At 43.9% G+C, this 42,490-nt stretch carries 44 protein-coding genes and 3 pseudogenes; 17 read left to right on the top strand and 30 right to left on the bottom strand.

The window, feature by feature from the left end; translation table 11 throughout:
• A pseudogene (locus AACX68_RS09830) lies at positions 1 to 96 on the top strand (IS982 family transposase); the annotation flags it as partial.
• A gap of 19 nt (positions 97 to 115) precedes the next feature.
• Here the strand turns inward: AACX68_RS09830 and AACX68_RS09825 are convergent.
• The 10 genes and pseudogenes from AACX68_RS09825 to yhfZ form a co-directional block, all read right to left on the bottom strand.
• Positions 116 to 643, bottom strand: a pseudogene (locus tag AACX68_RS09825) (nucleotidyl transferase AbiEii/AbiGii toxin family protein); the annotation flags it as partial.
• Complete coding sequence (gene abiEi, locus AACX68_RS09820; protein WP_228858981.1) at positions 633 to 1,169, bottom strand: type IV toxin-antitoxin system AbiEi family antitoxin; 537 nt, start codon at positions 1,167 to 1,169, stop codon at positions 633 to 635. The gene abiEi and the pseudogene AACX68_RS09825, both read right to left, overlap by 11 nt.
• Positions 1,170 to 1,293: 124 nt before the next feature.
• Positions 1,294 to 2,682 carry a pyridoxal phosphate-dependent decarboxylase family protein gene (locus tag AACX68_RS09815; RefSeq protein ID WP_228858980.1) on the bottom strand — a complete coding sequence of 463 codons (1,389 nt, stop codon included), beginning with the start codon at positions 2,680 to 2,682 and terminating at the stop codon, positions 1,294 to 1,296.
• A gap of 135 nt (positions 2,683 to 2,817) precedes the next feature.
• Positions 2,818 to 3,912, bottom strand: coding sequence for an aminotransferase class V-fold PLP-dependent enzyme (locus tag AACX68_RS09810; protein WP_228858979.1), 1,095 nt, complete (start codon positions 3,910 to 3,912; stop codon positions 2,818 to 2,820).
• Positions 3,913 to 3,930: 18 nt separating this feature from the next.
• Positions 3,931 to 5,301 carry a YhfT family protein gene (locus tag AACX68_RS09805; protein WP_228858978.1) on the bottom strand — a complete coding sequence of 457 codons (1,371 nt, stop codon included), beginning with the start codon at positions 5,299 to 5,301 and terminating at the stop codon, positions 3,931 to 3,933.
• Positions 5,302 to 5,311: 10 nt separating this feature from the next.
• A complete protein-coding gene (locus tag AACX68_RS09800; RefSeq protein WP_228858977.1) occupies positions 5,312 to 5,674 on the bottom strand; it encodes a DUF2620 domain-containing protein in 363 nt (120 codons plus the stop codon).
• A gap of 45 nt (positions 5,675 to 5,719) precedes the next feature.
• Complete coding sequence (locus tag AACX68_RS09795; RefSeq protein ID WP_228858976.1) at positions 5,720 to 6,670, bottom strand: phosphotriesterase-related protein; 951 nt, start codon at positions 6,668 to 6,670, stop codon at positions 5,720 to 5,722.
• Between the two features lie 151 nt (positions 6,671 to 6,821).
• Positions 6,822 to 7,994, bottom strand: coding sequence for a YhfX family PLP-dependent enzyme (locus AACX68_RS09790; RefSeq protein ID WP_228858975.1), 1,173 nt, complete (start codon positions 7,992 to 7,994; stop codon positions 6,822 to 6,824).
• Positions 7,995 to 8,096: 102 nt separating this feature from the next.
• Positions 8,097 to 8,459 (bottom strand): PRD domain-containing protein, encoded by a 363-nt coding sequence (locus tag AACX68_RS09785; protein ID WP_099120379.1) that lies wholly within the window; start codon positions 8,457 to 8,459, stop codon positions 8,097 to 8,099.
• A gap of 86 nt (positions 8,460 to 8,545) precedes the next feature.
• A complete protein-coding gene (gene yhfZ / locus AACX68_RS09780) occupies positions 8,546 to 9,454 on the bottom strand; it encodes a GntR family transcriptional regulator YhfZ (RefSeq protein WP_099120378.1) in 909 nt (302 codons plus the stop codon).
• Between the two features lie 464 nt (positions 9,455 to 9,918).
• Between yhfZ and AACX68_RS09775 the strand changes: the two genes are divergently transcribed.
• The 3 genes from AACX68_RS09775 (at position 9,919) to AACX68_RS09765 (ending at position 13,069) form a co-directional block, all read left to right on the top strand.
• Positions 9,919 to 10,833 carry an alpha/beta fold hydrolase gene (locus AACX68_RS09775; protein ID WP_228858974.1) on the top strand — a complete coding sequence of 305 codons (915 nt, stop codon included), beginning with the start codon at positions 9,919 to 9,921 and terminating at the stop codon, positions 10,831 to 10,833.
• A 27-nt stretch (positions 10,834 to 10,860) separates the two neighbouring features.
• On the top strand, positions 10,861 to 11,802 hold the full coding sequence (locus tag AACX68_RS09770) for a hypothetical protein (RefSeq protein ID WP_228858973.1): 942 nt from the start codon (positions 10,861 to 10,863) through the stop codon (positions 11,800 to 11,802).
• A gap of 220 nt (positions 11,803 to 12,022) precedes the next feature.
• The gene (locus AACX68_RS09765) at positions 12,023 to 13,069 is read left to right on the top strand and encodes a hypothetical protein (protein ID WP_228858972.1); all 1,047 of its coding nucleotides are present in this window, start codon (positions 12,023 to 12,025) and stop codon (positions 13,067 to 13,069) included.
• 123 nt (positions 13,070 to 13,192) lie between these two features.
• On the opposite strand, the gene AACX68_RS09760 is transcribed toward AACX68_RS09765, so the two are convergent.
• The 8 genes from AACX68_RS09760 to gntX all read right to left on the bottom strand — a co-directional run bounded on the left by AACX68_RS09760 (position 13,193) and on the right by gntX (position 19,992).
• The gene (locus AACX68_RS09760; protein ID WP_228858971.1) at positions 13,193 to 13,708 is read right to left on the bottom strand and encodes a GNAT family N-acetyltransferase; all 516 of its coding nucleotides are present in this window, start codon (positions 13,706 to 13,708) and stop codon (positions 13,193 to 13,195) included.
• A 10-nt stretch (positions 13,709 to 13,718) separates the two neighbouring features.
• Positions 13,719 to 14,276: an RBBP9/YdeN family alpha/beta hydrolase gene (locus AACX68_RS09755; protein ID WP_228858970.1), complete on the bottom strand. Its 558-nt coding sequence runs from the start codon at positions 14,274 to 14,276 to the stop codon at positions 13,719 to 13,721.
• A 245-nt stretch (positions 14,277 to 14,521) separates the two neighbouring features.
• Positions 14,522 to 16,027 carry a glycerol-3-phosphate dehydrogenase gene (gene glpD / locus AACX68_RS09750; RefSeq protein WP_228858969.1) on the bottom strand — a complete coding sequence of 502 codons (1,506 nt, stop codon included), beginning with the start codon at positions 16,025 to 16,027 and terminating at the stop codon, positions 14,522 to 14,524.
• Between the two features lie 341 nt (positions 16,028 to 16,368).
• Complete coding sequence (locus AACX68_RS09745; RefSeq protein WP_228858968.1) at positions 16,369 to 17,127, bottom strand: DeoR/GlpR family transcriptional regulator; 759 nt, start codon at positions 17,125 to 17,127, stop codon at positions 16,369 to 16,371.
• Positions 17,128 to 17,183: 56 nt separating this feature from the next.
• Complete coding sequence (gene glpG, locus AACX68_RS09740; protein WP_228858967.1) at positions 17,184 to 18,020, bottom strand: rhomboid family intramembrane serine protease GlpG; 837 nt, start codon at positions 18,018 to 18,020, stop codon at positions 17,184 to 17,186.
• A gap of 171 nt (positions 18,021 to 18,191) precedes the next feature.
• Positions 18,192 to 18,515, bottom strand: a complete 324-nt coding sequence (gene glpE / locus AACX68_RS09735) for a thiosulfate sulfurtransferase GlpE (protein WP_099120372.1) — start codon at positions 18,513 to 18,515, stop codon at positions 18,192 to 18,194.
• Between the two features lie 143 nt (positions 18,516 to 18,658).
• A complete protein-coding gene (gene nfuA / locus AACX68_RS09730) occupies positions 18,659 to 19,234 on the bottom strand; it encodes a Fe-S biogenesis protein NfuA (RefSeq protein WP_086954736.1) in 576 nt (191 codons plus the stop codon).
• 59 nt (positions 19,235 to 19,293) lie between these two features.
• The gene (gntX, locus tag AACX68_RS09725) at positions 19,294 to 19,992 is read right to left on the bottom strand and encodes a DNA utilization protein GntX (RefSeq protein WP_370630286.1); all 699 of its coding nucleotides are present in this window, start codon (positions 19,990 to 19,992) and stop codon (positions 19,294 to 19,296) included.
• 52 nt (positions 19,993 to 20,044) lie between these two features.
• Here gntX and bioH point away from each other — a divergent pair, with 52 nt between their 5' ends.
• Complete coding sequence (gene bioH, locus AACX68_RS09720) at positions 20,045 to 20,827, top strand: pimeloyl-ACP methyl ester esterase BioH (RefSeq protein ID WP_228858966.1); 783 nt, start codon at positions 20,045 to 20,047, stop codon at positions 20,825 to 20,827.
• 55 nt (positions 20,828 to 20,882) lie between these two features.
• Here bioH and AACX68_RS09715 read toward each other — a convergent pair whose 3' ends face one another.
• From AACX68_RS09715 to AACX68_RS09680, 8 genes are all read right to left on the bottom strand, one after another.
• Positions 20,883 to 21,326 (bottom strand): OsmC family protein, encoded by a 444-nt coding sequence (locus AACX68_RS09715; RefSeq protein WP_228858965.1) that lies wholly within the window; start codon positions 21,324 to 21,326, stop codon positions 20,883 to 20,885.
• 114 nt (positions 21,327 to 21,440) lie between these two features.
• Entirely contained in the window at positions 21,441 to 21,902 is a 462-nt protein-coding gene (locus AACX68_RS09710; protein ID WP_228858964.1) for an RES family NAD+ phosphorylase, read from the bottom strand.
• Complete coding sequence (parS, locus tag AACX68_RS09705) at positions 21,899 to 22,345, bottom strand: type II RES/Xre toxin-antitoxin system antitoxin (protein WP_099120368.1); 447 nt, start codon at positions 22,343 to 22,345, stop codon at positions 21,899 to 21,901. Before parS ends, AACX68_RS09710 begins: the two co-directional genes overlap by 4 nt.
• A gap of 123 nt (positions 22,346 to 22,468) precedes the next feature.
• Positions 22,469 to 22,711 carry a FeoC-like transcriptional regulator gene (locus tag AACX68_RS09700; protein WP_228858963.1) on the bottom strand — a complete coding sequence of 81 codons (243 nt, stop codon included), beginning with the start codon at positions 22,709 to 22,711 and terminating at the stop codon, positions 22,469 to 22,471.
• Between the two features lie 8 nt (positions 22,712 to 22,719).
• Positions 22,720 to 25,029, bottom strand: coding sequence for a Fe(2+) transporter permease subunit FeoB (gene feoB / locus AACX68_RS09695; protein ID WP_228858984.1), 2,310 nt, complete (start codon positions 25,027 to 25,029; stop codon positions 22,720 to 22,722).
• A gap of 74 nt (positions 25,030 to 25,103) precedes the next feature.
• On the bottom strand, positions 25,104 to 25,334 hold the full coding sequence (gene feoA / locus AACX68_RS09690; RefSeq protein ID WP_099109533.1) for a ferrous iron transporter A: 231 nt from the start codon (positions 25,332 to 25,334) through the stop codon (positions 25,104 to 25,106).
• Between the two features lie 286 nt (positions 25,335 to 25,620).
• Positions 25,621 to 26,145 (bottom strand): pyridoxamine 5'-phosphate oxidase family protein, encoded by a 525-nt coding sequence (locus tag AACX68_RS09685; protein WP_228858962.1) that lies wholly within the window; start codon positions 26,143 to 26,145, stop codon positions 25,621 to 25,623.
• A 268-nt stretch (positions 26,146 to 26,413) separates the two neighbouring features.
• Positions 26,414 to 28,747, bottom strand: a complete 2,334-nt coding sequence (locus AACX68_RS09680) for a Tex family protein (RefSeq protein WP_228858961.1) — start codon at positions 28,745 to 28,747, stop codon at positions 26,414 to 26,416.
• A 412-nt stretch (positions 28,748 to 29,159) separates the two neighbouring features.
• On the opposite strand from AACX68_RS09680, the gene greB reads away from it, so the two are divergent.
• The 9 genes from greB (at position 29,160) to AACX68_RS09635 (ending at position 37,330) form a co-directional block, all read left to right on the top strand.
• Positions 29,160 to 29,645, top strand: a complete 486-nt coding sequence (gene greB / locus AACX68_RS09675; RefSeq protein WP_228858960.1) for a transcription elongation factor GreB — start codon at positions 29,160 to 29,162, stop codon at positions 29,643 to 29,645.
• 177 nt (positions 29,646 to 29,822) lie between these two features.
• Complete coding sequence (gene ompR, locus AACX68_RS09670; protein ID WP_099120363.1) at positions 29,823 to 30,542, top strand: osmolarity response regulator transcription factor OmpR; 720 nt, start codon at positions 29,823 to 29,825, stop codon at positions 30,540 to 30,542.
• A 42-nt stretch (positions 30,543 to 30,584) separates the two neighbouring features.
• Positions 30,585 to 31,595, top strand: coding sequence for an ATP-binding protein (locus tag AACX68_RS09665; protein ID WP_228858959.1), 1,011 nt, complete (start codon positions 30,585 to 30,587; stop codon positions 31,593 to 31,595).
• A 234-nt stretch (positions 31,596 to 31,829) separates the two neighbouring features.
• Positions 31,830 to 32,870: a phosphate ABC transporter substrate-binding protein PstS gene (gene pstS / locus AACX68_RS09660; protein WP_228858958.1), complete on the top strand. Its 1,041-nt coding sequence runs from the start codon at positions 31,830 to 31,832 to the stop codon at positions 32,868 to 32,870.
• A gap of 30 nt (positions 32,871 to 32,900) precedes the next feature.
• Positions 32,901 to 33,887: a phosphate ABC transporter permease PstC gene (gene pstC / locus AACX68_RS09655; RefSeq protein WP_228858957.1), complete on the top strand. Its 987-nt coding sequence runs from the start codon at positions 32,901 to 32,903 to the stop codon at positions 33,885 to 33,887.
• 7 nt (positions 33,888 to 33,894) lie between these two features.
• Complete coding sequence (pstA, locus tag AACX68_RS09650) at positions 33,895 to 34,815, top strand: phosphate ABC transporter permease PstA (protein ID WP_228858983.1); 921 nt, start codon at positions 33,895 to 33,897, stop codon at positions 34,813 to 34,815.
• A 21-nt stretch (positions 34,816 to 34,836) separates the two neighbouring features.
• Complete coding sequence (gene pstB, locus AACX68_RS09645; protein WP_099125384.1) at positions 34,837 to 35,616, top strand: phosphate ABC transporter ATP-binding protein PstB; 780 nt, start codon at positions 34,837 to 34,839, stop codon at positions 35,614 to 35,616.
• Positions 35,617 to 35,642: 26 nt separating this feature from the next.
• Positions 35,643 to 36,359 (top strand): phosphate signaling complex protein PhoU, encoded by a 717-nt coding sequence (gene phoU / locus AACX68_RS09640; RefSeq protein ID WP_099109523.1) that lies wholly within the window; start codon positions 35,643 to 35,645, stop codon positions 36,357 to 36,359.
• Between the two features lie 110 nt (positions 36,360 to 36,469).
• Positions 36,470 to 37,330 carry an ABC transporter substrate-binding protein gene (locus tag AACX68_RS09635; protein WP_099109522.1) on the top strand — a complete coding sequence of 287 codons (861 nt, stop codon included), beginning with the start codon at positions 36,470 to 36,472 and terminating at the stop codon, positions 37,328 to 37,330.
• Here the strand turns inward: AACX68_RS09635 and AACX68_RS09630 are convergent.
• Positions 37,318 to 37,449: a hypothetical protein gene (locus AACX68_RS09630; RefSeq protein ID WP_255705484.1), complete on the bottom strand. Its 132-nt coding sequence runs from the start codon at positions 37,447 to 37,449 to the stop codon at positions 37,318 to 37,320. The two genes, AACX68_RS09635 and AACX68_RS09630, sit on opposite strands and share 13 nt — an antisense overlap.
• Positions 37,450 to 37,526: 77 nt before the next feature.
• On the opposite strand from AACX68_RS09630, the gene AACX68_RS09625 reads away from it, so the two are divergent.
• The 3 genes from AACX68_RS09625 (at position 37,527) to AACX68_RS09615 (ending at position 39,828) form a co-directional block, all read left to right on the top strand.
• Positions 37,527 to 38,264, top strand: a complete 738-nt coding sequence (locus tag AACX68_RS09625) for an amino acid ABC transporter permease (protein WP_228858982.1) — start codon at positions 37,527 to 37,529, stop codon at positions 38,262 to 38,264.
• Between the two features lies 1 nt (position 38,265).
• Complete coding sequence (locus AACX68_RS09620) at positions 38,266 to 39,024, top strand: amino acid ABC transporter permease (protein WP_228858956.1); 759 nt, start codon at positions 38,266 to 38,268, stop codon at positions 39,022 to 39,024.
• 567 nt (positions 39,025 to 39,591) lie between these two features.
• Complete coding sequence (locus AACX68_RS09615; RefSeq protein ID WP_228858955.1) at positions 39,592 to 39,828, top strand: response regulator transcription factor; 237 nt, start codon at positions 39,592 to 39,594, stop codon at positions 39,826 to 39,828.
• Here the strand turns inward: AACX68_RS09615 and AACX68_RS09610 are convergent, their stop codons facing one another.
• The 3 genes and pseudogenes from AACX68_RS09610 to AACX68_RS09600 form a co-directional block, all read right to left on the bottom strand.
• A complete protein-coding gene (locus AACX68_RS09610; RefSeq protein ID WP_228858954.1) occupies positions 39,829 to 40,215 on the bottom strand; it encodes a cupin domain-containing protein in 387 nt (128 codons plus the stop codon).
• Positions 40,216 to 40,620: 405 nt separating this feature from the next.
• Positions 40,621 to 41,520, bottom strand: a pseudogene (locus AACX68_RS09605) (acyltransferase family protein).
• 379 nt (positions 41,521 to 41,899) lie between these two features.
• Entirely contained in the window at positions 41,900 to 42,340 is a 441-nt protein-coding gene (locus tag AACX68_RS09600) for a hypothetical protein (protein ID WP_228858953.1), read from the bottom strand.
• Positions 42,341 to 42,490: the final 150 nt, after the last annotated feature.

Raw genomic sequence — 42,490 nt, 5'->3', positions numbered from 1 at the left:
ACGATTTTAACGGGATTGGTTGCTTACTGCCTTAAAGAGAAAAAGCCATCACTGAAAATTTTCTACTCAGAAGAAGATATTTCAGCAATAGCTTAAGCGGAATTGGGGTTACATGTATCAATGTGTCATTGTAACCATCGGGCAGAGAAGGGTAGTTGTTACGTAATGGCAAAATATTTCGGGTGTAAGCAGGAATATTGGCAACTTCAATCTTAATGCGTTGTTTGGGTAAGTCTTTTCTGCCGGGAGATGTAATGATAGAAATCTGCCACTTATTGATTTTCAGTTCAGAATACTCGGGCTGTTGCTTCAAGATATCGGGTTCTTTTACCGTTACTTCTAAGCCATATCGTTTTCCAATGTAATCTTCAATACACTGTTTCATGTCCTTTAATTGACTGGATGAGAAATCTTTTCCACCAGCAAAGTCCAAGTCTTCACTAAAGCGGCTGCCTCCATAGCAGAGTCGTAAGGATGTCCCTCCCTGAAAAACAAGCTCATCCAGTAACCCGCCCTGCTCAAGACAAAATAAGATGTCATAGTGAAGAAGTTCTTTTTCGACAACAGGTCTCATGTGTGTCACCTGGTCATTTTGCATTGCGATGTTAACCAGCTGTGAGAAATCAGTACGATTAATCTTCATTGATAACCTCCTTCTCAACTAAATGAATGTTTCTGCCGACTCGTTTTAGATCCCGGTAAGCTGTTTGTTTACTGGCCAGACGGAGTGGCCTGCCAATTTCTTTAATGTTGTTAATAATATCGGGTACGGATCTTTTAGTGTGTGTAAATTCAATAGTGCCGAAAGGTGTTCTATAAGTCCCTTCACGGCCAGTTGTCATTATAGTCAGCCGATCAATCGGGATTTGGGAAATAGCACCGTATTGAGATAATGCAGATTCTAGGCTGACATAGCTGTACTCACCTCGCCTCATTGCTCTGGCGATTAATTCCAGCGTGTCCAGCCCATTATGTTGTGACAGTGCGAATACATAAATGCCTTTACAGGCTCGTAATAACACCCCGTGCTTCACGAGGCGATTCAGACCGGCTTCAAAGGCTCTTTTACTATCTTCTGAAAAAACTTTAGCGAGATCTTTAGTGGTAAAGACATAGCGACCTTGCTGATCAAATTTATTCAGATATTGAATAGCAGTCATGTGATTCATGGTATTAAGTCTACACTTATATCACGTTTAAATGAGGTTTATGTATACATAATATACTTAATTAAGTATACACAAATATCATATATATGTGTTCTTTGTGTATACTTGATAGCGGTATTCTTATTTATTTGATGTCTTTATTTGCCTCATCAATCGCTACTGCGATTGCTTTCAGGCTACGCTGAATATCGGCTTCTGTGGTTGCCCACGAACTGACACTGAGCCTTATGGCTTCCTGACCCTGCCATGTCGTCTGCCCGAACCAGCATTCACCGGATTGCTGAACCAGTTGCAGCATCCTGCGCTGCAAAGTGATATCCGGCAGACAGGCCACTACCTGATTTAGAACAACGTCGTTAAGAATAGTGAAACCCAGTGATTTAAGACCATCAGCCAGCATTTCAGCATACAGACAGCAGCGATCAATTAATGCTTCAATCCCTTGAACACCCAGTTCAGAAATAGCCGCCCACACTTCGACGGCTCTGGCTTTACGGGAAAATTCCGGCAGCATGTCTTTTGCCTGCCATACTTCCTGAGTCTCAACATAGGCGGCAGAGGTTGTCATGACATCTCTCAGTGCCTGTTTGTTGCTTACAATACACATGCCACAGTCATAGGGGGTGTTCAGCCATTTATGGGCATCTACCGCCCATGAGTCTGCGCCTTCAACACCTCCGGCTAACTCAGATTTTTCTTTTGATGCCCGTGCCCAGAGACCAAAGGCACCATCGACATGCACCCAACAGCCTGCTTTTTTAGCCTGTGGAATCAGGGACTGGAAAGGATCAGAACTGCCAGAGTTCACATTACCAGCCTGTAATACCAGAATCATGTTATCTGAAAGTTCAGGAACAGCGCTGGCAATGATGCGTCCCTGATTATCACAGGGTACAAAAATGAACTGTGAGCGACCGAAACCGAGTAACCTCAGTGCCTTTAAAACAGAAACATGGGTTTCTTCGGACAGAACAACTTTCAACGGTGGTGCATTATGCAAACCCTGTTCTGCCAGATCATAGCCCTGCTTTTGGAACAGATACTGGCGCGCAGCACCTAATGCACTGACATGTGCCATCGTGGTGCCGGAGACGAAACCAACGAATGCATCTGAGGGTAAATTCAAAAGCTCCAATACCCAGCGTCCGGCAATTTTTTCTAATTGATGAGCAACGGGAGAGGAGGACTCCATCAGCGCTATTTGATCCCAGGCACTGGAGACAATATTGGCCCCCATTGCTGCGGGAGTTGAGCCGCCGACAACCAGCCCGAAATAGCGCCCGCCCGTGCTGGCAACTGTGGCCGGTGAGCCGTATTTGTGAAGCTGTGCCAGCACTTCCTGACAATCAGTGCCATTCTGAGGTAGTGGCCTGTCAAAATTTTGCAGACCCAGTAAGGCATCAGAATCGGGATAGACACGCTGGTTTCGAATTTCACTGACATATTGGTATGCGATGTCGCTGGCTGTTTTAACCGTGGCAAGAGAGGCTTCCTGAATCTGCTCTTCCATCATAATATTTTCCCTGTTTATTATCATTTATGTAATTTATTCAATTGGATAGCTATCATTGATTCTATGGGAAGAGTGATGGCTGATCCAGAAGGGAAAATATTTGATGGCTGGCTGCTAGTCCTGATTAGCAGAATATCAGCCGGATGTCTGTTTCCGACAACTTGCCTGCAAGATACGTATGATGGTTTCGGCTCCGCTACGATTGGGATTGATGCGGATCATACGTTTCTCCAGCGTGGGATCGGTCTGGCGGAATGTGCCGGAAATTCGGTAAAAGAGGGGCGGAATTTCAAATTTTGACTCTGCCCCAACGGGATAAGGTAATGCGCCCAATGTATGCGCAGTGTTCAGTACCGCATCCGCAATGGGTTCATGAAATTCGACTAACACTACTTTGGACTGGGCATTGGCAATAATAGCCTGTTTTACCTGGGGTATTTCCCCCTGATTCAGCCGGAACACTAATTCTTCATTTACTTCAGACTGTACTGCGTGCATGACCGGTGCAAATACCAGCCCACGTAATGCTTCCATCGCCTGATAGCCCTGAATCTGACAACCGCCGGAGTACATGTTTTGATGCAGTTTATCGATGATTGTCTGCTTACCGATAACTAAGCCTACTCCCTGTGGCCCAAGTAATTTAAAGCAGGAAAAGGCAGAAAGCGTTGCTCCATATTCACAGCCGATGTGAGGCACTTTCATGGCGGCGTAGTTGTCATCTACCAGTGAAGGAATGTGATGCTTGTTCAGGATAGAAATAATCTCCTTCAAAGAATAACGATCATCAATTTTCTGCCGTGTATGCTGGATAAGACAAGCTGTAGGCTTATGCTGTTGAATGGCAGTTTCAAGCTGTTTTGTGCAGTTGAAATCTGCATAAACGACATTAAGACCCATTTGTTCAATCGATGTTTTAGTCGTGGGATAAATCGGTGCGTCGTGGACAAGTAATGTCTCGCAAGGACGAAGCATTGCTCCCAGCCCGGACCGCAAGGCGCCTGTTCCAGCACCATTCACAAAAGCTGCGGCTTCTGCATTAAAATATTCGGCGAGAACAGATTCAATACGGTACGTCATTCTGGGTTGCTGGAGATCCGGGACTAAACCCAGATCTCCCTGTGAGAGAAAATCCGCGCCGGGAAAGTGACGACAGATGATATCCACCAGCTTAAACTGCTGCTTCTGGGCCTGTGCCATCGTCATGCTTTGTAACGGCGCGGTTTTCATTCTCTCACTTTGTTCCTGTTAATTTATTCCGACTAAATAGAGTACGTTAGCAAGAATACCTACGGCAATGGTTGCGATCGGGCCGATTGCCATTTCAACCAAAGGACGTTTAGATGTGCGGTTAAGCAGATAAATCCCCGCAACAATCATAAAGCCCATACCCGGCAGAATGGCGTTGGAAGCGATCATACCACCAACCAACAGGGCGACTTCGAGCATTTTGGTGATCGCGGTACGAATATGGCCGCTACACGCTTTGACGCCGGGATATTTATCCAGCCAGATAGCAATTTTTGCCAGTAGCTGGATCTCAATAAACATCGTTAGGCCACCGGCGACAAAAGCCAGCCACGGATTGCTGGTTGCCAGACCTGCCACAAACACGAATTTCATTCCGTTGGGGCTGTAGACACCAGTAGCGATTGCCGTTGTACCGACCAGCGGGACAAACCCGATGGCACGTGCCAGCGCCACCAGCAGGGCACTAGTCTGCTCATCCTGCGCCATTAATTGCAGGGATACCGGCCCTTCTGCCAGCAGGCTGAAAGACATGGTCGCTGCACTTGCAGTCAGGCCACCACATAGGATTAGTAGCCATTTATTTTTCTGAATACGTTCGATGCGGGTTGAGAACAGCCCGACTAACATTTCATTGGCACCTTTTGGTGCTGCGGAGGATTGATTTGCGGATGGGGCATTATTCGGACGTTCACGCATGGCGAAGTAGAACATGGCAATCATCGAAAGCAACAAAGCCGCACCATTCGGATCGACACTGACCGGCTTTTCGATTAGCCCCCCAAAACTGAGCGGGCCAGCGGCTTTGGTCGCTACATAGCCGGCTAAAGCGGTGAGCATGACTAAAAGCCCTTTGCGGTAGCCATATTGATAGCCGACGACCATCGCAGGGAACAGAGCAAAGCAGGCGACAATCGGATCACCGACTTTTTTCAGGTCATCGGTGAAATTAACCGGCAGCATCGCAAACAGTTCAACGACGGAACGTAATCCGGCCAGTAAGGCAATGGCGTATAAAGCTCCAATGATACCTGAAGCCACGAATCCTCTTCGGCTGTTGGCACACCAGATACCAATCATATCGGTACCGAGCAACAGGCTGTGAACCAGCACGATGGGGGCTGTCAGCGAGAAGGGAATACCAAACCCGACGACCAGACCGATGCTCAGGGCAAAACTTGTTGCTGCCAGCGCCTTACGGCTCATTCGTCCTTCCAGATATTCAGGGAGCAGCGGACGCAGGCCATCATGGAAAACGGCGATACCACGGTTTGCCATCATGGCGGCAATCGCACCAATGGAAGCCAGTAATCCCGCTTTAAAAGGATCGACTTCCATTAGTCTCATCAGGAACTCATGAAAATGTTGCATGACAGGCTCCTTATTGAGAAATGATCGTGTTAATGATCACCGGAAGAACAATGTCGATATCCTGCCCCGTAAAGCCAAAGGCTTTTTTGCCTGCTTTGACATGAGCAATAATCTCATCGTCGGATAAAATTTTTCCCGGCATACCAATGGTGGCACAGAGATCCAGACCGATAAGGGCAATCGCGATAGCTAGCGCGCCGCCACCGCCTGTATTACAGGCACCAAAATAATAATCGGCATCGCCATTTTTAATCGCCATAGAGGCTTCAATGTCATTCATAATGACGACGGAGGCGGCTTTGTCTCCGGCCAGTTGCCGGATACATTCGGCAATTTTTTCTTTTTCTATTTGTCCACCAACGACAAATTTCATGTTGTTATCCCTCTCTTTCTTATTTTCTGTCGAATTATTGCTTAGTTATTTGGAATAGCGGTGCCGGAAGAATTGGGCAGGGTTATCGCGTAACATTCGGTCTATCTGTGTTTGGGTAAAGCCGGCAGTCAGCAACATCGGAACGAATACCGTGAGTAAGTAATCGAAACCAATTCCTCCGTTGCTTTTCAGGTGAGAACGGCGGGTTATATCCTGAGAGAGCATGACTCTGTCGAGTAGCCCGCGTCTGGCAAGCGCCTGTAACATCGCAATGCGTCCGCTGTCAGGATAGTAATTGTTTTTACCAATGGTATCGAATTGTACCCAGGCACCTTCTTCAAGCAGGGGAATAATCGTGTCCAGATTGTCTTTCAGATCACAATGACCAATCGCCACAGATTCAGGAGAAACACCAAACCCCTTGAGGAGCGCCAGTTGTTCACGTCCCATTGTACTTAAGGTGGTGTGGGTGGATATGGGGCACCCGGTAGCATGATGTGCGAGAGCGGCTGCGGCAAAGACTTTTTGTTCATCTTCGGTAATTACCTCAAGACTGGAGCCAATTTCGGCAATAATACCGGCTTTTAACTCCGTACCGTCAATGCCTGTTTCAATTTCAGTAATCATCTCTTCAGCAATGTCCTGAATGCTTAATGTACTGAAATGAGCGGGGAAGAATGGCCGTTTGTAATAGCCTGTCGAGGCAATGATATTGATGTGGGTATCACGTACCAGATTCAGTAAAAAGGAGGCATTGCGCCCCATGTAACGGTTGGTCACCTCCACAATATTGCGCAGACCAAGCGCATGCAGATGGCGAAGTTCATCAACAATCAGTTCATACTGATCCAGACGACAGTCAAGGGTGCCTTTGGCTTCGGACAGATCAATATGCAAGTGCTCATGAACATAGGTGTAACCTGATGTATCAATCTTGGGTGGGGAATACAGAGCGGAATGTATGGGTGTATTCCTGAGATTTTTCTGGCATTCCATAACTATTCCATAAATAAAGCATAACTATTCCGTAAAAATTATTTCCGTAAATAAATAGTCGCGCAGCATCATGCGGTAAATTGACTAGAGCGAAAATAACATTATTTGAGGGAAAGTTAATATTAAATGTAATACCTATGTTGAGTAATTATTAAGAGTAACCGTTGTTTTTCCAGTTGCCCTGACTGTCATAAATGCCTTCAAGCTTTGGATTTCCTGACTGAATACCTGAAATCAGGGCGACATCACTGCGGGTGACGAAAATCTGAGTCCGGAAGCACATGATCACCGGGCTACCAATAGGATGTAATCCATACAGAGATAAGTGGTAATCAATACAGGGTTCACCTAACCGTAATATCCGTGCTGTTTTGTATGAACTGTTGTGTTCTGGAAAAACCAGTGCATGCTTCATATGGCTGCGTTGGTAGTAGCCTCCACCATAACAATAACTTTTGTCCTCATAGTGATGGGATATTTCCGTGACATAAGCCATCGCGATCTGTTCAGGCTCCCGGCCAATACTATTTGCAGGGATTGTTCCCGTCAGGGCATGACCCGGTTCTAAATGAGTCGCACCATATTTTGATAACAGGGGAATGGTGCTGCAGCTGGTTGCTGAGGGGGCATTGATTTGAGTGAGGGAAATGCCGCGTTGCCTGAGTTTGTTTCGTGCTCTGATCAGCGTCTGCAAATTAACAGTTGGTAACGTGGTCTGATACTGGGCATGCCATGCCAGACAGGGAAAATGAGTCAGACCGCATAGTTTAATACCCGGCATCTGTTTTAAAGCATCAATAGCTGAATCTAGCTCTTCAAAGAGGAAACCCGATTCCTGACAGGTAAAAGCCATATCGCGTTTAGCAAAGACTTTCAGCATGATGGGCTGAATACGTCCCAGCTTTTCAGCTGCATCTGATATGGCCTGAGCTTTCTCCAGCGAAAATACAGTGATAATTTTGGGCTCACACCGGAGCATGGTTTCTATCAGATGAGCGGGTGTCTGTACTAAGTGGCCAATGTGACATAGCGGTATACCGTGTTGACTCAGGCTGTAGGCTTCTTTGAAATCCACCGCAACCACACCGGGATAGCCAAGTTCAATCAGTTTTTTGGTCAGCCACGGATTACGGCCAAACTGTTTGGTCATCAGGTAGAGTTCGATACCATATTGCTCTGCTGTTTGCAGTAAATGCTGACCATTCTTTAATACCTGATCGACATCAATGACGTAAGTATCTGGTAGAATCGTACCCTGCTGCCAAAGGTTTTTTGCTACTTCTATTAATTTAGGATTCTGTTTTTTTAACGCATTAATAAACATAGGTTTCTCTTTGTAGCTGCAAAGCAGTACGTGTGTGCGAAAAATAAAAACACTTGAAGTTTCTTAATCTTCATTTTTTTGAATATTTATGATGTGTAAAAATCAGTAACTTGTTGTTGCAAGTATTAAACCATATAAATTTATTAACAGATAGCCTTCCTCATTGGGGTGTAGGGTAAGTGTAAATTTTTCCAACAGGGAATGATGAATTTTGAGTAACTGTGAATAATTCCCGGATTGTTTTATTTTATCCAGAATGTCTTTTTCTATAGGAGAAACAATTTCCCCACGACGTGATCGCATAAAAGCACTTGCCATGTGAGTAAGCGCCATTTCACCTTGTGGATGGCGGACTGGGATTAACCAGAACTCCTCCAGAATATGCACGACATCAAGCATATTATCGTAGATATCCTGATCGATGACACCACCTTGCAACAGGATAGTTAGCCGTTGTTCTACCATCGCTTTTTGTTACACGTCAGATTTCATTGATTATGTTTGGTCTGAGTCTGTTTTTGGCTGAGACCTTACTTGGGGCTAATTAAGGTTCAGTAAATGGGTTCGATTATGCCTGATACCACGTTTTGCTGATGGGTTAGTAGTGCTTCTCTGTCAACCATGGTATGCAAGAGTTGCTGGATAGGGATATTATCCTTGCGGGCAAGGATAACCGCTTCGGAGGCTTTGATAAAACACTCACCGTCATCGGGAAGTTGGGTCATCAGGCCTTGTGCAATCAGCTCGTGGCCTTGTCCAACGTTCCAGATAGCCGCATCAATGTGGCCTTTCATGATTTGATTCAGACATTCATGGTAAGAGACCTCGACCAGTTCGATTTCTTTTCCTGCAAAATACTGCTTTGTCATTATTTTCTGGTCAGCTGAGGTGCTGTCTAACCCTACGCGGCGGATAGTTTCCATCTCCCCCTGACGAAAGATTAACCGATGTCTGTCTGTGTAACTTTGGGTCCCTAGTGATAGCGCAATATATATATCTTTATTATCTGGATGCTGCTCTGCGGCGAGTCTTGATGTTACTGCTAAGTCATAGACGCCATTCAGTAAGCACTCAATGCGGATATCTGAGCCACGCATATGTGCAAAGTAAAAAGGAACACCTGCACACAATGCTTTTAAACCACTGGCCAGACCCTCATAGGCGCGGGTATAGGGAAGGGGCATTGCGCAGACTACATTGCCGATATCGGCATATTCCAATAGTAATTTATGGTTAATCTGCGAGAGAAAGCTGCCATTCCTACCACGACGCTTAATTCCAACCGCCTGCGATTGCTCGAGAGATTTTAATGCTGCCTGCATTAAACCCACGGACAACCCACACTCTTTTGCCAGTAACTCTATGGTTTTCAGGCGATTGCCACATTGTTCTGAGAGGAGATAACGAGCCAGAAATGATTGCGCAATCCCCTCTTTTTTAATGAATGTTTGACTCATCATTACAAGTTTTTATCCATTCTTATTTATCTTCATAAATTTGAACATAAACCGCAACCAGCGAATTAAAGAAAAGGGAGTAATATCACAATTACAGAATAAATGAAAATTTAATAAATAATAAAAACTAATATTATCAATATTTTGAAGATATATTATTATTTTGGTCTGAAGATATAAAAATAATCATCATGGGAGAATATAGGGAAATAGCCTGATTCCTACCCTTATGTCTGCTGTATTTTTCTGTCTGTATGGTGATTTTTGCTACACTATTTGTCACAGTATGAAACAATTTGATGGTATTTTGTTCTTTACCTCAATATAGAGTCATCAACTAAACAGTTTTCTCTTTTTTTATTTCATTACTATTAAATTTTATTCTATCCTGCGGCAATAAAAGACAGGGGTAGTATATTTATCAGGCCAATTATTTTTTTCATTGATATATCATGAGGTTATTTCTTATGAAAGTTATAGCAAATGATGTCCCAATTGAAATAGAAGATAGTGGTGAAGGGGCCAATGATGAGAAGCGACCGGTTGTGTTGCTTATCATGGGTCTGGGAATGCAGCTTATTGACTGGCCAGATGACATAGTAAATCTGTTAGTTGCGGCAGGGTTTCGGGTAATTCGGCATGATAATCGTGATGCGGGGCTGAGCCAGAAATTTGATCATATCCCACAGCGCTCTTTATTGTGGCAGAAAATCCGGTTTCATCTGGGGCTGCCTGTTCGTGCTTCTTATAGTATGCAGGACATGGCTGATGATGCTCTGGGGGTGCTTGATGCGCTGAATATCCCTCAGGCTCATATTATCGGCGCTTCCATGGGAGGGATGATTGCCCAGAGACTGGTGGCAACTTACCCTGAGCGGGCAAAAAGTCTGGTGAGCATCATGAGTTCGAGTGGTGCTAAGGGTCTTCCCTTGCCAAAGCCGGAGGTAATGGCAGCGTTGTTATCCAAACCCGTCGATACCAGCATGGAAGAACTGGTTGCTCACCAACTGAAAATAATCCGGCTTATCGTTTCTCCCTCTGAACCACTAAATACAGATGAACAGGCTCAGCATCTGAGAATGGCTTTTCGTCGCGGTGGTTATCATCCCAAAAGTTTCATCCGGCAGATTTTGGCGATAATTGCAGATTCTGACCGGGCTGAGCTTTTGAGCCGGATTAGTTGCCCTGCACTGGTTGTACATGGTGAGGATGATCCCTTAATTCCGATGGCTTGTGGAGAAGATACCGCCAGACGTATTAGCGGGGCTAAGTTCTTACCAGTACAGCAAATGGGACACACTTTTCCACCATCGTTTATGCAGGCTATGACTGAGGAAATTATTCCGTTTTTGCATGAAGCAGGAAGAAACAGCATGAAATAAGTCAAATGAAAATAAGGTAGACACAGTATGAAGTTCTGTATAAAAAGCAAGCGTCAATGCTCAGTAGGGGCTATTCGTCGGGATGATATAGGAGCACCCCTGGAATCACAGGATTTAGATTTTTCTACTTATTACACTCAAAATTGTACTGTTATATCCAGTAATTATATTATGGGGGTACATATTATGTTTATGGGACAACAGGGAGAATCAATTAATGAAAATCATGAAACTTTTTTACGTTTGATTAGTTATGCATTTAATAAAATAGCGCCAAGAGTGAAGTATTTTTCGAAAAAAGTAGAAGAAATAAAAGTTTATCTGGAGGAAAATAGAGGCTCGCTTCAAACACGTTGGCCAAGAATAGAAGATAAGGCACTTAACCAGTCAGTACCGTGGCCTGAAACAGGGCCTTGTTTACATATAAATCAAAATAAGATTAAAAAAGAAAATTCAATAAATAGTGACTCTACTAGGAGAGGATGGTCGAGGAAACCGGTTGATAACCGGACATCTTTTGGAAAATTTGGTCCACTTGGTGTACCAGATATGGTATATGAAAAAATGAAATCATCACATCGGTCTTCCTTTGCTCCTGAATTGTCGGTTAAAGCAGTTGCATCTATTGTCCATGAGATTGGACATATTATTCATGCTCAATGCGATAAATCAGAATCCAATATATTTTGGGAAAGCAAGGGGTCAAATTCTACTAACCCCGGATCAGCGGAGAAAATAAGGAAAAAGCATACAATACATGGCGATATAGCAAGGCAGGTTAGCAGTTATGTTCAGGATAAAAATTCTACAGAGTTTGTTGCGGAGGTTTTCACTGGTTTGATATATGGTGAAAAGTACAGTGATGAAGTTTTGAAACACTATAAATACTATCATGGACCAGAATTAACCGACATTATATTACCATATTTGCCTGACGATTGGCTTCCAATGACACTAAGGAAACTGTAGTCAGAATGGAAATGAGAGTGGCGATGGTATTTTTATAAAATAAAGATAATGAATTTTCATGATTATATTATCCTGATATACAGGATGTTAAGAATTATGTTTGGAAAAATTAGTGCCAATATAAAGGTGCTGGCATACTAATGATAGATATCAGGACGGGTTTCTTTCGTAACGGATAAGTGTTTAACCAGAGTGAGAGATTAATATAGGAGTTAATTATATGAATAAAAATGTAATATTTGTTTATGGAGAAGGTGATGCCCGTCGTGTACTTATATCAGATTTAAGAAAAGAAAAACGGGATGATAATATTTATTTAACAATTGATGCTTTAAATAATGCATTAGGAATTACGCGTCAAGATGGTGAAGAGTTTCCAATGAGATTACAATCGCTTATTAGCCGATCCTCTTATATAACTTCTGATATGTGTAATCCATTATTTTTGCGTGATCCCAATCTGAGAAAATTCCCGAAAATTGCCGAGTACTTGTTGATATCGTGGGTGCATTTTTTATTTAAAAATACGGAGGAATTATCAATCTATCGCAGATTAGATAAACATATTAATTTAGAAAGAAATAGTAATGCAGGAATGAAGCAATGTCTCACTGAAATGTTGAATAAAAATTCTAAATTTAGCTTTAGTAAAGATAACAGACTTTATAATGAACTAAATTTTGATAATGATAAAATGGAATCAATTAGTCGTTTTATGAGCCAGCATAGGGAAGGGAATAGCCAGGGATATAAAAAAAGTGATAGTAATTTATTAAGTAAATTAGCAGAGATAGAGAGGAGTAGAAACAGAAATAATACTGAAGTTGAATATGGTGGTTTAAATTTACACACCAATAATTTGCTTTCGGTATCCCTTCAGACGGGAATGATTAGGAAGTTAGTTAAATTATCGTTGGAGTGGATTAAGATAGAATCTGAAAAACCAGATTCTCCTATTCGTGGATGGATATTTCTCATGGATTATTTGTCTAAAAATAATCGTTTATCTCAGCCAGAAAAAAGAAATAGAATTGATCTGGAAATTAATCGGCCCAAACTTTGGAAAGAACAAAAAACATTTTCAAATGGCTCATTGTATAGCCCTATTACAGATTCAGAATACAGGCATGTTAAGAGAAAATTTCTTGGCGAAACGGGTACTATACAGATAGCTTCATCACGAAAAATTGGGAGTGAGTATGGGACGCAATCTGGTGTTTTTAATATTGAGTATTACCCAAATGATATTTTTAAAAGACAAAAATAATAATTCATCAAGTTAATCATATGTGTTTATATATAATATATCCTTCACCTTTTTATGCTATTTGACTGAAAGTAAGTAAGCTTAGTCAATCAATTTGCAGTTAGAAGGTGAAGGAAGTAATTTTTAGCGAGAAATTTCTTTAATCATAATATGCAGTGTGCTTTGCTGTTTAGGGCTGGTGAATATAATATCTCTGTACCATGTCATGCCATTTTTTTCATAGAATTTTCGCGCCTTCTTGTTACTTTCCAGCACTTCCAGCCAAAGCCATTTTTGACCTTGTTCTTGTCCTAATTTTTCAACATAGTCAAACATCTGTTGACCATAATTTTGCCCGGTCAGGTGTGGCAGCAGATAGAGTTTATGTAAATACAATCCTGTTAATTCACTATCCGGAATAGTTTTATTTACAGCTATTTTTATAAATCCAATAGGACGGTTAGTCTCGGCAATGAACCATTTATGATTCGGGGTATTGAGCGAACTCGCTATGCTTTCTGGTGAACTCTCTTCGGCAATATATTCTTCCAATTCATCTTTATCATTCCATAATTGAGAAAAATGAAAACGATAACTTTCTTCAAGCATTTGGGATAATTGTTGTGGCTCTTTTATTGTGGCTTTCCGAATGGTTAACATAAATCATCTCCTAGTTATAAGGAATTAAATGATTACCAGATATTGTATTTATTAGTTTTTCACCTTCTTGCCATTCCCCATAACCTGCAGCTGTGTGGATATGGCCTGCTCCAGATAAAACAATGAGTTCGGTCTTCCAGGATCTAGCCAAAGAATGAGCTTTTTCTAGCGATAAAAATTCGTCGTTATCGCTGCAAACTAATGTTGTAGGAAAAGGCAGAGGTATCTTTGGTAAAGGGCGTTGAATATGAAGTTCCGGTGGGGCATCAGGGCTATCAATATCAGCAGGAGCAACAAGTAATGCGCCTGTTACTCTGTTACAGCTTTTTTCTTTTGCCCATTGAGTTATGGTGACTGCTCCACAGCTATGCCCAATAAGAAAGATTTCACCGGAGGTTTTTTCAATAGTTTCATGAAGTCGATATAACCACTTTTCTCTGATGGGAGATAGCCAGTTATCTTGCTGGACTCTGATAACATTTTGATATTTTCTTTCCAGATGGGACTGCCAATGGTCTGGCCCGGAATTCGTATACCCCGGTACGATTAAGTAGGTTTTAGTTGCCATTTAATGATGCTATCTCGTGTTGTATTTGGTTTTTTTATATCCTAAGTATGCTACCACAGTGCTAAAAATGTACTATCAAATCACCCAGTAGAATCGAATGAAAATAAAGAAATTTTGATAGAACGTATTGATGATTGATTTCGAAAATTTATGATTTTTTCTGCGGGGATTTGAGCGGAAGGAAATAAAAAAACGGCGATAAAAAATTATCGCCGTTTTTTAAGATACGAGTTTGTCAGATTAAATCAGTTTTGTGATTGTACTGATTTAACATTTTGCGCCAGCCAATCAGCAACGCGCTGTTTCTGCTCATCTGTCAGCCACATACCCAGTTTAGTACGACGCCAGATTGCATCATCCAGCTGAGTAACCCACTCATGTTCGACCAGATAACGCAGTTCAGCTTCATACAGCCCATAACCGAAGAATTCACCCAAATCTGCCAGCTCTTTCGCATCACCCAGAATGATATTGCTGTTGCTGCCGTAAGTGCGGGAATAGCGGCGTGCAATGCCTTCTGGCAACCAGTCATAACGCTGGCGAAGTAAACGGGCATATCCATCACGGTCTTGGCCTTCCAGCTCGCCGCCGGGCAATTTACCATTTTTCGTCCACGCCTGACCGGCGTTTGGATAGTACTGTGCCAGTTTATCCATCGCATGTTCTGCGAGTTTACGGTAAGTTGTCAGTTTGCCGCCGAAAACGGATAGCAACGGAGTCTGGCCCTGCTCATCCTGTACATCCAGTGTATAGTCACGGGTAATGGCTTGTGGTGAATCTGATTCATCATCACACAGCGGACGTACACCGGAGTAAGTCCAAACGACATCAGCACGGTTAAGTTGTTTTTTGAAATGGTCGTTATAAACTTTCAGCAGATAATCGATCTCTTGATCGTCAATTTTAACGTCTTTTGGATCGCCTTTATATTCAACATCCGTTGTGCCGATGATGGAGAATTCATCATTCCACGGGATCACAAACACGATGCGGTTATCTTCGTTTTGCAGGATATAAGCCTGAGGTTCGTCATGAACACGTGGTACAACGATGTGGCTGCCTTTGATAAGGCGAATACCATAAGGTGATTTCAGTTGCAGGCCATTATCAAAGAAATTCTTAACCCACGGGCCAGTTGCGTTAACCAGACCTTTTGCCCGCCATGTTTTGCTCTCACCGGTGACGAGATCTTTAGCTTCTACCATCCAGTGATCATTTTCACGCCACGCACGGGTGACCTGAGTACGGGTACGGACTTCACCGCCATGTTTCTGGACTTCCTGCGCATTCAGGACGACCAGACGTGCATCATCAACCCAGCAGTCAGAGTATTCAAAACCACGGTTAATCGAGGATTTAAGCACTGAATTGGCGCCGAATTTCAGCCCTTTACTGCTCGGTAAACTCACACGTTTGCCCAAGTGATCATAAAGGAACAGGCCAATGCGGATCATCCAGGCCGGACGCAGGTGTGGCTGGTGTGGGAGGCGAAAACGCATTGGGAATGCAATGTGAGGTGCAAGTTTTAATAAGACTTCACGCTCCGCCAGTGCTTCACTGACCAGACGGAACTCGTAGTGCTCCAGATAGCGCAGGCCACCGTGGATCAGCTTAGAACTGGCTGATGAGGTCGCACTGGCTAAGTCCTGACCTTCTAACAGCAGGACTGACAGTCCACGGCCAGCAGCATCAGCCGCAATACCAGCGCCGTTAATTCCGCCGCCAATTACAATCAAGTCTTTGGTTTCCATTGCATACCCTCTGAAATGTTCGAAACAGTTCTTTAATGTTCGTTTTCGCTCAGGGATTGTAATCAAAATTTCATCAATCGCCAACCATTTACCAGAAAAAAACATATTTGCGTGATGCAGATAACAAATCGTTATCATATATATAAGATTAATAAGGAAATTGTGAGAGGCAAATTTGAGTTCACTCGTTATTGCAGGGTTATGAAGGGAAAGGACTGAGATGATGGCTGGGAGTAATTGACCGGGGAAAAAGAATCCGCCTGAAAACAGGCGGATTCTAAATAGAATGTCTTCAATCTGAAGCCAGTTCTAACACGATTCTGGCTTAATATTATTCTGATCTAACACAATTCCAGCTTAACACTATGCTGTTCAATGATTTTTTGCAGGCCGGAAGGTGGTTCTTTATCGGTAAACAGAAAATCAATCAGGTTCATATTACCAAGATTAACCATCGCGCTACGGCCAAATTTCGAATGGTCAGCAACCAGCATGACACAGCGGGAATTCTCAATAATTGCGCGTTTGGTTCGAACTTCATGGTAATCGAACTCTAACAGAGAGCCATCAAAGTCAATGCCACTGATACCGAGAATACCGAAATCGAGGCGGAACTGGGAGATAAAATCCAGAGTGGCTTCGCCAATAATGCCACCATCACGGGAACGGACTTCCCCTCCGGCCAGAATCAGGCGGAAATCTTCCTTTCCCATCAGCAGGGTTGCGACGTTGAGATTATTGGTAACAATACGCAGATCCTGATGATTAAGTAAGGCATGGGCGACTGCTTCGGGTGTAGTACCGATATCAATGAACAGGGTTGCACCATTTGGGATTTGGGTAGCAACCTGCTGGGCAATGCGTGCTTTTTCATCTGACCACATAATCTTGCGGTCATGATAGGCTGTGTTGACAGAGCTGGAAGGTAAAGCTGCACCACCGTGATGACGCTGGATCTTATTTTTGTCGGCCAGTTCGTTCAAATCACGTCGGATTGTTTGTGGGCTGACATCAAAGTGCTCGACCAGTTCTTCAGTGCTGACATAGCCCTGAAGACGTACCAGCTCGATTATTGCATCATGTCGCTGAGTTTGCTTCAAAACATTCCCCTAATTTTACCTAAATTTATTATAATTAACTGATTTTAATTGGAATATTATTGATTCTTTGGTTTGCGTAAATTGTCCCATAACCCCATCAGTAACCCGATAATTAAGCCTGAAAAGTGGGCTGCATTGGCAATGTTAAGAGAAAACATATTGAAATAGCCAACAAATAACCAGATGACTGAAATTGCGATAAGCCCTCTGGGGGCACTGAGTCCTTTTTGGGGTGACATTTCGCCGCTCAGCCAAACATAGCTGATTAAAGCGTAAACTACACCGGAAAGCCCACCAAAATGCGAGCCACTGAACAACGATTGTGCCCAGCCACTGAAAATGGCAGAAACTATTGTGATTTCAACAAGCTTTCCGGTATTAATGTTCCTTTCAACCTGACTGCCGAAATACCACCACAGCACAAGATTGAACAGAATATGCAATAACGAAAAATGTAATAAAGCAGGGCTAAGCCAACGCCATAGTTCCAGATATTGTTCTTTGTTAGGCCATGCCAGCAAGCTCATAACCTCATTAACCCCAGCCAACTGCATCCAAAAGTAGACCAGAATACAGAGAGCAGAAATGGTGATAGTTAATGGGCCGGACTGGCTTTTCAGTGTATTCCAGTTCAGGTTACTTTCGTATTTCAGCGGCGTACTTGTTTTACCTGCCTGCCAGCTGGCAGCCTGATAGCGCTCATTGAGCGGGTCTCGGGAAAACTGATTAAGCTCCTGCTGAACAGCACTTAATTGTTTTTCATCTTCCAGCCACAGTTCAACCACATGTGGTTCATCGGTCTGGCGGATGGTCAGGTGAATGCCCTGTGTCGCCATATAATCAATAAAGGCCTGAGCCAGTCTTGGGTTATGGATTGAAGTTACATGGATCATTGTGCGTATTATTCACCTTAAATTAGGGTTATACCCGTCGTCTTTCGAGTTGCCTCTTTGTTGGCTGCGTTCACTCACCCCAGTCACATAGTTACCTATGCTCCTGGGGTTCATTCCCTTGCCGCCGCGATGCAACTCGAAATCCATAGGGTATAGAGGTACAGATGCCCGTTACTCAGCATGAACGGCATGAGGATAATCTTTTTTCCATACTTCAAAACCGCCATTAACACTGTATACGGTTTCAAAACCGATATTTATCAGATACTGTGCGGCTCCCTGACTGCTATGGCCGTGGTAGCACATCACCATAACCGGCTGATCAAAATCGGCCTCTTGCAGGAGTTGATTGATAGTTTCATTAGTCAGATGAAATGCACCTGTTACATGCCCGGCACGGAAACTCTGTGGATCACGGATATCCACCATCAGAGCACTTTTATCTAGCCAGTTCTGGTAGGCTTGTTCAGGGCTTATTGTTTGAAAATGTTCCATAAACACTCAGTTTTGTTTCTTAAAATTTCGTTTTAAGGTGTCAGTTTCTTAAAAATGTTACTTTATGACTTTATTGCCTTCCCAATGACAGAATTGGGAAGGCATGACTAAAGATATAAAGAACAAAAAATAATGGGTTAAAATCAGTAGTAAGAGTGTTCGCCACGCTGATGTTCTGTCAGGTCTTTAACGCCTTTCAGCTCAGGGAACATCTGTAACAGCTGTTTTTCGATCCCCTCTTTCAGGGTGACATCGACCATCGAACAACCGTTGCATCCACCACCAAATTGCAGGATGGCATAACCTTCATCCGTGATTTCCATCAGGCTGACACGGCCACCATGACCTGCGAGCTGTGGGTTAATCTGTGATTGTAGAGTGTATTCAACGCGCTCAATCAGTGGCGCATCGTCAGCTACCTTGCGCATTTTTGCGTTTGGTGCTTTCAGGGTCAGCTGGGAGCCAAGCTGGTCAGTCACAAAATCGATAACCGCCTCTTCCAGAAAAGGCGCACTGATTTCATCAACATAGGCAGAAAGTTGGTCAAATTTCAATTCGGTGTCAGTGGCTTCAACAGCATCAGGTGGGCAATAAGAAACACCGCATTCTGCTGTCGGCGTTCCTGGATTAATGACAAAAACGCGGATTTGTGTACCGGGTTCTTGATTTGCCAGTAGCTTGGCAAAGTGCGCTTGCGCTGCTTCAGTAATATTAATCATGTCATTTGCTCAATAGTTGACTGTTATAGTTGGTTATAATACGCCCATTCATAAAGGAACTACAAGGTTCGGCATATTGCCCAGGTTTGCACGGAACGGGCACCAGCACGAATTAACAACTGTGTGGCTTCATGCAGAGTGGTTCCCGTGGTGATCACATCATCGAAAATGACAACATGTTGATCGGTAAAATCGCCACGCAATTGAAAGGCATGCTTAAGATTGGTTTTCCTTTGGGCGGCAGATAAGCCCCGTTGTGTGAGTGTAGCACGTGTGCGTTGCAAAAGATTAGGCTGATATTGGCATCGCAACCAGCGTGCTAATGGCCTGATGATAAGCTCAACCTGATCAAACCCCCGTTGCCAGCGTTTCTGACGGTACAGAGGAATACCGAGTATGCAGTCCGGCTTAATCCAGAGTCCTTCACGATAGCCCTGCAACCAGTGCAGAAGAAATATGCGCGCCAGAACTGCGGCGAGCTGGGGGGTACTATGATATTTATAGCGCCGGATAAGCTGACTTAAAGGGGGAGCATAATCAGTAACCGCGATCATTTGTTGCCAGAGTGGCGGCTCCTTCAGGCAGCGGCCACAGGGTAAATCACGAGAACTGGCAGGCAGAGAACAGCGTGGACAAACGTTCGCAAGCCGTTTCAGGTTTTGCCAGCAGATGTGGCATATTCCATGATGAGCGAAATACAAACTTTGATGGCATAGCCAACAGTACCCAACCATTGTTAGCATGGTTTTTGTGAACATCGCTTTCTTCCTTGATAAAAAATTCCTGAGAGTAAATAAGGTGAGAATAACAATGGATAAGTTGTTTTGGCAGACTTTAGGCGAAGCTCCTCGTGATCTTGTGATGCTGCACGGATGGGGGCTGAACGCTGAGGTCTGGCGTTCAGTGGAAACACGATTAGCTTCGCATTTTCGTTTACATTTAGTGGATTTACCGGGATACGGGCGCAGTCAGCCGTATCCGGCTATGACACTGAAAGAGATGGCTGATACGGTATGGCAACAGGCGCCAGAAAATGCCTTATGGCTGGGATGGTCGCTGGGAGGGCTCATTGCCAGCCAGATTGCGTTAGATAATCCTGATAAAGTGGCGGGTTTAATCACAGTAGCCTCATCACCAAAATTCAGTGAAGACGGCGATTGGCCGGGGATCAAGCCTGCGGTTCTGAGTGCATTCAAGCAGCAGTTGAGTGAAGACTTTCAGAAGACGGTTGAGCGTTTTTTAGCATTGCAGACTTTGGGCACAGACAGTGCCCGTCAGGATGCACGTTTACTGAAATCAGTGGTATTGAGCCTGCCGATGCCGACAGTCGAAGTGCTCAATGCCGGGCTGGAAATTCTGCGCACTGATGATTTAAGAAGTGAGCTGGCACAGCTTCAGCTTCCTTTCCTGCGTATCTATGGTTATCTTGATGGTTTGGTACCACGTAAGATTGCTGCCTTGCTTGATAGTGAATGGCCGCACACCCGTTCTGTGACTATGCGTCATGCGGCACATGCGCCTTTTATTTCCCATCCGGATGAATTTGTCGATCTATTGATAGCGTTTGCGGGCAGCGGGAGTGAAGCCGGGTAATTTCAGCTATTGACTACTAATTACCCATAACATGGCTGTTATGGGTAGTTGATATTTATCTGACAGGATAAACTTCGGTGACAATTTCTGGTGTATTGACGATGGTATCGAGTATAGGGCAGTTACTTTCTACAAACTGAATAAAATCGCGGATTTCCTGTTCGGTATTATCTGCTTTTATATGAAATTTTGATGTGATTTTGGAAAAGCCGATTTTGGCGTTTTTATTCTTACCGGTGAAACCGTCGGTATCCAATTCTCCTTCCACATTGACCTGAATATCAATCAGGTTGATTTTATGTTTGCGGGCAAAACTTTTGGCCACAATACACTGACAGGCACCAAAAGCAGAAAGCAGTGCTTCCACAGGGTTCATGGCTTCATCTGTTCCGCCCAGATTTTTGGGTTCATCCACATGAAAGGTAAAACCTCGTGATGAACATTTCATTTTAAGATGACCAGCAGACTCTATTGTTGCAGCAAATAACTCTTTAGGCATTTGAGTATATCCTCAGGTTATTAATCGTTATGACAGAACTGCATATGAAATAATCAGGAAGTGGTTTTTATTCTTTAATCTATCACGATGGTTAAAAGAATTACTGTGCTAATGTTAACGAATTAGACGCTGGTCGAATGTAAACTCTAATTCTTTAACTGATTCAATGGATTTAGAAAATTTAGGGTGATTTGGATTGATAATGATGTTGTTTTCGTAAGGAACGATACAAGAAGGGATGATAAGGGCCGCATTTTCGGCAGCATTTAGCCAGTCACTGCCTATATCCATTGTCGAAGTAGGGGCTGGGTCACTTCTCCAGTCATCGGGGAGATAACGATGATCCAAATAGTCCACATCGGTATCTGCTAATTCAATAGAAAATAGTTGATATTCTTCAAGCAGACTTTCTTTTGTTGTATGAACGTACAATTCTAAAGTGGCAAGTGCGATAGAGCTGGAGGCATAAACTGCCCCATATCCTTTATGATTCCAGCGTCCGCCGAATCTTTTTGCACCATACCCCGTCCATGCTTCATGAGCATGAACGGATTTTACTAATCGGTAAAAAATCATGAAATGACCCCGTGTTCCAGCCGGCCGATGAGATCCATCACTTCAAGGGCACCACTTTCTGTCGAGAGAAGGGAAATAGGAGCTACATGACCTAAACCCTTCACAGGCTCTTTAAGCCAATGGTAGGCAGCTTCTTTATCACCATTGAAGAAAGTGATGGTTGCATCAAAGACGCGGACTAAACGGGCTATACGTTCACTTTCATCAGGTGAAAATGGGTGACCAGAACTTTTACGGCGTGCAACATTACGCTCATTGATACCAGCAATGCGAAGAATATCAGTTTTAGATATCTTTGAGTCTCGGTGAATATTATCCAGCACATCGAGTGGCAATCCGGCTTGTAAGGTTTTGATCAGATCGCTTCCTCGGTTTGCCGGCAGGCCGACAGAGCGCCAGAGCGCTTTATTACCGGTTGTATTACTTGGTACGTAGATTCTCATAAATCATTCCCCAAACAAGACAATTGTCATGTTAGTTATATGACATTTGTCTTGTTTGGGCAAGTTGCTTAAAGATGTTTAGAAGAAAGGAAGAGGGTTTGTTGCTGAATTAAGAAGATATAATCAGCATTTTATCATCGCCAGTTGATACGCTTTAACAGCACATCTCTGTGTTTCCGGGCACTGTTTACAGCTACCACTGAGGCAGGAGGAAATGTCTACTTCCTCCAGTTTACCCATCGTCACCAACTGATTGAGCATGGCTTCTACGATGGGCAGTGGTGCTGAAAACTGATGGCTCAGTGATCTGGCATCGGTGCGCCCATGAAGGGCGACCGTATCGCGGATTTGCAGCAGACTAATCATGGCAACTCCTAGTGACAGCTACCGGAACAATCGCAGTTCCGGTCTCTGGTGCTATTGAATGTGATTGTGATTCTGCTGCGTGCACGGCGTAATCCGACAAACACAGCGACATTGAACAAAATGACCGCCAGAACAGTGAGCAGGCTGCTTTGTGGATGTGCGTAAAAGGTGGCAGCCTGATAAAACAGTACAGCCAGAGAATAGGCGACGTTTAATCCCCATAAAATTGAGAATGTCATCCAGCCACGACTGGTTTCACGGGCAATGGCACCCATCACAGAAACACAGGGCACATACAGCAGAACAAAGATCAGATAGCTGTAGGCCGCAACAGGAGAACCAAATTTAGCACTCATCACTCCCATTGAACTGCTGTCCATGTTGCCGTCGCCTTTACTGGCCTCAATCGGGTTGGACAGAGCACTCAGGGTGAGTGTCTCTTTCAGGCTGTCCCATGTTTCTGTTACTGAGCCTTTCAGTTCATCCAGCAGATTAAACTCATCCGGGTTGAATGGCTGTTTAGTGATGTTTTCTGCGGTATAAAGTGTATTCAGTGTTCCGACAACCACCTCTTTTGCCATCGCTCCGGTGATAAGCCCGACGGTTGCCTGCCAGTTATCAGAATGTACGCCAATAGGATGCAGGATCGGTGTAATGACTTTACTGACCGAAGCCAGCGCTGATTCATTGATATCGTCTACTGTCTTACCAGAGAAAGAAAAGCTATTGAGAGCACCGATAAGCATACTGGCTGCGACAATCACTTTACCTGCACGGATCACAAATCCCTTCAGGCGTTGCCAGGTCTGGATTAATAGCGTTTTAGCATGAGGAACATGATAGACCGGCAGCTCCATGACAAAGGGGGATGCCTCACCACGCATAATGGTGTATTTGAGTAGCAGACCCGTCAGGATGGCAACGACAATACCGAGGATATACAAAGAGAAGACAATACTGGCACCATGTTTATTAAAGAATGCGGCGGCAAAAACGGCAAAAATAGCCAGACGTGCGCCACAAGACATAAATGGCGCCATCATGATGGTAATCAGCCTTTCACGCGGTGCATCCAGTGTTCGGGAACCCATCACGGAAGGAACATTACAGCCGAAGCCGACAATCAGGGGCACGAAGGATTTACCCGGTAATCCCAGAGACTGCATCAGCCTGTCCATCACAAATGCGGCTCTGGCCATATAGCCGGAGTCTTCAAGAAAAGAGAGAAACAGGTACATCATGCCGATCTGCGGAACCAATGGCAGCATGGTATTGATACCGCCTCCGATCCCTTGTGCAAGGAAAATGGTCAGCCAGCCGGGGAAGTGGAGGGTATAGCCGAGCCACTGCATACCATCAATGAAAATGGCAGAGGAAGCGCCATCAAAAATGGGCTGTAAAGCACCACCGATATTAATCGCCAGTACGAACATGAGATACATGACAAACAGAAAGACAGGTACGCCCAGCCAGCGATTGAGAATAACTTTGTCTATTGCCTGAGTCAGCTTATTGGGTATTGCTGACTCAACATCCGTGACTGCCAGGCACAATTTATTGATTGCCTGATAACGGGCATCTGCAATGATGAGTTCAGGTTCTTCAATCTGTTTTTGTTGCAGGCGAAGTTTACTTTCGGCCAATTGCGCCTGCGTCAGTTCTGAACGCTCAAAGCTGTATATATCCCCTTCCAGTATTTGCAGGCTGAGCCAGCGACGCTGTTGCAGATTGAAGTTTCTGCCAATCAGGTCAGCAAGGTTGTTGGCTTCCTGCAATAACGTATCGGGGTATTGCACCAGTACGGGACGTACAGGCTGGTGGTAGTGGTCAATGGCTTTTTTAAGCGTATCTATCCCTGTTGAGCGGGTAGAAACGAGCGGAATAACCGGGCAACCAAGATGTTGCTCCAGTGCTGCGATATCAATGTTGATATGCTGGCTTTTGGCGATATCCAGCATATTCAGGGCAATAATACAGGGAATACCAAGCTCAATGAGCTGTAATGAAAGGTAGAGGTTACGTTCCAGATTCGAAGCGTCAACGACATTGATGAACATATCGGCTTCGCTGCTCAGTATATAGTGACAGGCAATTTGCTCGTCAATTGAGGTTTGCTCGGAAATGGTTGTGAGAGAATAGGTACCGGGAAGATCGACAAGGTCTATTTGATGTTTTTGGGTGGAAAAATGCCCGGTTTTGCGTTCAACCGTGACCCCAGACCAGTTACCGACCCGTTGTCGGGAGCCTGTAAGTTGGTTGAATAAAGTGGTTTTCCCAGAATTAGGGTTACCGATTAAACCTATAGTTAATTGTTTCATCATACTTTTTACTGATCAGGAATAGTGTGCATCATTGCATTCAGTCTCAGGACTGTACCGCATCTGGACTTCATTCATTCCGCTGGATGTACTGCTAATGTGAGGAGCGCTAAGTCTTTTTTACGGAGAATAAGGTTGACTCTGCGTGTTTCTATTTGAATGGGATCTCCTAAAGGTGCAACCCGGATAACCTGAAAAGTAGAACCGGGTAACATCCCCAGAGACAATAATTTTTGCCTGTATGCGCGATTTATCTGTGGGAAGAACCCCAGAATTTTATAGCTTTGATTTGGAGTCAGTGACATATAACACTCCGTTAAAACTCAAAAGACAGTGATTATGAGAATGATTATCCTCAATAAAGCGAAATTCACAAGGAAAAAGTATATTGGTTATTTTAGATTAAAGCGCTAATGAGAATAATATGCAATACCAATATCATCTATTTATCACTGAATAATGACGGAATAAATTGATATTAATCAATTTAATGGGGATTTAATCAAAAATTAAAGTTATGTAAAGAATATCTGAAAGGAATTAATAACAAGCTCCAATAAGAAATGGAGCTTGTTGTTATATATTTTTCTATTAATTTTTCGGTGGATAAAGAAGATCATTTAATGCTACTGAGACACGGGCATCATCCTGACGTTCACTCCAGCCTGTTGAGTCGTATACCCACCATGCTTCCACTTTTAATTCATAGAAACGGCGTATTGCATTGCCATGATAATCAGCAATCGGGCGGGATTTTTTCTTTCTGATATTCTCATCCGGGTAAGTTTTCAGGAAAAAGTAGTCATAGGTTTCCTGTAGTTCATCGTCGGGAACCTGACGGGCATGACCGATGAACTGAGAGCCAGCGAGTATCAGCGATGAATCAGGCGCGGTGATGCTGCTGTATATTGTACCGCTGACCCGAGGGTTGATAAGTAGCTCCTGAGAATGGCGGGTATCCTGTTTTGAATACCAGATTAAACTTAATGGATTATATTTAGGAATATAAAAGAGTGTGGATGACCAAACTGATTCGGCATTCGGATCATGAGTGGCAAGGTTGAAGAATCTTATATTGCTGAGTAAGTCAAAACTGCTTTGGATATATTTATTCATAAATTATTCCTTAACAATTTGAGTTTATTATCTGTATTTATAATTATTTAAACGACTTATGGTTACTATTAATAATAGTGATTGAATTTTCGCAACAGATTATATTAAGTATTAATGAAGACAGGCAGTGATTTCTCCTATTTAAATTTATTAGATCGGCAATAAATTGCAGTGTGATGATGAAAATAGTATTGATTTATTAAGGTATTTTATACCTGACAGAACTGGCTTAATTAAGCCAGTTCTGAAAGTACATTACCGCAGGATATTAACGTTTTTTACCAAAAGCGGCTGCCAGAGCATCACTCATGGCACTATTAGTTAATTGTGCGGAACCGGATGAACGCAAATTCTGGCGGCTTTTGCCATTTCGGTTACGTTCCTGGCGGTTATTTCCCTGAGCGTTATTACGGCGGGCCGGAGCTTCTCCCGGCTGCTCATCAAGGCGCATTGTCAGGGCAATACGTTTGCGGTTCAGGTCAACATCCATCACCTTTACTTTCACGATATCGCCCGTTTTCACTACTGTGTGTGGATCTTCCACGAATCGATCGGAAAGGGAAGAAATATGTACCAGTCCATCCTGATGTACACCGATATCAACAAACGCACCGAAGTTGGTGACATTAGTAACAGTACCTTCCAGAATCATACCTGCACGCAGGTCATTCATTGTCTCCACACCGTCGGCAAACGTGGCGGTCTTGAACTCAGGGCGAGGGTCGCGTCCCGGTTTTTCCAGCTCTTTCAGAATGTCGGTGACCGTCGGGATACCGAATTTTTCCGTGGTAAAATCCTGAGCCTTCAAATCGCGTAAAGCCGCTGGGTTACCCATCAGTTCCGGTAAAGTCTGCTCTGTTGTAGCCAGAATTTTTTCAACGACCGGGTAGGATTCTGGGTGGACGGTAGAAGCATCCAGCGGGTTATCACCCTGATTAATCCGCAAGAAGCCCGCACATTGCAGGAATGCTTTTGGCCCGAGGCGGCGAACTTTCAGCAGCTCTTCACGGTTGTTGAAACGACCGTTTTCATCACGCCAGGTGACGATATTCTGGGCGACAGAGCGGCTCAGACCTGCAACCCGGGTCAGCAGAGAAACAGATGCAGTATTCAGATCAACACCAACACTGTTTACACAGTCCTCAACCACGGTATCCAGTTTTTTGGCAAGCTGAGTCTGGCTGACATCGTGCTGATACTGACCAACACCAATGGATTTTGGCTCGATTTTAACCAGTTCCGCCAGTGGATCCTGAAGGCGACGGGCAATAGAAACCGCTCCACGCAGTGAAACGTCCAGATCAGGGAATTCCTGAGCTGCCAGTTCTGAAGCAGAATAAACGGATGCACCGGCTTCACTGACAATGACTTTCTGTGCAGTAACGGCAGGATACTGTTTCTGAACGTTGGCAAAGAAGCGTTCGGTTTCACGGGATGCCGTGCCATTACCAATAGCGACCAGCTCAACGTTATGTCTGGTGCACAGCGCTGCAACCGCTGCGGCTGCTTTATTTTCCTGCCCCGTGTGCGGGTAGATGGTATCTGTAGCCAGCAATTTACCGGTTGAGTCCACGACAGCAACTTTCACACCTGTTCTCAGACCCGGATCCAGACCCATTGTGGAACGCATACCCGCAGGAGCCGCCATCATCAGGTCATTCAGGTTACGGGCGAAGACGTTTATCGCTTCGTTTTCTGCTTTTTCGCGCAGCGTACCCATTAACTCTGTTTCCATATGCAGCAGAATTTTGATCCGCCATGTCCAGTTCACGACAGCCTTGCGCCAGCTATCAGCCGGTGCGCTGTTCAGACGCAGGTTCAGGTGGTCAGTGATAATCTGCTCGCAGTAACTTTCTTTAGGGGCTTCTTCAAACTGGGGATCGGCATTCAGGGACAGTTGCAGGATGCCTTCATTACGTCCGCGGAACATCGCAAGAGCGCGGTGCGAGGGAACAGAGGAGATAGCTTCATGATGATCGAAGTAATCGCTGAACTTAGCGCCTTCTTCCTCTTTACCTTCAACGACTTTGGCAGTCAGGTGGGCATTTTTCCACAGGTACTCACGTACTTTTACCAACAGAGACGCATCTTCAGAAAAACGCTCCATCAATATATAGCGGGCGCCATCCAGGGCGGCCTTGGTGTCTGCAACATCGTTGTCAGCATTAACATAAGCAGCAGCGGCAGATTCCGGTTCTTGCTGCGGGTCTTGCCACAACAGGTCTGCCAGTGGCTCCAGCCCGGCTTCAATCGCAATTTGCCCACGGGTACGGCGCTTAGGTTTATAAGGAAGATAGAGATCTTCCAGTTCGGTTTTGCTGAGCGTGCTATTAATGGCTTCAGCCAGTTCACCCGTCAGTTTACCCTGCTCTTCGATAGATTTCAGGATAGTCTGGCGGCGGTCTGACAGTTCGCGCAGATAACCAAGACGGCTTTCAAGCTGGCGAAGCTGGGTGTCATCAAGACCTCCGGTAGCTTCTTTACGATAACGAGCAACAAAGGGAACGGTGTTTCCTTCATCAAGTAAAGTAATAGCAGCCAGAACTTGTTGGGGCTGAGCCTGTAACTCACCGGCAATAATTCGACTTAAAGATTCATTCATAGTCTATTTTCTTCAACTTTCTCTGCGCCTGTAGATATCAGCAGATATCCGCAGACAGGGCCAGATTCATCATTTAACTGGATGCTGGCAGGGTTCAAACTTGGCTCCATTATATACGTACAGAGCGCAATAATTTCCAGTTTCTATATTTCGTCTTTCAAGTGGCCTCTTTGTTGGCTGCGCCGCATCTTGAAATCCATTGTGTATATGCCTTCTATCTTTCTTTCGGTTGCCCGTTTTGTTGCGAGGACTGAACCACCGCAGTGACTGATTATTTTCTGCTGTGATGCGACTCGGAATTTAACAGGTATAGCATAATATTTCTGTCATGTTGCGATGGAACTCATCGAATATCTGCCCGGTTAAGATATAGTACTGCGCCATTAATCATATTTTCTCAAGTGAGTTTTTCATGGGCAAAAGTAACTATATTACCCGAGAGGGCTGGCAGGCGCTTGATCAGGAACTGAAATACCTTTGGAAAACTGAGCGCCCACAAGTTACTCAGGCTGTCTCTGATGCGGCTGCATTAGGAGATCGTTCAGAAAACGCAGAATATATTTATGGTAAAAAAAGGTTAAGGGAAATTGACCGTCGCGTGCGTTTTTTATCTAAAAGACTGGATGTCTTGCAAATTGTAGACCCTGATCCGCGACAGGAAGGAAAAGTTTTTTTTGGGGCATGGGTTAAAGTCGAAAACGAAAAAGCCGAAGAATATATTTTCCGTCTGGTGGGACCGGATGAGTTTGATCCGGCCAAAAAATGGATTTCCATTGATTCGCCGGTGGCAAGAGCGCTACTTGGCAAACGGGTTGATGATGAAGTGACTGTAATGACGCCGAATGGTCTGGCGGTTTACTGGATTCTGGAAATCCGTTATCAGCCACCGGAAATATAAAAGCAGTAGGTGTAAATCAGGGAGCAAGGAAAACAGGGATGAAAAACAGAAACATAAGTAATTATTGCCAATATTGCAAATATTCTTAAAATACATGGCGTTAGTGTTATTTTAAGGCATGGATTTTCTGTAAGAATGATGGATATTGCGGGCATGGAGCATCTTGGGAGCTGACACATGCAAGAGAGTTATAAAATACTTGTTGTTGATGATGATATGCGTTTGCGAGTATTGCTGGAACGCTACTTATCGGAGCAGGGTTTTCAAGTTCGTTGTGTTGCAAATGCAGAGCAGATGGACCGCTTATTGACCAGAGAATCTATTCAATTGATTGTACTGGATTTAATGTTACCGGGAGAAGATGGGCTTTCAATCTGTCGCAGATTAAGGAGTCAGAATAACCCGATCCCTGTCATTATGATATCTGCGAAAGGGGAAGAAGTTGACCGGATTGTCGGTCTGGAAATCGGAGCGGATGATTATCTGGCAAAGCCCTTTAATCCACGGGAATTACTGGCACGTATCCGGGCAGTGTTGCGCAGGCACTCTAATGAATTATCTGGCGCACAGACACCGGATAATGCCGTCGTGACGTTTGGTAAATTTAAACTGGATCTCGGGACGCGAGAAATGTTCCATAAAGATGAACAACTATCCCTGACCAGTGGTGAATTTTCTGTACTGAAAGCACTGGTGTCCCATCCCCGTGAACCGTTATCGCGGGATAAGCTGATGAGTCTGGCCCGTGGCAGGGAATACGGTGCAACGGAACGTTCTATTGATGTGCAGGTTTCCCGTCTGCGCCGTCTGCTTGAAGAAGATCCGGCACATCCCCGCTATATCCAGACTGTTTGGGGGTTGGGATATGTTTTCGTTCCTGACGGTAACCAAGCATAAATCGTAATAAGGTGCCTCATAAGGAATAATTGGAAGTACGTTATGAAAAAGTTCAGGCTCTCACTGCATCATAAATTCTCCCGTGCTCTGGTTTGGGCACTGGCGATGCCGTTGAGCAGCCTGATGATCAGTTATCTGTCTGCCACCATGCTGGCAAGGCGGGAAGGCATCTCATTTATTACCGTATTCCCGTATATCCTGATCAGCACACTATTGTCAGTATTATTTGTTGCCGCAATGTGCTGTCTTTACCTTCGGGCACAAAGGCGTCCTCTGGCCGCCATACAGCAGGCAATCATCAGGACAGGAAAAGGGAAAATCATTACCCCATTACCTGAATCGGGAACATCCGGCACCCGGTCGGTTATCCGTGCCTTTAATCAAATGTCGGTGGCGCTTAAGTCGTTGGAGGATGATCGGGCTATTTTTATAGCCGGTCTCAGCCATGATTTACGTACTCCGCTGACACGGATACGGCTGGCGATGGAGTTGATTGGCGGAGAAAATGATTTCCTTTGTGAATCCGTGAATCAGGATATTGAAGAGTGTAATGCAATTATTAGCCAGTTCATCGATTATCAGCGGGCCGGGCAGGATACGGCAAAAATTCGTTGTGAGTTAAATCAGCTCATTGAGGAAGTGATGAGAGCAGAAAAGGCGGCGATTGCAGATAACCTGTCAGTTATTCCGGTTTTCATTATGGCCGACCCTCTGTCAGTGAAGCGTGTACTGGCGAATATGCTCACTAACGCTCAGCGTTATGGTAATGGATGGATCGGCATCAGCAGTGGAAAAACTGAAAAATTCGGCTGGTTACAGGTGGAAGATAATGGCGCTGGTATCACAAAGGAAGACATTGATATTTTGTTCCAGCCTTTCAGGCAGGGAAAAGCGCATAACATGAATAACCGCCATAATCACAGGGGCGTTGGGCTGGGGCTTGCTATTATCCGCCGTATCATCGACATGCATGACGGATATCTTGATGTGGGCAGAAGTGAAAAAGGAGGCTTATCCATTCGCGCTTATATCCCACTAGCGGCTGATTCCTAAGTTGCTCATTCTGAACCACTGTCATAAAAATGTCATAATTCGTACATTTTGCTGTCATCAAAGTGACTTATTTTTCCCTCCAGAATCATCTTTTTATACTCGGTAAACTTCAAGTTTCAACGGGTAATATGGGGCGAGTCCTTATATCTCCCCGCATATTGAAGTTGAATTGGTGTAAAACCAAACTACTAACAGTTGTTTTTGATGAATGATGTGTCTCTTAGCGGAGGGTGTATGAAACCAGTGCGTCTCACTGTAGTAGGTATGATGGCAGCAGCATCAGCTATGGTATCTGTCTCTTCATTTTCAGCAACCAACCTGACAGGAGCCGGAGCGACTTTTCCGGCACCGATATATACCCAATGGGCTGATTCCTACCAAAAAGAAACCGGCAACAAAATCAATTATCAGGGAATTGGCTCTTCGGGTGGCGTAAAACAGATCATCGCTGGCACGGTTGATTTTGGTGCTTCAGATGCACCTCTCACCGATGAAAAACTGGCATCTGATGGTTTATTCCAGTTTCCGACTGTGATCGGTGGCATTGTGTTGGCAGTGAACCTTCCGAATATCAAATCGGGCCAACTGGTGTTGGATGGTAAAACGCTGGGAGACATCTATCTCGGTACCATTAAGAAATGGAATGATCCCGCCATTGCGCAACTGAATCCGGATCTTAAACTGCCTGATCAGGATATTGCCGTTATTCGTCGTGCCGATGGCTCCGGGACTTCATTTGTCTTTACCAGTTATCTCTCCAAAGTAAATAGTGACTGGAAAGCAAAAGTCGGTGCCGGTTCTACCGTGAAATGGCCGACCGGGCTGGGCGGTAAGGGCAATGATGGCATTGCCGCATTTGTTCAGCGTTTACCCGGTTCTATTGGCTATGTTGAATATGCCTATGCGAAACAAAATAACCTTGCTTATACCGGATTGATTACCGCTGACGGAAAGACGGTTTTTCCCACTGAGGCCAATTTCAGTGCGGCGGCAAAAGGTGCTGACTGGAGTAAAAGTTTCGCACAGGATCTGACTAATCAGCCGGGCGAAAATGCGTGGCCAATTACGTCAACGACATTCATCCTTATCCACAAACAGCAGAAAAATGGCGCAAATGGTGCAGAGGTTCTGAAGTTCTTCGACTGGGCTTATGAGAAAGGAGGCCGACAGGCGAAAGCGCTGGATTATGCCGTGTTGCCGCAGGATGTGATCAAACAGGTACGTGCAGCATGGAAAAGCAATATAAAGGATGAGCATGGCAATGCTCTGTACTAGCTCTTTGGCGAGTGGAAACTGATAACTCAAATGGGAATTGAACGCATGGCAGAACATAAAGCCGATGACCAAACCAGTTTGCAAAAAGCCCCGGGCAGGTATGGCGATATCATTTTCAGTGTACTGGTCAGGCTGTCTGCGCTGATGACGTTATTCCTGCTGGGAGGGATCATCATTTCGTTGTTTGTTGCTTCCTGGCCGAGTATGCAGCAGTTTGGAATGGCTTTCCTGTGGCAGAAAGACTGGGATGCACCGGCAGAGATCTTTGGCGCACTGGTGCCGATTTACGGCACATTAATCACCTCGCTCATTGCCCTGATTATTGCCGTTCCGGTGAGTTTTGGTATCGCGCTGTTTTTGACCGAACTGGCTCCAAACTGGCTGAAACGGCCACTTGGTGTGGCAATCGAGTTACTGGCGGCCATTCCCAGTATTGTTTATGGCATGTGGGGGCTGTTCGTGTTTGCCCCGCTTTTTGCCACCTATTTTCAGCAGCCTGTCGGTGCAGTGTTGTCGGGTATTCCCATTGTAGGGGAACTGTTTGCCGGCCCGGCTTTCGGTATCGGTATTCTGGCCGCGGGGATCATTCTTGCCATTATGATTATTCCCTATATTGCTTCTGTGATGCGCGATGTCTTTGAACAGACTCCGGTCATGATGAAAGAGTCGGCTTACGGCGTTGGCTGCACAACATGGGAAGTGATCTGGCATATCGTTCTGCCTTACACCAAAAATGGTGTCATCGGCGGCGTTATGTTGGGGCTGGGGCGGGCATTAGGGGAAACGATGGCGGTGACTTTTATTATCGGTAACACCTACCAGCTGGATAGCTTTTCGCTCTATATGCCGGGAAACAGTATCACTTCTGCACTGGCAAACGAATTTGCCGAAGCTGAGTCGGGCCTGCATACCTCTGCTCTGATGGAGTTGGGACTGATTTTATTTGTGATCACTTTTATTGTTCTCGCGTTGTCAAAACTGATGATTATGCGTCTGTCCAGAAATGAGGGGCGCTGAAATGGCGATGACTGATAAGCAGCGAACAAAGCGAACAAATAGTAGTGTTAGCTCAGAAGGCCATGCCAGCCGCAACCGGAGGCAAGTTTGGCGACGTCAGAAAAACCGTCTAGCCCTGTTTCTGTCTATGGCAACAATGGCATTTGGCCTGTTCTGGCTGGTCTGGATTTTAATTTCTACAATCACCAAAGGCATTGATGGTATGTCCGTGGCGTTATTTACTGAAATGACGCCACCGCCCAACAGCGAGGGAGGCGGGCTGGCAAATGCTATCGTCGGCAGCGGACTCCTGATTTTCTGGGCAACGGTATTTGGCACACCTTTGGGAATTATGGCGGGGATCTATCTGGCTGAATATGGCCGTCGCTCTTTGCTGGCTGAAATGGTTCGTTTTATTAACGATATCCTGCTTTCGGCCCCCTCTATTGTGGTAGGGCTATTTGTCTACACCATAGTGGTCATGAAGATGCAGCACTTCTCCGGTTGGGCAGGGATTATTGCGCTGGCTTTGTTACAAATTCCCATTGTTATCCGCACAACGGAAAATATGCTGAAACTGGTGCCGAATAACTTACGTGAAGCTGCTTATGCACTGGGAACACCGAAATGGAAAATGATCACGGCGATCACTTTAAAAGCCTCCATATCCGGCATTATTACCGGCGTCCTGCTGGCTATTGCCCGTATTGCCGGTGAAACTGCGCCTTTGTTGTTTACTTCCCTTTCTAACCAATTCTGGAGCACAGACCTCAGCCAACCCATTGCTAACCTGCCTGTCACCATTTTCAAATTTGCCATGAGTCCATTTTCGGACTGGCAGCAGCTGGCATGGGCCGGTGTTTTGCTGATTACCCTGTGTGTACTGTTGATTAATATTTTGGCTCGGGTTTTGTTTGCCAAAAAGAAATTTGCCGATAAGAAATTCTGAAACTGAAGAGAGAAGCTGTTGATGAATAAGGTTAATAATGATGTGGCAGGGAGTAAAATTCAGGTACGTGATCTGAACTTCTATTATGGCAAATTTCATGCCCTGAAAAATGTGACGTTAGATATTGCGCAGAATAAAGTGACCGCTTTTATCGGCCCTTCAGGATGTGGCAAGTCAACTTTGTTGCGCACCTTTAACAAAATGTATGAATTGTACGGAGAACAGAGGGCGGAAGGTGAGATCCTGCTTGATGGGACAAATATTCTGGCCGATAAACAGGATATAGCTTTACTGCGGGCTAAAGTGGGGATGGTTTTCCAGAAGCCGACACCTTTTCCGATGTCGATTTACGACAATATTGCGTTTGGAATCCGTTTGTTTGAAAAACTCCCAAGAGCTGAAATGGATGAACGGGTGCGATGGGCACTGACGAAAGCTGCATTGTGGAACGAAACAAAAGATAAGCTGCATCAGAGCGGTTATAGCCTGTCAGGAGGCCAGCAGCAGCGTTTGTGTATTGCCCGAGGTATTGCCATTCGTCCGGAAGTTTTATTGCTGGATGAACCCTGCTCGGCCCTCGACCCGATTTCTACGGGGCGTATTGAAGAGCTTATCAGTGAACTGAAAGCGGAATATACCGTTGTGATCGTGACTCATAATATGCAGCAGGCAGCACGTTGTTCTGATTATACGGCTTTTATGTACTTGGGTGAGCTGATTGAATTCAGTGACACTGACATCTTGTTCACCACACCCAAAATGAAACAGACCGAAGATTACATTACCGGTCGTTACGGTTGATACAGGCAGAAATGGGGTAGCTAAAGATGGATAATCTGAATTTCGGCAGGCATATCTCCGGCCAGTTCAACGCTGAACTGGAACATATCCGTACTGAACTTATGGCAATGGGCGGATTAGTGGAGGAGCAGCTTAGCAAAGCGATTCTGGCGATGCACAACCAGGATAGAGAGCTGGCTCAGCAGGTCATTGAAGACGATGAAAAAGTGAATATGATGGAAGTGGCAATAGATGAAGCCTGTGTTCGAATTATTGCCAAGCGTCAGCCGACGGCCAGTGATCTGCGCCTGATTATGGTTATCTCAAAAACCATTGCGGAGCTTGAACGCATTGGTGATGGCGCTAATAAAATCTGTCAGACCGCGCTGGAGCGGTTTTCTCAGCAGCATCAACCGTTGCTGGTCAGTCTGGAATCTTTGGGCTGGCATACCATCCGAATGCTGCATGATGTACTGGACGCCTTTGCTCGCATGGATTTGGCAGAAGCCATTCGTATCTATCGTGAAGACAAAAAAGTGGATCAGGAATATGAAGGCATTGTCCGCCAGTTAATGACCTATATGATGGAAGATCCGCGTACTATTCCAAGCATTATGACCGCACTCTTCTGTGCCCGCTCTATTGAGCGTATCGGCGATCGCTGTCAGAACATTTGTGAGTTTATTTTCTATTACGTAAAGGGGCAGGATTTTCGTCATATTGGTGGCGATAAACTGGAAGAGCTGCTGACAAAAGGTGAGTAATTTTTATTCCAAAATAATATAAATATAGTATTTTATATTATTTCATGTGCTATGCCGAAATTGATAGCTTTTGTTAAACAATAAACAATTATTGATAACAGGGGTGTCCAATGAAATACCGCAATCAATCTCGGCGTAATCAATCCCGAATAGCACTGACTGCATTACTGACCGGTCTGGTATTGGCTTCAGGTGTCGCTAAGGCAGATAAACTTGATGATATAAAAAAAGCAGGCACAGTTCGTATTGCGGTATTTGATAGTAACCCGCCTTTTGGTTTTATCGATCCTCAAACAAAAAAACTGGCAGGTTATGATGTGGATATCGCCAATGCCATTGCCAACGATCTGGGTGTAAAACTGGAACTGCGCCCGACCAATCCCGCTAACCGTATTCCACTCCTTTCATCCAAAAAAATTGATTTAATTGCCGCGAACTTCACGATTACCGATGAACGCGCAAAACAGGTGGATTTCTCCATTCCTTACTTTGCCACAGGGCAAAAATTTATTGCACGCAAAGGCGTTCTGACTAACCCGGACGATATCGCTAAACTGCGTATCGGGGCAGATAAAGGGACAGTACAGGAAATTACGTTGCGTGAACGTTATCCAACGACCAAAGTCATCTCTTATGACGATACTCCGCTGGCATTTGCTGCATTGAGAAATGGTAATGTTCAGGCGATCACGCAGGATGATGCCAAATTAGTTGGCCTGCTGGCCAATGTGCCTGAGGCGCAAAAAGCAGATTTTGAAATCTCCCCTTTCAGTATTACCCGTGAATATCAGGCAGTAGCGGCTTCAAAAGGAGAAGCCCGCTTGGTTGATTCCGTAAACCAGACATTACTGAAACTGGAAAAAGAAGGCGAAGCAGAAAAAATTTATAACCGCTGGTTTGGCCCTGAAACAAAATCGGCTCAGCCGCGCGGTGATTTCAGATTTGCCCCGTTAAACAATCAGGCAGAGTAATAGATAGCACCTGAAATGACAGCGAAAGCCAGCCCCGTCTTTGCACGGGGCTGTGCCGTTTTGTGTTGAGATCCCCCATCGTCTTTCAGGTTGCCTCTTTGTTGGCTACGCTCACTCACCCCGAGTTCCCTTGCTGCTGCGATGCAACTCGAAATTCATAGGGTATAGAGTGAATATTATTAATGGTGAATATGTTATGTTTGAGCAATTTTTCGGCGAGCACTTACTGGCTCCTGAATATCTGCAATGGCTCTGGCAAGGGTTCCTGATTACGTTGTGGATCTCTGCCTGTACTATTGCTTCCTCTACCTTATTAGGTTTTGTCATTGCGGCTGCACGGGACAGTCAGATCCAGCCATTGCGTTGGCTGGTTACAGCCTATACCTCGATATTCCGTAATACACCACTATTGGTACAACTCTTTTTCTGGTATTTCGCTTCCGGCCAGATTTTGCCTCAGGCCGCTATGATCTGGCTGAATACTTCCCATGAAATCACACTGGCAGGTTTAACACTGGAATGGCCTTCATTTGAATTTCTGGCGGGGTTTATCGGTCTGACGATCTATTCAGCGCCTTTTGTCGCGGAAGAACTGAGAGCAGGCATGCAAGGGATTGGGCGTGGGCAAAAATATGCGGCTCAGGCTCTGGGCTTAACTGGCTGGCAGGCGATGCGCTATGTTGTGCTGCCACAAGCACTGAAAATTGCTATGCCGCCCCTTTTAGGCCAGTACATGACTATCGTTAAGAATTCATCATTAACGATGGCGATTGGTGTGGCTGAGCTTTCCTATGCTTCCCGTCAGGTAGAAACGCAATCCCTGAAAACTTTTGAAGCGTTTGGGATTGCGACAGTGCTTTACATCGCGATTATTGCGGTGATGGAAGGCTGGGGGCAATGGCGTCAGCAGAGAATACTGGCGAGAGGGCATTGATATGGATTTTACTGTTATCGCTGAAAACTGGCGCTACCTACTGTTGGGCACATTTCCTGACGGGCCACTGGAAGGTGCCGCATTAACATTGATAATCAGCCTGATGGCCGGAGCAATTTCCATTGTTTTAGGAATTGTGGCAGGCGTTGCACTGGCGATGCTGCGTGGTTTCTGGGTAAACCTGCTGGCGGCGGTGTTGGGTTTTTTCCGTGCTATACCGGTTATTATGCTTATTTTCTGGACTTACTTCCTGTTGCCAGTGGTATTAGGAATGGAAATTCCCGAAATTACAACGGTTGTCTGCGCACTGGCTCTGATCACCTCTTCCTATCTGGCTCACGGTGTTAAAGCAGGTATTCTGGCAATCGGAGAAGGCCAATGGCGAGCAGGGTTGTCTTTGGGCTTTAATCGCTGGGAAGTGTTGTGGCATATCGTTTTACCACAGGCTTTGCGCATGATGGTGCCTTCGTTTATTAACCAGTGGATTGCATTAATCAAAGATACCTCATTGGCTTATATTGTCGGCGTGGCAGAACTGTCATTTCTGGCAACACAGGTTAATAACCGCAGTATGGTTTACCCGATGGAAGTCTTTTTATTTGTCGCATTAGTGTATTTTGTGATGTGTTTATCACTGGAATTAACAGCGAACTATGTGGCTCGTCGTTTCTCAGTGAAACGTGAGAAAAAGGGATTTTTCACGTTTTGGTCTAAAAAGGAATTAATGATGGTTTCTAACGCTAATAATATTAAATGTTAGCCAGTGATTTAGCTTGTTTCATCTGTTAACTCTCCGCGATTGAAGTGGGGAGTTATTATCTCTATTATGTTTTTAGTTTAATAAAAATATCCTGCAAGGGAAATTATTTGAATTTGAGAATATAGTATGAGTATAAAAAGTATATTGGCTAACAGTCAATTTAAACAACTTTTAGAGTTACATAGAAAAATAGATGAAAAGGTTAAGTATGGTGATCCATCATTATTGGATGAGTCGGAATTTGTTAAGTTTTTGGTTTTAAGATGCTAATTTCCGCTCACTACCTCTTTTTTGTATTATTTTTACTATTATTGGTATTGAAGTTTATTGCAGGGATAATAGACTATAGAAATATTTCTTTATATATTATAGTAATGGATTTTTTACTGGCATTTCTTATGTTAAATACTCGAAGCTATAACTATTATCTCAGAGAACTACATTATTTTTTAGCATGGCATCGGATAATGATGAAATTATAGTATTTCTGGTAAAAAATCTTGCAACGATGATACTCCAGGATCGAGTGGAGCATTACTTAGCTGTTGCAAGATGGGATATTGACTAATGATATATATTAAAAATAAATTCTTTTATATTCTGCAAGGTTTTTTCACTAATGATATAGCTGAAAGGCTACAACTCTCTTTAAGAACAATTGCGAATCACATTCAAAATGTGTACCGAAAAACAGGGATAAAATGTAAAAAAGATTTAGTTGCATATTGTTATGAAAATAACATTGCTAACTATATCCCTGAAAGTTTTTTCAGGGAATCACAGTCTATTACTTTTACAAAATAATTATTCGCATATGTCTGAAAAGCATACTCTATCATGGGATAGGTGGGATTCCGGGCATAAAAATATTAATTCCACCTTTTCATGAGCGACAAGTTGATGTGCTGTATTCGGATAAATACAGAAAATAGATCCTTGGGAGAACTGCCTTTTTTGGACATCATGAATATCATTATTTACTACTTCACCTGTCCAGATTTCGCCTTCACCAGAAAGTATTATGTACCATTCATCTCCGTTGCTGTGGTTATGGCACCCAACTTTTTTACCTGCATTGATAGACGTGGCATAAGCATTTAAGCCTTCTTTTTTTATCATATGCCTGACAGAAATACCGACTGCATCATCTTTGATAGCATCTTCTGTAGAAAAACTAGCAAAATCTATCACAACTACATCCTTATATTTAAAATGAGAACTTTTTACTCTTTTTTGATTGAGTATTAAAACTTAACATTTATTTATGTGTAAAAAAATAAATTTTTTAAATTATCAGAATTATGTCTCATTTATATTAAATGTTTTGCTATTTTTACCTACATTGGGGGATGAGTGTTTTTTTCAGAATGGGTAGAAATATATGCCAGTGTTATTGGCTATTAGATGAAGGTTTGATTTTATATTTCATAAATCTTGCTTCAATATTATTGTATGTTATGGTTGCAGGAACGATGACGATAAAATAGATGATTAATGCCAGTAAATTATTGAGGAAAATATTTCCGGTAGTCAAGTTTCTCCTTCCTGCGATGAGCTGAGTTAACTCTATACCCGTTTTTTTCTGGATAATAAACATTAAGTTGTAATAATTAATATTACTGCCACATGAACCATATAAAGAGAGTAAGATATTTTGCCTAAATGCTGCATGTATTTATTAAGGAAAAAAGAGGAAATAATACCTCTTTGATATGCCAGGGTGAAAATAGTAAGGCAATAAATAACAGTGCAGATTATTTGCTTGGCTTCATATTGGGAATTGACAAAATAAATGAGAAACGCCACACAGAGAATTTCTAAAATAGTTGCCGTAATAGTGCTTATTTTTATATCAGAGAAAATCCTGAAAATACTATAGGTAAATGCTCCAGCAAAAAAACTTGATACTCCTCGTGTAACAGCTTGTTGTAACATAGGGTTGCCACTGACAAGCAGCCATAAAGTGGCTACAGATATTAATAGCCATATTAGAGGAGCGATATTCATTTTTCTAAAAGTAATAATGGTTAAATACAGTATAATATATGTATAGAATTCGACACTGAGACTCCACGTAGGGTAATTAAAAGTCAGATTGAGATAATGTGTTGTGGGAGTCCATGATTGAATTAAAAAGAGATTGGGTAAAATCTCCGAGGGGGCAGTTCTTCCGGTAAATGGTGTTGCATCAAAATGAATACCGGAGTTTTTTTGAATCAATAATCAACAGAATTCCAGAAATATTAATAACATTAATATGTGAAGAGGGAATATTCTGAAGAACCGGGAAGATATATATGGAGTAAATTTTACATCTCTATATGCATAGGTGTGTGTCAGCACAAACCCACTAAGTACAAAGAAAAGCTCTACAATAATATAACAGGTACGAAAAAAATGAAGTTCAGTAAATGCACCAACAATATGTAAATGACCAGTCACAACAATTAAATCGCCGATTCCTCTGACCGCATCTAAAGATTCAAATCGCTTCATCATACCCATCTCATTCAATATATAAGTTTTAACTATGTACAATTACAAATAATTATTTTCAAATAAAATTAATATGTTTAGTGACTTCATAGTATGTAAAAAGGAAATTAATCACCGCTATAAAAAAGCGGCCGGAGTTATCTTTTATCTTAATACGTTTTATTGTTAGTATGTGCAGCCTAAATAGGCATTGAAGCCAATATCTGCATAATGCTCACAAATTTTCGATATGGTTAAGTTTCATTTATTGCAATAACTATGATTTATATTTTAATTAATTTAATGAATTTTTTTGGTGTGATGGTTCTATATGATAATTCGAAATAATTTGAAAGTGGCGTCCTCAGTAATGATTGCTTACGCCACTTTTTAAGATAAGTTAGCTGTGCTTTTTCGGGGTAAACAACGCAATTATGGTAGCGCTTAACAATAGCAATGCGCCTGATATGGTTAAAACGGACAGAAATGCGCTATCAAAGGCCAGTTTTGCTGCCTGAAGCAATGATAAAGCCATATCACCCTTTAGCCCTTCTGCGACGATAATCGCTTCATCAATACTATTCTGTAATGCATTACTGACTGATTCTGATACAGGGATATCAGCTGGTAGGGTAAATGCTGCTGTATAAATTGCTACCAACAGGCTACCGAGTACAGCAACCCCAATCAGACCTCCAAGTTCATAGGCAATTTCTTCAATTGAGGCTGCTGTACCTGCGCTATGCTCGGGGGCGCTGAACATGATGGAGGTAGAAGCTGCTGTCATCGCAGCACCGACACCGAATCCAATCATGGAGAATGTCGTGATTTGTACCAACACTCCGGACCGGAAGCCGATGAGATAGCCAAAAATACCTAATCCCGCTGGAACAGCCAGAATCAGCTTATCGGGCTACAGACCCCGGGCGGCCAGCAGTGGGACTATCGCTACGATGCGTTCGGGCGGCGCACGGAGAAGGTGTGTGAACAG

The organism is Xenorhabdus sp. PB61.4 (assembly GCF_963894935.1).
In the GTDB taxonomy this organism is placed as follows: domain Bacteria; phylum Pseudomonadota; class Gammaproteobacteria; order Enterobacterales; family Enterobacteriaceae; genus Xenorhabdus; species Xenorhabdus stockiae.
Note: the sequence above shows the minus strand (reverse complement) of the source record. Positions and strands in the feature narration are given on the sequence as shown.

Coding starts and splice junctions, on each gene's coding strand:
- AACX68_RS09760 (WP_228858971.1), bottom strand. CDS start 13,708: ATGTTAACCATTCGGAAAGCCACAATAAAAGAGCCACAACAATTATCC.
- AACX68_RS09795 (WP_228858976.1), bottom strand. CDS start 6,670: ATGGAATGCCAGAAAAATCTCAGGAATACACCCATACATTCCGCTCTG.
- nfuA (WP_086954736.1), bottom strand. CDS start 19,234: ATGATTAATATTACTGAAGCAGCGCAAGCGCACTTTGCCAAGCTACTG.
- feoA (WP_099109533.1), bottom strand. CDS start 25,334: ATGTCACTGACTCCAAATCAAAGCTATAAAATTCTGGGGTTCTTCCCA.
- bioH (WP_228858966.1), top strand. CDS start 20,045: ATGGATAAGTTGTTTTGGCAGACTTTAGGCGAAGCTCCTCGTGATCTT.
- pstB (WP_099125384.1), top strand. CDS start 34,837: ATGAATAAGGTTAATAATGATGTGGCAGGGAGTAAAATTCAGGTACGT.
- AACX68_RS09615 (WP_228858955.1), top strand. CDS start 39,592: ATGATATATATTAAAAATAAATTCTTTTATATTCTGCAAGGTTTTTTC.
- AACX68_RS09625 (WP_228858982.1), top strand. CDS start 37,527: ATGTTTGAGCAATTTTTCGGCGAGCACTTACTGGCTCCTGAATATCTG.
- glpE (WP_099120372.1), bottom strand. CDS start 18,515: ATGGAACATTTTCAAACAATAAGCCCTGAACAAGCCTACCAGAACTGG.
- phoU (WP_099109523.1), top strand. CDS start 35,643: ATGGATAATCTGAATTTCGGCAGGCATATCTCCGGCCAGTTCAACGCT.
- AACX68_RS09790 (WP_228858975.1), bottom strand. CDS start 7,994: ATGTTTATTAATGCGTTAAAAAAACAGAATCCTAAATTAATAGAAGTA.
- yhfZ (WP_099120378.1), bottom strand. CDS start 9,454: ATGATGAGTCAAACATTCATTAAAAAAGAGGGGATTGCGCAATCATTT.
- AACX68_RS09775 (WP_228858974.1), top strand. CDS start 9,919: ATGAAAGTTATAGCAAATGATGTCCCAATTGAAATAGAAGATAGTGGT.
- AACX68_RS09710 (WP_228858964.1), bottom strand. CDS start 21,902: ATGATTTTTTACCGATTAGTAAAATCCGTTCATGCTCATGAAGCATGG.
- AACX68_RS09755 (WP_228858970.1), bottom strand. CDS start 14,276: ATGGCAACTAAAACCTACTTAATCGTACCGGGGTATACGAATTCCGGG.
- AACX68_RS09680 (WP_228858961.1), bottom strand. CDS start 28,747: ATGAATGAATCTTTAAGTCGAATTATTGCCGGTGAGTTACAGGCTCAG.
- pstC (WP_228858957.1), top strand. CDS start 32,901: ATGGGAATTGAACGCATGGCAGAACATAAAGCCGATGACCAAACCAGT.
- AACX68_RS09770 (WP_228858973.1), top strand. CDS start 10,861: ATGAAGTTCTGTATAAAAAGCAAGCGTCAATGCTCAGTAGGGGCTATT.
- feoB (WP_228858984.1), bottom strand. CDS start 25,029: ATGAAACAATTAACTATAGGTTTAATCGGTAACCCTAATTCTGGGAAA.
- AACX68_RS09785 (WP_099120379.1), bottom strand. CDS start 8,459: ATGGTAGAACAACGGCTAACTATCCTGTTGCAAGGTGGTGTCATCGAT.
- AACX68_RS09685 (WP_228858962.1), bottom strand. CDS start 26,145: ATGAATAAATATATCCAAAGCAGTTTTGACTTACTCAGCAATATAAGA.
- glpG (WP_228858967.1), bottom strand. CDS start 18,020: ATGATCCATGTAACTTCAATCCATAACCCAAGACTGGCTCAGGCCTTT.
- pstS (WP_228858958.1), top strand. CDS start 31,830: ATGAAACCAGTGCGTCTCACTGTAGTAGGTATGATGGCAGCAGCATCA.
- AACX68_RS09765 (WP_228858972.1), top strand. CDS start 12,023: ATGAATAAAAATGTAATATTTGTTTATGGAGAAGGTGATGCCCGTCGT.
- AACX68_RS09815 (WP_228858980.1), bottom strand. CDS start 2,682: ATGATGGAAGAGCAGATTCAGGAAGCCTCTCTTGCCACGGTTAAAACA.
- AACX68_RS09810 (WP_228858979.1), bottom strand. CDS start 3,912: ATGAAAACCGCGCCGTTACAAAGCATGACGATGGCACAGGCCCAGAAG.
- pstA (WP_228858983.1), top strand. CDS start 33,895: ATGACTGATAAGCAGCGAACAAAGCGAACAAATAGTAGTGTTAGCTCA.
- ompR (WP_099120363.1), top strand. CDS start 29,823: ATGCAAGAGAGTTATAAAATACTTGTTGTTGATGATGATATGCGTTTG.
- AACX68_RS09635 (WP_099109522.1), top strand. CDS start 36,470: ATGAAATACCGCAATCAATCTCGGCGTAATCAATCCCGAATAGCACTG.
- AACX68_RS09800 (WP_228858977.1), bottom strand. CDS start 5,674: ATGAAATTTGTCGTTGGTGGACAAATAGAAAAAGAAAAAATTGCCGAA.
- gntX (WP_370630286.1), bottom strand. CDS start 19,992: ATGTTCACAAAAACCATGCTAACAATGGTTGGGTACTGTTGGCTATGC.
- glpD (WP_228858969.1), bottom strand. CDS start 16,027: ATGGAAACCAAAGACTTGATTGTAATTGGCGGCGGAATTAACGGCGCT.
- greB (WP_228858960.1), top strand. CDS start 29,160: ATGGGCAAAAGTAACTATATTACCCGAGAGGGCTGGCAGGCGCTTGAT.
- AACX68_RS09715 (WP_228858965.1), bottom strand. CDS start 21,326: ATGCCTAAAGAGTTATTTGCTGCAACAATAGAGTCTGCTGGTCATCTT.
- parS (WP_099120368.1), bottom strand. CDS start 22,345: ATGAGAATCTACGTACCAAGTAATACAACCGGTAATAAAGCGCTCTGG.
- AACX68_RS09805 (WP_228858978.1), bottom strand. CDS start 5,301: ATGCAACATTTTCATGAGTTCCTGATGAGACTAATGGAAGTCGATCCT.
- AACX68_RS09620 (WP_228858956.1), top strand. CDS start 38,266: ATGGATTTTACTGTTATCGCTGAAAACTGGCGCTACCTACTGTTGGGC.
- abiEi (WP_228858981.1), bottom strand. CDS start 1,169: ATGAATCACATGACTGCTATTCAATATCTGAATAAATTTGATCAGCAA.
- AACX68_RS09700 (WP_228858963.1), bottom strand. CDS start 22,711: ATGATTAGTCTGCTGCAAATCCGCGATACGGTCGCCCTTCATGGGCGC.
- AACX68_RS09665 (WP_228858959.1), top strand. CDS start 30,585: ATGAAAAAGTTCAGGCTCTCACTGCATCATAAATTCTCCCGTGCTCTG.